Here is a 57,532-nt window from a genome sequence, read left to right as displayed (position 1 = left end):
AGTACCGCGACGACCTGCTCGGCGTGTTCGGCGATCCGGCGACCACGGGCAAGCCCGCGGGCGACGACCTGCGGGAGGGGAAGCAGACGGTGCTCATCGCCCGCGCCGTCGAGCTGCTCGCCCCGGACGAGGCCGCCGCGCTCGACGCGGACCTCGGCGACCCGGACCTCGGCGCGGACCGGGTGGCCCACTGGCAGGCCGTCCTCGAGGCGTGCGGCGCACGCCGGGCCGTCGAAGAGCGGGTCGCGGCGCTCTCGCACGAGGCGGCCGGGGCCGTGGCGGGCCTGCTCGCGCACGGCGTCCCCGAGGACGTGAGCGCCGAGCTCACGCGGCTGATCGACGCCTACACGTCGCGCCGCCACTGAGCGGCACGGACCCCGCGGGCGGATGACCGCCCGCGGGGCCGGCTCACCAGGCCAGGGCCTGGGCGCGGCGCCGGATCTCGGTCTTCCGGCCGTCCCGGAGTGCGTCGATGGGCCGGCCGGGCAACGACTCGTCCTCGGTGAACAGCCAACGGAGGGCCTCCTCGTCGGAGAAGCCGGCGTCGGCCAGCAGCACGAGCGTGCCCTGCAGGGAGTCGAGCACGCCGGTCTCGGTGAGGAACAGGGCCGGCACGGACCGCACCGCGGGCTCGGGACGACGCACGGCCAGCAGGCGGCGATCATGCACGAGGTTGTGGACGCGGGTCACGCGCTGGTCGAGGTGTTCCGCCACGTCGGGCACGGAGAGCCACTCGCCCACGAGGGCGTCGAGCTCGGCGGGGATCGCGTCAGCGGGGACCGGGGTGTCGGAGGAAGTGGTGCTCACGGGCGCCAGCCTACGTGGCCGCCGACGGGCCCGGCCCACCGCGCCCCGGACGGCATGGATCTCGGTATGGTCACGAAGATCACATTCCGATAACATCGCCGAGGCTCCACGGCCGGGCGCCGACGTCGTCGGTCGACCGCGGGGGGCCACGGGTCCCGCCCGTCACTTCCCCGTCGTGTTCCATCCGTCCGATCCGATGCCGAGGTCTGCCGTGTCCCACACCCCGTCCGCTCCCGCCGCCTGCGCTCCGTCCTGACCGGCGGCGCGGTGCCCCTGCTGCTGCTCACCGGTCTGCCCGCCCAGGCCCACGCCCAGGAGGCTGCGGTGCACACCGTGCGCCCGGGCGACACCCTCACCCGGATCTCGGCCGCCCGCGGCGTCTCCGTCGCCGACCTGCTGCGGTTCAACGGCCTGGGCCTGGAGACCGTGCTCTACCCGGGTGACGAGCTCCGCCTGACCGGCGCGGCGGCCCCGGCCCCGGCCGTCGGGACCTACACGGTGCAGCCGAACGACGGGTGGTGGATCATCGCCCGCCGCACCGGCGTCTCCGCCGCGCAGCTGCAGCGGCTCAACGGCATGAGCGCGTCGAGCATGCTCCACCCGGGCATGGTCCTGACCACGCAGCGCACGGCCGCCGCACCGAAGACCCCCGCGTCGACCGCCCCCGCGCCGGCCTCGAAGGCCCCGGCGGCCGCCGGCGAGACGGTCCGGTACACCGTGGTCTCCGGCGACTCCCTCTGGGGGATCTCCCAGCGGTTCGAGGTCTCCATCCCCCGTCTGCGCGAGCTCAACGGCCTGACGCGGGCCTCGACGCTACACCCCGGCGACGTGCTCGTGATCTCCGACGGCACCCTCGAGGTGGAGCCGGTCTCCGCCGTCCAGGCGGTCGGCGACACCTTCCTCGGCCGCACCGACGCGCCGCACGTCACGGCCTCGGCGAACGAGAACCTGCGCCTGCTGCGCTCCGTCCCGCAGCCCACCCCCGAGCAGATGCAGCAGATCGTCCGCGAGACCGCCGAGCGGATGGGCGTGGACCCCCGCCTGGCCCTGGGCCACGCGTACACCGAGTCCCGCTTCCGCATGGCCTCGGTCTCCCCCGGCAACGCCGTGGGGGCGATGCAGGTCATCCCGATCACGGGCGAGTTCGCCTCGGAGCTGGTGGGCCGCGAGCTGAACCTGCTGGACCCCTACGACAACGCGGTGGCCGGCGTCGCGTTCATCAAGTACGTGCAGGACCGCACCCCCACACTCGATGAGGGCATCGGGGCCTACTACCAGGGCCTCGGCGGGGTGCTGGACAGCGGCCTGAACCCGGAGGCACGGGACTACGTGGCCAAGGTGCGCGCCGCCATGGCGATGTTCTGATCCGCCGGCGGCGGACCGCCCCGAGGGGGTCCGCCGCCTGTCCTACCCTGGGACGATGAGCAGCGCACGCCGGGACCCCCTCGTGGGGGACATCGTCGACGGCCGCTACCGAGTCGTCGAGCGGCTGGCCCGGGGCGGCATGTCCACCGTCTACCTGGCCGTGGACGAGCGTCTCGACCGCGAGGTGGCGCTCAAGGTCATGCACCCGCACCTGGCGGAGGACCCCGTCCTCGTCGGCCGGTTCGAGCAGGAGGCCAAGACGGCGGCGCGGCTGTCCCATCCGCACGTCGTCGCGGTCCTGGACCAGGGCCACACCGAGGCCGAGGACGGCGACGTGCTGGCCTACCTCGTGATGGAGCACGTGCCCGGCCGCACGCTGCGCACCGTCATCCGGGACCGTGCACCGCTCTCACCCCGGGAGGCGCTGCGGTTCCTGCGTCCGCTCGTCGACGGCCTGGCCGCCGCGCACCGCGCCGGGCTGGTGCACCGGGACGTGAAGCCCGAGAACGTGCTCGTCCGCGACGACGGGCGGGTGACGGTCGCGGACTTCGGCCTGTCCCGTGCCGCCACGGCCCACACCCTGGCCGGGCAGGCCGTCGTGGGCACGCCCGCCTACCTCGCCCCCGAGCACATCGCCGGGGCGCCCGCCGACGCCCGCTCCGACGTGTACGCCGTGGGCATCATCCTGTTCGAGCTGCTCACGGGCCGCCAGCCGTACACCGCGGCGACCGCGTTGCAGGTCGCCTACCGGCATGTCCACGAGCGGGTCCCCGTGCCGTCCACGCTGCACCCCGGGCTCCCCGAGGATCTCGACGACCTCGTGCTGTGGTGCACCGAGCCGGACCCGGCCGACCGGCCCGCCGGTGCCGGCGAGCTCCTGCACCGCATCGACGCCGTGGCGGCGGGCCTGGACCCCGACGAACCGGACCGCCACCCCGCCGAGGGCCCGGATGCGGAGCCGGCGGTGGGCGCCCCCGCCGCCGATGGCCCCGAGGACGCAGCCCCGGACGGGAACCTGGAGACCCGGGCCCTCGACGCCGGCGACCACCACGCGACGCGCCTGCTCCCCGCCCTGGCCGAGTCCGACCTCGACGCGGACATGACCGACGTCATCGACACCCGTGCGGCGACGCGCGGGGCCGACCGGCGGCCCGCCGCGCATCCGGCGGAGCCGATCGGCCCGCTCGGGCTCGACCCCGCTCCGGCGGACCGGCATCCGGGGCGCGAGTCCCCGCGGCGGCTGCGTCGGGCGGCCCGCCGCCCCGCCCTCGACCTCGGCCAGGGCACCGGCCGGACCGCCGCGATCGGCGCGGCCGTGACCCTGCTGCTCACCGGCGTCGCCCTGCTGCTGGGCTGGACGCTGGGCTCCGGCGGCCTCGGAGTCGGAGGTGTGGCGGTGGTCCCCGACCTCGACGGGCTGGCCCGGGAGGCGGCGGAGGAACGGCTGACCGCCGCGGGCTTCACCGCGGCGGTCACGGCCCGGCACGACGAACTCCGCACGGAGGGCACGGTCGTCGCCAGCTCGCCCGCGGCCGGGGAGCCGGCAGGGCGCGGCACCCCCGTCGAGCTCACCGTCTCCGCCGGCCCCGCGCCGGTGCCGGTGCCGGACCTGACCGGCGTCGTGATCCGGCGGGCCCACGGCGTGGCCCGGGACGCCCGATTCACCGTGGAGGTCGCGGAGCGCCGCACCGATCCCGCAGTGCCGGCCGGGGCCGTGATCGAGCAGCACCCGGCCCCCGGCGAGCAGGCGACGCCGGGCACCGCGGTCCGCGTGGTGCTCTCCGAAGGCCGCGCCGTGCGCCCGGTGCCGGACGTGACCGGGCAGGATCCGGAGATGGCGGGCACGACGCTGGCGGACGACGGCTGGGACGCCCGCGTGCATCGCCTGCCGCTGCCGCTCTCCGGCCGGGGCGAGTCCCGGGTCCTGCACCAGTCCCCCGCCGCCGGGACCGCCCTGCCCGAGGGCACCGCGGTCCACGTCTGGGTCGGCTGAGCCGGGGCGTGCCCGGCCGCGCGGTCAGGCCCGCGGCGCGCGGCGCTCGGGGTGGGAGAGGGCCTCGGTGACCTTGAACGCCATCTCCAGGGACTGCTGGTGGTTCAGCCGCGGGTCGCACAGCGTCTCGTAGCGGGCGTCGAAGTCGGCCTCGTTGATCGGGTCGGAGCCGCCCAGGCACTCGGCGACGTCGTCGCCGGTCAGCTCGACGTGCATGCCGCCCGGGTGCGTGCCGAGCTCGCGGTGCACCTCGAAGAAGCCGCTGACCTCGTCCATCACGTCCTCGAACCGGCGGGTCTTGTAGCCGTTGGCCGCGGTCACGGTGTTGCCGTGCATGGGGTCGGTGACCCACACCGGCTCCAGCCCCGCGTCCCGGACGCCCTCGACGATGCCGGGGAGCACGTCCCGGATCCGCTCCGCGCCCATGCGGGTGATGAAGGTCAGGCGGCCCGGCTCGCGCTCCGGGTCCAGCCGCTCGGCGAGCTCGAGCGCGTCCGCGACCGTGGTGGTCGGGCCGAGCTTCACGCCGATCGGGTTGCGGACCCGGGAGAGGAAGTCGACGTGGGCGCCGTCCACCTGGCGGGTGCGCTCGCCGATCCACAGGAAGTGGGCGCTCGTGGCGTAGGGGTCGCCGCTGCGCGAGTCCACGCGGGTCAGGGCGCGTTCGTAGTCGAGCAGGAGCGCCTCGTGGGCCGAGTAGAACTCGGTGCGGCGCATGGCCTCGAAGTCCACGCCCGCGGCGTTCATGAAGCGGACCGCGCGGTCGATCTCGGCGGCCATCTCCTCGTACTGGGCGTAGGCCGGGTTGGCCATGAAGCCCTGGTTCCACTGGTGCACGCTGCGCAGATCGGCGAAGCCGCCCTGGGTGAAGGCGCGGACCAGGTTCAGGGTGGAGGCGGAGGTGTGGTAGGCCTGCACCATCCGTCGGGCGTCGTGCCGGCGGGCCTGCTCGGTGAACTCGTAGCCGTTCACGATCTCGCCGCGGAAGCTGGGCAGCGTGACGCCGTCGCGGGTCTCCGTGTCCGAGGACCGCGGCTTCGCGAACTGGCCGGCGATCCGGCCCATCTTCACGACCGGCATGGAGGCGCCGTAGGTCAGCACCGCGGCCATCTGCAGGATGGTCTTCACCCGGGCGCTGATCCGGTTGGCGGTGGACCCGGCGAACGTCTCGGCGCAGTCGCCGCCCTGCAGGAGGAACGCGCGGCCCTGGGCGACGTCGGCCAGACGGGCGCGCAGCAGGTCGACCTCGCCCGCGAAGACGAGCGGGGGCAGGGCGCTCAGCTCGGCGACGGCGGCGCGGTGATCGGCCTCGTCCGCCCAGGACGGCGCCTGCGCGATCGGCAGCGAGCGCCAGTGGTCCAGGCCGGGGATGTCGGCGGCGCCCTCCGAGATGGCGGTGCCGAAGGCCAGGATCTTCTCGCGGGGGTCTTCAGTCATGTGCACCAGGCTAGGGGCCGCGTGCCGCGCCCCGGTCTGAGCGTCCCCGGATGACGACGCGCGGGCCCCGCTCAGTCGCGGGCGCGTGGCGGAGCGGCCGTACGGCCCGCCTTCACGTCCGCCGCGTAGGTGTCCACGTACTCCTGGCCCGACAGGCGCCGGATGGCCTCCATGATCTCGTCCGTCACTTCCCGCAGCGCCCGGGGGTCGCCGGCGGCCTCGGCACGGTCGGAGAAGTCCAGCGGCTCACCGAAGATCATGCCCAGGCGCCGGATCCGCGGCAGCACGTGGCCGATCGGCTGGACCCGGTCCGTGCCGATCATCGCGATGGGCACCACGGGCGCGCCCGAGGCCAGCGCGAGCTTGGCCACGCCGATCTTGCCGCGGTGCAGCCGCCCGTCCGGGCTGCGGGTGCCCTCCGGGTAGATCCCGAGCAGCCGGCCCTCCCGCAGCGCCTCGAGGCCCGCGTCCAGCGAGCGCAGGGACGCCTCTCCGCCGGAGCGGTCCATGGGCAGCTGGTTCGCCGCCTCGAAGAACCGGCGGGTGACCCACCCCTTCACGCCCGGGCCGGTGAAGTACTCGTGCTTGGCCAGGAAGTGCACCTGGCGGTCGAGCATGGCCGGCATGAACACCGAGTCCGAGACGGACAGGTGGTTGCTGGCCAGGATCGCCGGGCCCTCGGCCGGCACGTTCCCGAGGCCCTTCACCCAGGGGCGGAACAGCAGACGGGTGGCCGGAGCCACGGCGAACGTCTTGGCGGACCAGTAGAACGTGGACACGAGGGCCTTCCGGTCGGGGCGGTCGGGTGCCTGCCCATCGTACGGTCCGCCTGCCTTACCCTGGCACCATGCCCCGCCCCGTCGCCGTCGCCCCCGAAGACCTGCCCCTGCGCCTCATGCCCGCCGCTCCCGCCCGGCGCGACCACTGCGTCGTGCTCCTGCACGGGTTCACCTCGACTCCGGCCTCCGTCCGCGCCTGGGCCGAGGGGCTCGCGGCAGGCGGCTCCCCCGTGAGCGTGCCCCTGCTGCCGGGGCACGGCACCCGGTGGGAGGACCTCGCCGCCACCGGTGCGGACGAGATCCGCGCCGCCGTCCGGGCCGTCGTGGACCTCGAGCTCGCCCGACACGGCCGCGTGGTCATGGCGGGCATCTCGATGGGCGGCGCCCTCGCGCTCGACGCCGCGGCCCACCGACCCGTGGCCGGCGTCGCCGCCGTCGGCCGCATCCAGCGGGCCGCCCGCCGCGCCCTGCCGCGGATCACCGCTCCCGTGACGGTCTACCGGTCCGCCCGCGACGCCGTCGTGCCCGCCTCGAGCCACCGGACCCTGGTGCGGGGCCTGCGCCAGGCCCCCGTGGAGGTGGTGGGACTGCCCCGCAGCCGCCACGTCGCCACGCTCGACCACGACCTGCCGCTGCTGATCGACCACGGCCGGAGCGCGGTCGCCGCCATGACGACGCACTGAGTCGCGCCCGGACCCCACCGCTGCCGGTTGTAGAGTGTGCGTGACACGACTCACACATACTTCCGTTCCGCCGACCACCGGTCGGCGGGACCGACCCAACGCCCGAGGAGTCCCATGCACGAGATCAGCGAGCCGTACCACCCCCGCCTGTCCCCGGAGGCGAACATCACGGACTTCCTGGAACGCCAGGCCACGGAGCGTCCCGACCACGGCCTCTTCGCGGTGCCCGACGCGCAGGACCAGTGGACGGACGTCTCCGCCCGGGACGCCCGCGAGCGCGTGCGGGCCCTGGCCAAGGGGCTGATCGCCGCCGGGATCCAGCCCGGGGAGACGGTCGGGCTCCTGGCCTCCACCCGCCTGGAGTGGACACTGGTCGACTTCGCCATCTGGTATGCCGGCGCGGTCACCGTGCCCGTGTACGAGACCTCCTCCGTCAGCCAGGTGTCCTGGATCATCGAGGACTCGCACGTGCGCGCCGTCGTGACCGGGAACGAGAACCTCGCCAAGACGGTGCGGGACGCGGTGCAGCGCGAGGGCCTGCCGGAGCTGATCGGCCTGTGGACGATGGACCCGGCCGACGGCGCCCCCGGCTCCGGTCTCGAGGCGCTCGTCGCCCTGGGCACGGACGTCACCGATGAGGAGCTCGAGACGCGCCGGTCCTCCGCCGGCCTGGCCGACCTGGCGACCATCATCTACACCTCCGGCACCACGGGCCGGCCCAAGGGCTGCGAGCTCACGCACGAGAACTTCGCGGAGCTCGTCAACCAGACCCTGTCCTCCTCGCTCGGCGACGTCGTCCGCCAGGACACCTCCACCGTGCTGTTCATCCCCCTGGCGCACGTGTTCGCGCGCTTCGTATCGGTGCTCACCGTCGCCGCGGGCGCACGCTGCGGGCACGTCTCGGACATCAAGCGGCTCTCGGTCTCGCTGCAGACCTTCCAGCCGAGCTTCGTGCTGGCCGTGCCGCGCGTGTTCGAGAAGATCTACAACGCGGCGCTGCTCAACGCGCAGAGCGGCGGCAAGGAGAAGATCTTCCGCCGTGGCGCGGACGTGGCGATCCGCTGGTCCCGGGCGCTGGACTCGGGCCAGATGACGGCGCCCCTGCGGCTGCAGCGCGCGTTCTACTCCGCGCTGATCTACCGCCGCATCCGGACGGCCATGGGCGGCCGGCTCGCGTACGCGGTCTCCGGCGGCGGCCCCCTCTCCACCGACCTGGCGCACTTCTTCCGCGGCGTGGGCGTGACCATCCTCGAGGGCTACGGCCTCACCGAGACGACGGCCCCCATCACCGTGGGCCGGCCGGACCGGCTGAAGATCGGCACGGTCGGACACCCCCTCGGCGGCAACCAGGTGCGGATCGCCGAGGACGGCGAGATCCTCACGCGCGGCACCTCGCTGATGCGCGGCTACCACAACCGGCCGGAGGCGAACGAGGAGGCCTTCGAGGACGGCTGGTTCCGCACCGGCGACCTCGGGGCCCTGGACGACGACGGCTTCCTCACGATCACCGGCCGCAAGAAGGAGCTGCTGGTGACGGCCGGCGGCAAGAACGTGGCACCGGCGATGCTCGAGGACGCGATCCGCAGCGACGCGCTCGTCTCCCAGGTGATGGTGGTCGGCGACGGCAAGCCCTTCATCGCGGCGATCGTCACCCTCGACACCGACACCCTGCCCGCGTGGCTCGCCGCGAACGGGCTGCCGAAGGACCTCGACGTCGCTGCGGCCGCACGCGAGGACGCGGTGCGCCGCCACATCCAGGAGGCCGTGGACAAGGCCAACAGCCTGGTCTCGCGCGCCGAGGGGATCCGGGAGTTCCGCATCCTCGACCGCGACTTCTCCCTGGAGGAGGGCCATGTGACCCCGTCCCTGAAGATGCGCCGGTCGGCGATCATGAAGGACTTCGCCGCGCAGATCGCGGACATCTACGGGGAGCCCGCCCCGCACAACTGAACGCCCCCTCGACGACGGCGCCCGGCCCCGCGGCCGGGCGTCGTCGTCCCCGCGGTTCCGGTCAGAGCAGACCGGAGTCCGGCACGTCCAGGCCCAGCAGCGCGTTCTCGACGACCTCGGTGAGGGCCGGGTGGGGCCAGTACTGGCCCCGCGCGAGCCGGTGGGCGTCGATGCCGAACGCCATGCCGGTCACGAGCGGCTGGATGAGGTTCGCGGCCTCGTGCCCCAGGATGTGCCCGCCCAGGATCCGTCCCGTGGCCTTCTCCGCGACGACGGTGCACACGCCCTCGGTGTCCTCCATGGCCCAGCCGTAGGCGACGTCCCCGAAGGACTGGGTCTTCACCGTGATCGCGTCCGCGCCGTAGTCGGCGAGCGCCTGCTCCACCGTGAGACCGACGGAGGCCACCTGCGGATGGGTGAACACGGCCGCCGGCACGGGGCCGAGCGTGTTGGCGCGGAGATCGTCCGGATGCTCCAGGTTGTGCGCGACGACGCGGGCCTCGTGATTGGCTACGTGCTTGAGCTGCCACGTGTTGGCGACGTCCCCGAGCACGTAGACCCCCTCCACCGGAGCACCGTCGGAGAGTGCGCGCTGATGCTCGTCGCTGGCCAGGACGCCGTCGTCGGTGACGTCCAGTCCCGCGGCGGCGGGGTCGAGGCGGTCCGTGTTCGGCGTCCGGCCGACCGCGATCAGCACCGTGTCCGCCTCGATGGCCTCCTCCACGATGCCGGTCTGCTCCTGGCCCTCCGCGCGATCCAGGCGCACCCGGACCCAGCCGTCCGCGGCCCGCTCGGCGTCCTCGACCGGTTCGATCCCGGCCGGGGTCCACCCCGTGCGCAGGTCCCACCGTCGGGCAGCGATCTTCGTGAACGTCGTGGACACGGACATGTCGTGCTGCTTGAGCAGCCGGTGGCCGCGGTTGACCTGGACGACCTCGGTCCCCAGCCCGGCGAAGACGGAGGCGAACTCGCAGGCGATGAACCCGCCGCCCACCACGAGCAGCCGCCGCGGCAGCCGATCCAGTCGCATCACGGTGTCCGAGGTGTGCACCGACGGCAGGTCCAGGCCCGGGATCTCCGGGAGGGTGGGCCGCGACCCCGCGGCGACCACCACCTGGTCCGCCGTGATCTCCCGGCCCGAGGCGGTGCGCACGCGGCGGGGACCGACGAAGCGCACCTCCTCCTGGATCACGCTCGTGTAGTCCAGATCGTCCCGGCGGTAGCGCAGCCCGTCCCGGCTGATGCCGTCGATGCGCGTGAAGATGCGGTCCCGGATGGCCGGGAAGTCGGCGCCCGTGAACTCCAGCCCCACCCCGAGGCTCCGGGCCTCGGGGGGCAGCGCGGCCAGGCCGGCCGGGTAGGCGTACATCTTGGTGGGGATGCAGCCGACGTTCAGGCAGGTGCCGCCGAACGTGCCGGAGTCGGCGATCACGACGCTCCGGCCCTTCCAGTGTTCGCTGATCAGGGAGTTCCCCGATCCGGAGCCGATGATGAGCAGGTCGTGGTGTTCCGCAGAGGTGGCCATGCCTCCCAGGATAGGCACGGGCCCGGACGCGGTGGCGTCCGGGCCCGTGGGGCGGCCCGCCGGCGGCGGGCTCACGCGGGGCTCACTCGATCACGAGCAGCAGGTCTCCGCCGTTGACGGGCGTGACGCCCTCCGTGACCACGCGGCGCACGGTGCCCGCGGCCTGGGCCGTGATCGCGGCCTCCATCTTCATCGCCTCGATCGTGGCCACCGCCTGGCCGACCTCGACGGCGTCGCCCTCGGCCACCTGGACGGTGACCGAGCCCGCGAACGGGGCGGCGACGTGGCCGGGGGTGCCGGGGTCCGCCTTCTCCGCGGTCCGCACGGTGGACTCGATCGAGCGGTCCCGGACGGTCATCTGGCGCAGCTGGCCGTTCAGGGTGACCATCACCGTGCGCATGCCCTTCTCGTCCGGCTCGGAGACGGACATGAGGGTGGCGAGCAGCCGGACACCGCGTCCGAGCGAGATGACGTGCTCACGCCCGGGGACGAGGCCGTAGAGGAAGTCGCGGGTGTGCAGGGTGACGGTGTCCCCGAACTCCTCGCGGTGCGCCTCGAACTCCTTCGTGGGGCCGGGGAAGAGCAGGCGGTTCAGCACCGCGCGGCGGGTCTGTCCGGCCTCGGCGAGGGCGGTCGAGTCCTCCGCGGAGATCTCCACCATGCCCGCGCCCTCGCGGCGACCCTGGAGGGCCTTGGTCCGGAAGGGCTCCGGCCAGCCGCCGGGCGGGTCGCCGAGCTCGCCGCGCAGGAAGCCGATCACGGAGTCCGGGATGTCGAACTCCTGCGGACGCTCCGCGAACTCCTTCGGGTCCACGCCGGAACCGACCAGCTGGAGCGCCAGGTCGCCCACCACCTTGGAGGACGGGGTGACCTTGACGAGGTGGCCGAGCAGGTCGTCGGCCGCGGCGTACATCGACTCGATGGCCTCGAACCGCTCCCCCAGGCCGAGCGCGATCGCCTGCGTGCGCAGGTTGGACAGCTGGCCCCCCGGGATCTCGTGGTGGTACACGCGGCCGGTCGGGGCGGGCAGCCCCGCCTCGAAGGGCGCGTACGCCGAGCGGACGGACTCCCAGTAGGGCTCCATCGCGGTGGCGGCCTCGAGGCCGAGACCGGTGTCCCGCTCGGTGTGCTCGAGCGCCGCGACCAGGGCGGACAGCGGCACCTGGCTCGTGGTGCCCGCCATGGACGCGGTGGCCGCGTCGACGGCGTCCACGCCGGCCTCCGCCGCCGCGAGCAGGGTGGCCAGCTGGCCGCCGGCGGTGTCGTGCGTGTGCAGGTGCACGGGCAGGTCGAACTCGGCGCGCAGGGCGGTGACGAGCTCGCGCGCGGCGGCGGGCCGCAGCAGGCCCGCCATGTCCTTGATCGCCAGGACGTGGGCGCCGGCGTCGACCATCCGGCGGGCGAGGCCCAGGTAGTAGTCGAGCGTGTAGAGCGTCTCCTTCGGGTCCGTCATGTTGCCCGTGTAGCACAGGGCCGCCTCGGCCACGGCGGTGCCCGTGGCACGCACCGCCTCGATGGCCGGGGTGATCTGCTCGACGTCGTTGAGGGCGTCGAAGATGCGGAACACGTCGACGCCGGACGCCGCGGCCTCGGCCACGAACGCGTCCGTCACCTCGGTGGGGTACGGCGTGTAGCCCACCGTGTTGCGGCCGCGCAGCAGCATCTGGATCGGGATGTTCGGCAGCTCCGCGCGCAGCAGCTCGAGGCGCTGCCACGGGTCCTCGTGGAGGAAGCGCAGCGCGACGTCGTACGTCGCCCCGCCCCAGGCCTCCACGGAGAGCAGCCCCGGCAGGGTGTGCGCGACGGCGGGCGCGGCGGCCAGCAGGTCGCGCGTGCGGACGCGGGTGGCCAGCAGGGACTGGTGGGCGTCGCGGAACGTGGTGTCCGTGACGGCCAGCGCGGTCTGTTCGCGCAGGGTGCGGGCGAAGCCCTCGGGGCCCTGCTCCAGCAGCACCTGACGCCAGCCGTGCGGGGGCGCCGCGTCCTCGTTCCGGCTCGGGCCGTCGAAGGGCGAGCGGTCCGGCTCCTGGTGCTTGTCGCCCGGGTGCTCCGGGAGGCGGTCGCGGGGGTCGATGCCCTCGATGCGCGGGCCGTGCGGCTGGTTGACCGTGACGTCCACGAGGTACTGCAGGGCCTTGGAGCCGCGGTCCTGGGAGCGGTTCACCGTGGCCAGCTCGGGGTGCTTGTCGATGAAGTCCGTGGCGACGTCGCCGCTGACGAACTGCGGGTCGTCCATCACGTTCATCAGGAACGGGATGTTGGTGGCCACGCCGCGCACGCGGAACTCGGCCAGGGCGCGGCGCACGCGGCGCACGGCCGTGGCGTAGTCGCGTCCGCGGCAGGTGAGCTTGACCAGCATGGAGTCGAAGTGGGGGCTGATCTCCGCACCGGCGTAGATGGTGCCGCCGTCGAGGCGCACACCGGAGCCGCCGGCCGAGCGGTAGGCGGTGATGGTGCCGGTGTCCGGGCGGAAGCCGTTGGCCGGGTCCTCGGTGGTGATGCGGCACTGGATGGCGAAGCCGCGGACCTGGAGGGCGTCCTGGGTGATGCCCAGCTCGGGCAGGGTGGCGCCGGCGGCGATGCGCAGCTGCGCGCCCACCAGGTCCACGTCCGTGACCTCCTCGGTCACGGTGTGCTCCACCTGGATGCGGGGGTTCATCTCGATGAACACGTGCTGGCCCGCACGCTCGCCCGCCGTGTCCACGAGGAACTCGACGGTGCCCGCGTTGACGTACCCCATCTCCTTGGCGAAGGCGACGGCGTCCCGGTGCAGGGCCTGCCGGATCTCCTCGTCCAGGTTCGGGGCCGGGGCCATCTCGATGACCTTCTGGTGGCGGCGCTGGAGCGAGCAGTCCCGCTCGAAGAGGTGCACGACGTTGCCCTCGCCGTCGGCGAGGATCTGCACCTCGATGTGCCGCGGCCGCAGGACGGCCTGCTCGAGGAACACGGTGGGGTCGCCGAAGGCGGTGTCCGCCTCGCGCATCGCGGCCTCGAGGGAGCCGCGCAGGTCCTCGCGGCGCTCGACGCGGCGCATGCCGCGGCCGCCGCCGCCGGCGACGGCCTTGACGAAGATGGGGAAGCCGATCTCCTCGGCCTGCTCCAGGAGCCACTCGACGTCGGCGCTCGGGTCCGAGGAGGCCAGGGTGGGGATGCCCGCACGCTTGGCCGCGCGCAGGGCCTCGACCTTGTTGCCGGTCAGCTCGAGGACGTCGGCGGGCGGGCCGACGAAGGTGATCCCGTTCTCAGCCGCGGCACGGGCCAGGCCGGCGTTCTCCGACAGGAAGCCGTAGCCCGGGTAGATCGCGTCGGCCCCGGCGTCCTTCGCCACGCGGATGATCTCGTCCACGTCGAGGTAGGCGCGCACGGGGTGGCCCTCCTCGCCGATGCGGTAGGCCTCGTCCGCCTTCTGGCGGTGGATCGAATTGCGGTCCTCGTAGGGGAAGACGGCGACGGTGCGGGCGCCCAGCTCGTAGCAGGCGCGGAAGGCGCGGACGGCGATCTCGCCGCGGTTGGCCACCAAGACCTTGGAGAAGACGGCGCCGGCTCCGGTCGACCCGGCCGCGTCCTCTGGAGGGGTGAAGTTCTCGACAGGTGCGGTCATGGTTGGGAGTGTGTCACACCGCGCCGGAGTTCCGCCTCATGTCGCGCACAGTCACCGCTGCGAGACGAAAGATGACTGACTCGGCCCTCCGGGGCGCCCCGGGGTGGAGGATCAGGCGGAGCGGCGGGCCCGACGCCGCCCGGCCAGCTCGTCCCCCGGCTCGGGGGCGCCGACCACGCTCTCGCGGGGCAGCTCGGCGAGGCTGCCCTCGACCTCGCGCCACACGCGGCCGACGGCGATCCCGAAGACGCCCTGGCCGCCCTGGACGAGGTCCACGACCTCGTCCGCCGAGGTGCACTCGTACACCGAGGCGCCGTCGCTCATCAGGGTGATCTGCGCCAGGTCCTCGACACCCCGCTCGCGCAGGTGGCCCACGGCGGTGCGGATCTGCTGGAGCGAGACGCCGGTGTCCAGGAGGCGCTTGACGACCTTGAGGACGAGGATGTCGCGGAACGAGTAGAGCCGCTGGGAGCCGGAGCCGGAGGCGCTGCGGACCGTGGGGACCACGAGGTCCGTGCGGGCCCAGTAGTCGAGCTGGCGATAGGTGATGCCGGCGGCCTTGCACGCGGTGGGACCGCGGAAGCCGACGTCGTCGCCCCGGGTCGCGCCCTCGTCGAAGAGCGTGCCCTGGGTGCCGAGCGCGGGGGGCCGGCCAGGACCTGCAGTGGGTGTCACGGGGAACCTCCTGGTGCGGGGCCCCCGGTGCGGGGAGGGGGACGCGACCGTCGTGTGCCGCCGGTGACCGTGGCGGCGCTCCCCGGTGACCGTGGGGAGGGCGACGGAGGCGCCCCGGGTGGCGGGGCCCTCTTCCCCTCGAAGGTACGCGCGGGTCCGGGGGCGGTCAACGAAGCCGGCGGCGAGGCCGCGCCGTGTCGCGCCGGCTCCGCTCAGGCGAAGTCCTCGGGGCGCACGGTGTCCAGGAAGTCGCGGAAGTCCTCGACGGCGCGCTCCTGGCCGGCGTCCTCCTCCCCCGTCCGCGCCGGCATGCCGGCGTCCGCGAGCACGGCGGGGCTGCCCAGCACGGGGGCGTCGGCGCGCAGGGCGACCACGACGGCGTCCGACGCGCGGGCGTCGACCCGGGCGCCCGTGGAGAGCACGAGCTCGGCGTGCACGACCTCGTCCCGGACCTCGGTGAGGCGCACCCGCACGACCTCGGCGCCCAGGGCGTCGACGGCGGCCAGGAGCAGCTCATGGGTGAGGGGCCGGGGCGCGCGGACGCCCTCGAGCGCGAGCGCGGCGGCGGCGGCCTCGGGCGCGCCCACCCACAGCGGGACCATCGTGCGGCCGGGCGGATCCACCAGCAGGATCACGTGGTGCTGTTCGGGCAGCTCGACACGCACGCCGAGCACGGAGAGCGGCACGTCGCCGGCGTCGTCGGCGGGCACGGGGCGCGGCTCAGTCATCCCACTGCTCCAGTCCCACGGCCACGAGGGCCGCATGCAGCCGCAGGCTGGCCTGCGCGATCTCGCGTGCCGAGCGGGCCACGCGGGGGCGGGTGCCGGCGTCGCGGCGGGCCTGCAGCGGGGCGACGGCGCGCTCCACCAGGCCCAGTTCGCGGTCGGCCGCGGCCCGCAGCGGGCGGAGGTGCCGGGGCTCCAGGCCGTGGCCCGCGAGCACGACGGCGGCCCGGGCCACGTCCATCGCGTGGCTCGGGTAGCCGCCGTCGGGATCGACGGGCAGGAGCGAGTACTGATCCAGCTCGGCCAGCAGCTCCTCGCCCGCACCGGATTCGGCGGCGAGCTCGGCGCGGGTCCACGACCGGCGACCCCCGGCGACCTCGCGGCCGAGCCGCTCCGCGTCCGAGGACGCCGGGACCGCCGCGGTTCCGGGCAGGCCGGTGGGGCGTTCGCCGCGGTCCAGCGCGGCCAGGTGGTCGGCGATGACCTTGAGCGGCAGGAAGTGGTCGCGCTGCAGGGCGAGGACGAACCGGAGCCGGTCCACGTCCCCGGGCCGGAAGCGCCGGTAGCCGGCGGGAGTCCGCTCGGGCAGGACGAGGCCGCGGTCCTCCAGGAAGCGCACCTTGGACGCGGTGACGCCGGGGAATTCGGCTTCGAGGGCGGCCACGACCTCGCCGATGCCCAGCCGGCCCGCAGGGCGGGCGGCGGGGACGGCGTCGGGTCGCGGGCGCGGATCGGTCACGGGGATGACGGCTCAGCCCCGCGCCGGTGCGGCGTAGTACGTGAGCCGGTATTTGCCGATCTGCACGTGCATCCCGGAGCGCAGCAGGATCTCGTCCACGCGGTCGTGGTTCACGAAGGTGCCGTTGAGGGAGTTCAGGTCCACGAGCCGATGGCCGCCGTCCTCGGCCCGGAACTCCGCGTGACGACGGGAGACCGTGACGTCGTCGAGGAAGATGTCCGCGTCCGGGTGGCGCCCCACGGAGACCACGTCCTCGTCCAGCAGGAAGCGGGCGGACTGGTCCGGGCCCTCGTGGGCGAGCAGCAGCGCGGAACCGGCCGGGAGGGCGCGGATCGCGTCCGACTCCTCGCGGGTGAGGTCCGCCGAGACCAGCGGCGCCAGCTCGGTGAGGTTGATGGCGGAGGTGGACAGGTCCGGTTCACGTCCGGGCTGGTTCATGGGGTGCTCCTGTGCGGGGGCCGGCGCCGCGGCGCCGGATGGAGAGACGAAGGGGACGCCGTCGCCCCGCCGGCCAGCGACGGGGCGACGGCGGACGGGGCTCAGCTGGTGTGCGAGGCGTAGCCCTCGGCGTCCATGAGGCCCTCGAGCTGGGCCTCGTCCGCGAGGGTGATCTCGAACAGCCAGCCGCCCTCGTAGGGGGCAGAGTTGACCAGGCCGGGCTCGCCGTCGAGCTCGTCGTTGACGGCGGCCACGGTGCCGGAGACCGGGGCGTAGATGTCCGAGACGGACTTCGTGGACTCGACCTCGCCCACCGCGGTGCCCGCGGTGACCTCGGTGCCGACCTCCGGCAGGTCCACGTAGACGACGTCACCCAGCGCATCCTGGGCGAAGTCGGTGATGCCCACGCGGACCGTGCCGGCGGCACCGGCCTCGGCGATCCACTCGTGCTCGGCGGAGTACTTCAGGCCTTCGGGGATGGAGCTCATGGAGTGCGCGTCCTTTGTGTGGTCGGGAGTGATGACGTCGTCTCGCAGACTACCGAGCGGCGCGTGATTCGCGCCACTGGCGCGCTCAGAGCACGCCGCGCATGCCGCGACGCACCGGCTTGGCGATGGCCAGCACGAGCAGGCCCACGCCCAGGGTGACCGCACCGATCATGCCGAAGTAGCCCACCTCGTTCTGCTCCGAGTAGGAGCCGGCCAGGGAGCCTGCCAGGGCCGTGCCCAGGGCGACGGACAGGTTGTACAGCGACACCATCATCACCGGGTAGCTGCGCGGGGCGACCTTGGTGGCCAGGGAGAGGCCCACCGGGGAGACGAGCAGCTCGCCCATGGTGCAGACGAAGAGGATCAGCGTCAGCCACAGCAGCGGCACGGCGACGACGTCGGCCACCGGGATGAACAGCAGGAAGGCGATGCCGATCAGGACGATGCCGATGCCGAACTTCACCGGGGTGGCGGGCTGGCGGGCGCCCAGCTTGGTCCACAGCGCGGCGAACACCGGGGCGAACACGATGATGAAGATCGGGTTGATGGAGTTGACCCACTCCATGGGCATGAGCCAGCCGAACAGGTTCCGGTCGAGGCGGTGCTCGGAGTACAGCGCGATCACGGTGAACTGCTGCTGGAAGAGGGCGAAGAACACGGACGTGCCGATGAACAGCGGGATGAACGCCTTCACGCGCGAGCGCTCCTCCTCCGTGACCTTCGTGGAGGTCAGCAGGACGGCGAAGATCGCGATGGCCGCGACGGCGGCGAGCACGACGACGGCGTCGGAGAGGTTGCCCAGGGTGACGACGCCCGTGAGGAACAGGACCACGACGACGGCGACCATCCCCAGGCCGATCAGGCCCCAGCGGCCGTACTGCGACCGCGGCAGCGGATCCGGGACCCGGTGCACGTCCGTGGGCAGGTTCTTGCGGGTCAGGGCGTACTGCGCCAGGCCGATGGCCATGCCGGCGGCGGCGAGGCCGAAGCCGACGTGGAAGCCCAGCGTGTCCCGCGCCAGGCCGGTCAGCAGCGGGCCGAAGAGGGCGCCGATGTTCACGCCCATGTAGAAGATGGAGAAGCCGGCGTCGCGCTTGGGGTCCTCGCGGGAGTACAGGGAGCCGACGAGGTTCGTGGCGTTGGCCTTGAGGCCGCCCGAGCCGACGGCGACGAGCACGAGGCCGAGGGCCAGGCCCGGGACACCCGGGACGAGGGCCAGCGCGATGTGGCCGAACATGATCCCGACGGCGCTGATGAACATGGTGCGCTCGGAGCCGAGCAGGCGGTCGGCGACCCAGCCGCCGAGGATGCAGAACACGTACACCATGCCGCCGTAGGCGCCGACGATGCCCGTGGCCACGGCCGGGTCGATCCCGAGGCCGCCCTCCGCGGCGGTCCAGGACATGTAGTACACGAGCATGGCCTGCATGCCGTAGAAGGAGAAGCGCTCCCACAGCTCCACGGAGAACAGGTTCGCCAGCGGGCCGGGCTGGCCGAGGAACGGGCGGCCGCGCCAGTCGGGGGTGGCGTCGTCGGGACGGGTGGCCGTCGACGCCGCCACGCGGGCGGGCGGCTCGACGTCGGGCACGCGGCCCGCGAGAGGATTCTGGGGATTTTCCACCGATCCACTGTCCTCCTCCGAGGGAGTCAGGGCAAACTCCCTGCCCGGTGACGCCGATCACATCCGCTGCCCGCGCGGCGTCCGTCCTAGAGTGGAGGCCGTGTCCGTCACCTCCGAGATCGCCCGTGCCCGCTCCCTCATCCGCGTGGTCCCCGACCATCCCAGCCCGGGCGTGGCCTTCCAGGACATCACGCCCCTGCTCGCGGACGCCCGCGCCCTGAGGGCGTGCGTCGAAGCCCTGGTGGCGCCGTTCGAGGGGCGGTTCGACCTCGTGGCCGGCCTCGAGGCCCGCGGGTTCCTGCTCGCCGGGGCGGCCGCCGTCCTGACCGGCACCGGCCTCGTGCCGCTGCGCAAGGCCGGGCGCCTCCCGGCTCCCGCGGCCCGTGCGGACTACACGCTGGAGTACGGGAACGCGAGCATCGAGGTGTCGGAAGACCTGCGGGCCGGGTCACGGGTGCTCCTGCTCGACGACGTCCTCGCCACGGGCGGCACCCTCGCCGCCGGCCGACGGCTCATCGAGGCGCGGGGCGCGGAGGTGGTGGGCGCGGCCTGCCTGCTGGAGCTCACGGCCCTTGGCGGCCGGGCCGTCGTGCCGGACACGCACGTGCTGTTCGCGTCCTGAACCGCCCCGCCCGACCGACGGAGAGTGGCGGACCAGGCTGCTCCGCGCCGGGTACGACGAAGCCGGAGCCCCGAACTGCTGAACTCCGGCTTCGTCGACGTGGTCGGGCTAGCGGGATTTGAACCCACGACCTCTTGACCCCCAGGCGTCCAGACCGTTCATACTTCTCCGAAAATGCGACGTGACGGCGTAGCCGAGCTCCAGATGCTCGGCCGCGTAGTCGGCCGGGATCACGACGGAGCCACCTCGCTTCCGGCCAGCACGGCGGAGGGCGAGGGAGTCGTCGTCGCGGACGTCGGTGACCGTCCACCTGTTGCTGTTGCTGACCCAGCCACGCCCGGAGCGCAGGCGCCGGTCGTTGTGTCGGGTGATGACGGTGTCCCCGGCGGCGGCGCGGGTGCCGTCGTGCAGTTCGACTTCGCGGAGGGCGTTCACGATGCCGTCAAGGATCAGCTCGGCGCGGGCTCGCCGGTTGAGGGCGAGCACGGCTTCGTTGGAGTCGGCCACGAGCACCGCCGCCCGCCCGGCCAGCGTGTCGGCGCGCCACGCCCGGTAGGCGACTTCGACCATCGCCTCGCTGTCGCCTTCGGCGATGCGGCCGTGGTCCGCGTAGGCGTTGATGACGCTGGTGTCGCCGTGGCGCAGGCCGAGGGAGGCAGTCTTCTCCCAGGCGTGGGCGAGGCGGTGCACGGCGGTGAGCTCGGGGGCGTCATCCCGGTCGTGGACGAGCATCGCGTAGGCGCCGGCCGCGGTCGGCAACTGGAGCTGAGCGTAGTCCCCGACGACCAACGTCTTCGCCCCGGCCGCGGTGGCGAGGGCGGTGATGCGGTCGAGGGCGAGGGTGCCGGCCATCGACGCCTCATCGACGATGACGAGCTGCCCCCGGCGGAACGTGGCCCCGGTGCGGTCGTGGGTGTCCAGCCACTTCGCCGTGTTCTCGGCGGCAATCCCGAGGTCGTCGGCGAGGACGTGCGCCGCGACCGCGGACGGAGCGAGGCCGACGACAGAGCCTCGGCCGTGCTCGTGCTCCCACGCTCGGCGCAGCGCGTTCATCGCCGTCGTCTTCCCAGCCCCGGCCGGCCCTACGAGCACGTCGATCATCCGGCCTGACAGCGCGATCCTCGCCAACGCGTCCGCCTGGTCCGGGCCGAGGGTGCGGCCCTCCCGGTCGGGCCGGGCCGTGATCCGCTCTACCGTCGCCAACGGCACGGTCGGGCCGGTAGTGGTGCGGGCGCGCTCGAGGAGGCGGTCTTCGGCCGCCAGCAGAACCTCGGAGGAGAACACGGCCGAGTGCTTCGGCCGGAACACTGATGTGCCATCCGGGCGGCGGAACGCCGCGGGGCTCGAAGCGAGCTCGGGCGGGGTCAGCCGCAGCGACACGGACTCGGCGGCGTCGACCACGAGGCCGACGATCGCTTCCCGGTCTTCGGTGGAGGCGAACCTGTAGCCGGTGGTCTGCCGGGCGGCCTCGGCCATCAGGTTCTGAGCCGCCCCCTTCATTCGGTCCGGACGTTCTGTGAGTCGCCGGTTTCCATTTGATGGGTGCACTGCCGAGCGTACTCGGCTGGGGTTAGGTAGCCGAGCGAGGAGTGCCGGCGGTGGTGGTTGTACTCGTCCTTCCAGTCGCCGATGATGACCTGTGCGTGCAGCAGCGAGTAGAAGCTGTTGATGTTGAGGCACTCGTCGCGGATCCGGCTGTTGAACGACTCGACGTACCCGTTGCGCCACGGCGAGCCCGGAGGGATGTAGGACAGGCCGGTGCGGGTGCCGGCCCAGTCGGCCATCGCCTCGCTGATGAACTCCGGCCCGTTGTCCGACCTGAGCACCGCCGGGGCGCCCCGGGCGGCGACGAGGTCCTCGAGGTGGGCGGTGAGTCGGTCGGCGGTAATCGAGCGCTCCACGAGCCCGCCGCGGACGACCTGCTCGGGGGTGTGACGCTTCCTGCTGTTCGTCATGATCTGACCAGTCTCCCTGCCCGCGACCGCGGGCAACAGGACGACTCTCATAACGACTGGACCTACGAAACGGGGTCAGCCCAGGGGAGACCTTTGCGTGGTGCGCCATCTCGCTGCCCTGGTCCCTTACCAGCGAGGTCTGCATCATCCGGGGCAGCTCGGTGAAGTACTCGATCACCGCGTCCGCGGGGGCCCTCGGCGTGTTTCGAGGGCAGGGCGAGCGGGCCGGTGAACCCGCTCATCCGCTCCACCAGCGTCGCCGCGCACGAGGACCCGTTCTTCCCGATGATCAGGTCGCCCTCCCAGTGCCCGGGTACCCGCCGCTTCGCCGCGTCCTCGCCACGCTCCGCGATCGGGACCATCCCCACGATCGGCCCGCCTCGGGAGCGGCCGTGCGTGCGGGGCCGGCGCTTGGTCCGTTTGGACTGCAAGAAGATCCCACGCTTGGCGAGTTCTCCGCGGGGGATCGCGTAGATGTACTGGTAGATCGCTTCTCCGCTGACGGTGCGGCCCTGAGCGTCGGGAGAGTTCGCCATGCGTTCAACGGTCGGGTCTGCGGCCTCCAGACGCAAGCGACCCGCGATCTCGTTCGGCATCCATGACGCTGCGAGGTCGGCGTTGACGCGGGCCTCGAGTACCGGGTCCTTTGCCACTTTCCGGACCTGTGGGCGAGAGCGCTGGCGTTGCGCTTTCACGTCCGCGGTCACGGCTTGATAGCCGCGCGTCTTCGTCGAGTTCGGTCGAAGCTCTCTGGAGACCACCGAAGGGCATCTACCCAGGTGAGACGCGATCTTCCGGACTCCCCACCCGGCCTTCGATCCCGTCGAGATCTCCATCCGCTCCGTGAACGTGAGTCGCCGCCGCACCATCCCAGGCCTCCTCGCCTCGAGCCCCCACCGACCGGGAGTGTTGCTACGACGCTATGACACCACCAACCGACAGTCATCTCTTGCCGATTTACATCCAGCCGACGACCTGAATGAAGCCAGCAGCCGAATGCACTCGACGGTCTACGTCGAAGTCGTGGTCTGGTCCAGGTCTCGGCGTCCCTTGCGGAGCCCGATTTCGTAGGCTGTAAAGGAAATGAGCGTCAGTGCGATTAACGGCAGCACGAACCACGCCATGGCTACGGTGAATCCCTCCAGTGCATCGTGCGCTGTGGCAGCCAGCACAAGGTATCCGGTGTAGGCGGCGTACAAAACCACGAACAAGCCGCCCTCCCAACGCGCCACCGCGAAGCCCGTGAACGCGATCGGCAGTAGTGCCACTGCGGCCGCCAGCATTACTGGGATATCGAAGGCCACTGCGGCGCCGGATACGGGAATGCCCTCAAGAGAGATGAGCGCGGTTAGTCCTAGCACTACCCCTATGTTGAAGATATTGCTGCCGACCACGTTGCCCACCGCTAGGTCGCGTTCACCGCGACGCACGGCAATGATGGACGTCGCCAGCTCGGGCAGCGATGTCCCGACAGCCACAACGGTCAGTCCGACCACGAGGCTGCTTACGCCCAACGTGGTGGCTATGTTCACTGCTCCTTCCACGAGCAGCGTGGCACCGGCGACCAGCAACGCGACCCCCAGCAGCACAAAGAAGAGCGACCTGCTGACCGAGGCGCCTAGCGCAGCCCCTTCCTCGTCGGCTGGATCGACGGTTGCCGAATCTCCTGTCCCTTCCCGGGCATTCACCGCGGTCTTGGCGTCCCGCCGACTAATCACCACGGACATTATGGTGTGGACCACCACACCGAAAAATAGTATCAGCCCGTCCACCGCACTGATCCTCCCATCCAGGGACACAAGGAGCAGTAGAACTGACAAGACGACCATCAGGGGCAGGTCAAAGCGGATCAGCCTCCGCTTTACAGCGAGGGGAACGACCAGCGCGGACAGTCCCAGGATGAGCAGGACATTAATGATGTTGCTGCCAACCGCATTGCCCACGGCAAGCCCCGGTTCATCACGCAGTACAGCACCGACGCTCACTGCGAACTCGGGTGCCGACGTCGCCGCTGACACTACGGTGAGACCGATCACCAATGACGAAATCCCGAAACGTCCGGCCAGTGCTGACGCCCCACGCACCAGAAATTCCCCACCCAAGACCAGCAGCACCAGTCCGGCCACGATCCGTCCAATATCAAGCGCATCCATGAGTAGGAGTGTACGGACCACAGTTCAGGCCCTGCCACGAGCACCCGCTGACCTCGAGATTTCACTGGGGTGTGGTCTCGACGGGTGGGCGTCATAGAGAAAGGTGCTCCTGGCCTGGGATGATACGGGGTGTCGAGTCTCGTAATCCCTGGCCGGAAGGAGCACCTTTCAGGTGTCCCACCCTACCGTGTTCTTCTACCCCCGCCCGCGTGTGGACGTCGCTGAGGTCCCGGCGGCCTCGCATGCGGGCGCGGTGCTGCTGACCGACACGATCCACGCCACCGGCCTCGCCTCTTCGCTGCGTGAAGCGTTGGGTTCATGGACGAAACCGCTGGCCGAGCATCACGCCTCCAAGGTCCTGCTGGACCTCGCGATGACTCTCGCGGTGGGCGGGGAGGTCGCCCGTGACACCGACCTGCTGCGGTGCGAGCCGGGCCTGTTCGGTGACGTCGCCTCGGCCCCAACGATCTCCCGCACGCTCACCACCCTCGCTGAGGACGCGCCCGCCGTGATGACCGCGATCGCCAGGGCTCGCAGGACCGCGCGCGAGCAGGCCTGGGCCCTGGCCGGCGAGCATTCCCCGGCCGAGGGGACGAGCGCGAAGACCCCGCTGGTCATCGACCTCGACGCCACCCTGATCAACGTCCACAGTGAGAAGGAGCAAGCCGCCCCGACGTTCAAACGCGGCTTCGGCTACCACCCTCTGTACGCGTTCCTGGACCACGGCAGCGAAGGAACCGGGGAACCGCTCGCGATCCACCTTCGCCCCGGCAACGCGGGCTCGAACACCGCCAGCGATCACATCGCCGTCACCCGTCTGGCCCTTGCGCAGCTCCCACCGGCCCTGCTGGGCCGGGGCGGGCGGGGATCGAAAAAGGTCCTGATTCGCACCGACGGGGCCGGCGGCCCCAAGGACTTCGCGGGCTGGCTGGAGCGGCAGCGTCTGGCCTACTCAGTCGGGTTCACCCTCCCCGCGAACACTCCTGACCTGTTGGAACGTATTGATGAGGCGAAGGCGTGGACTCCTGCCTACGACACCGACACCGAAGGGATCCGCGATGGGGCATGGGTCGCGGAACTGACCGGACTACTGGACCTGCCCGGGTGGCCCCCGGAATGCGGGTAACCGTAAGGAAGGAACGCCCCCACCCCGGAGTGCAGCTACGGATCACCGATCACAAAGGGATGCGGATCACTGCGTTCGCGACCAACGCCCCACGCGGCCAGCTTCCAGTGCTGGAGCTGCGTCACCGCCGCCGCGCGCGCTGCGAGGACCGGATCCGCAACGCCAAGGACATGGGCCTGATGAAGTTCCCGCTGCAGGGATTCGCGCAGAACCAGGTCTGGTGCCAGATCGTCCAGCTCGCCGGCGTCATCGTCGCCTGGATGCAGGCCATCGCGCTGGCCGGCCATGATGCACGTCGCTGGGAGCCCAAACGGTTTCGCGCACGGTTGTTCGAGATCCCCGCGACCATCGTGCGCCGCTGTCGGCACAAGATCCTGCATTCGAGGCTCATCGCATTTGAGGGTGTAGCAAGGGTCTGAAGCCGCCTGATTCGAGGAGGCTGCGGGCGATGTAGTTGGTGAGGTTGCGGAAGCCGAGGGCGGAGCCGCGCAGGTGTTCGAGCCGGCCGTTGATCGCCTCCGTCGGACCGTTGCTGGTGCCCAGTCGCTCGAAGAACGCCAGCACGTCGGCGGCGCGTTTGGTCAGTGTCCGGCCGAGCTTGCCCAGTTCCTCGAGGGTGTCGGGGACCTTCTTGCTCAGCGCCGCGATCACCTTCTCCATCTTGGCCTTAGCCTTTGCGCGGTCGAATTCTCGATACGCGGCGACCATGGCCTGGTAGATCTCCCAGGCCGCTTCGACCGCGGCGTGCTTCTCGTGGGCGAAGAGGACGCTGAGGTGTTCTTTTTGGCGGTCGGTCAGCAGGCTCATCCCGGTGTGGAGGGTGCGGCGCAGTTCGGCGCAGTTGCGTCCGGCAGAGTGGTGTACGAATCCCGCAGCACGTTGACTCCGGTTGGCGTGTCGACCGCGAAGTAGAAGCGGTCACCGCGGGAGGCTTTCGAGGAAACTCTCACATCCCACTCGAAAGGGACACCCGCGATGACCGCTCCCCACGATATCGACCCCCAGGCGTTTCTGTCCGATCTGCTCACCCAGGCCTCGCCGGACTTGATGCGTCAGATGCTCACCACCTTCATCAATGCCCTGCTGTCGGCCGAGGCTGACAGCGTGTGCGGCGCCGCCTACGGCGCCCGCTCGGATGAGCGCACCAACCGGCGTAACGGCTACCGGCACCGGGACCTGGACACCCGCGCCGGCACCATCGACGTCGCGATCCCGAAACTGCGCGAAGGCACCTACTTTCCCGACTGGCTCCTGGAGCGGCGCCGCCGCGCCGAGGCAGCGCTGACCACGGTGGTCGCCACCTGCTACCTGCTCGGCGTCTCCACCCGCCGGATGGACAAACTGGTGCAGACTCGGCATCACGGGCCTGTCGAAATCGCAGGTCTCAGAGATGAGTAAAGACCTGGATGCGCAGGTCGAAGCGTTCCGCACCCGGCCGCTCGATGCTGGGCCGTATCGGTTTGTCGCCGCCGACGCGCTCGTGCTCAAAGTGCGTGAACACGGCCGGGTCGTCAAGGTCGCCGCCATGGTCGCCACCGGCATCAACAACGACGGCTACCGCGAGATCCTCGGCCTGCAACTGGGCACCGCGGAGACCAGGGAGGGGTGGCTCGGGTTCTTCCGTGATCTGGCTGCCCGCGGCCTGTCGGGGGTGGAGCTGATCACCTCCGATGCCCATGCCGGGCTGGTCGAAGCGGCCGGGGCGGTGTTCGGGACGGCGCAGTGGCAGCGCTGCCGCACCCACTACGCGGCCAACCTGATGGCGGTGTGCCCGAAGTCGCAGTGGCCCGCGGTGAAAGCGCTGCTGCACAGCGTCTACACCCAGCCCGACGTCGAGGCGGTGATCGCCCAGTACGAGCACATGATCGACAGCCTGGCCACCCATCTGCCGGCCGCTGCCGAGCACCTCGAGGGCGCCCGCGATGAGGTGCTCACGTTCACGAAGTTCCCGAAGGAGGTGTGGAAGAAGATCTGGTCGAACAACCCGAACGAACGGCTCAACAAGGAGATCCGGAGACGCACCGACGTCGTCGGCATCTTCCCCAGCCGAGTCGCGGTGATTAGACTCCTCGGCGCGGTGCTGGCCGAGCAGCACGACGAATGGACCGAATCACGGCGCTACATGAGCCTGGAATTGCTGACCGCGACCGACACGATGCTCGCCGAAGCAGCCGCGAAAGCCGCGGCTGAACAAGCCGCCCTACAGGTCAGCGACACCATGACCGACGACCCCGGCCACGCGGCACTCGCCGCCTGACAACCCACCCGACCACGAGGAACCCGACAAAGCCTCGATACACCACTCAAAAGGACTTGACCATGGCTATGCCCGAGACCGACCTGCTGCGCATCGGCCGCTGGTGCCGTGAACGCGTGCCCGAGCACCTGTGGGATCAGGTGAGAGTAGAAGCCGAGATCGCCGACCGGCACGTCACGATCATCGAGACGCGGCCGCCGTGGGACGGGCAGGGCGACTGGACGCGGTTCCCGGTCGCGCGCCTGCGATACACCGTCAAGACCGGCCAGTGGAGCATCTACTGGCGTGACCGGCACATGAAGTTCCACGAGTACACGAAGAGGCGCCCGACGAAGAACGTCCAGAGTCTGCTCGACTACATCGGCAGCCACCAGGATCCGATCTTCTGGGGCTGAGAGCTCCCACGGCCGTGTCGGTACTCACCGCTACGGTCGGGAGTATGAGCGAAGAGCAATGGGATGAAGCGGCCTTCCGCGCATCGATCCCGGCCGCGCGCGAGAAGGTTGAGTTTGCCGCAAGGTTCTGCGAGATCGGCCCCTCACAGCCCCGCTGGGATAGTCACCGTCCCGTCGTCGAGTTGATCTTCTACCTCTGCAAGCTCGACTACGACATCAAGGTGCTCCTGCTGCCTTCCTGACCGATTGAAGCGCCCTGGGTTTGTTGGAGACTCCTGACCTTGGAAACGAGGATGGAGTTATGCCGAAAGAGCAGACAGCGGGGAAGCCGACGACGCGTCGGTATTCGCCGGAGGAGAAGGCCGCGGCGGTCCGGATGGTGAGGACGCTGCGTGCCGAGCTGGGGACCGAGCATGGGACCGTCAATCGGGTCGCGACGCAGCTCGGGTACGGGGTCGAGTCCGTGCGGATGTGGGTCAAGCAAGCCGACATCGACGACGGCGTCACCTCTGGCGTGAGCAGCGCTGAGGCGCGGCGGGTGCGTGAACTGGAGCAGGAAGTCCGGGAGTTGCGGCGGGCCAACGAGGTCCTCAAGCGTGCTGCGTCTTTCTTCGGGGCGGAGCTCGACCGCCACTACCGGAAGTAGTCGCGTTCATCGACGCGAACAAGGATGACCTGGTCGACGCTCGCCGGCTCGGAGTCGAGCTCATCTGCAGGCTGCTGCAGGTGGCTCCGAGCAGCTACTACGCCGCCAAGACCCGCGCCCCCTCGGCTCGCGCGGTGCGGGACGAGGAGCTGATCCCGCAGCTGGTCGAGCTCTAGGAGACGAACTACCGCGTCTATGGAATCCGCAAGCTCTGGAAAGCCGCCGGCCGGGCGGGGATCATGATCGGCCGAGATCAGACGGGCCGGCTCATGCGCGCCGCAGGGATTAAGGGCGCGACCAGGTCGAAGCGGGTGAAGACGACCCGGCCAGATCCGACCGCGGCGCGGCACCCGGACCTCGTGAAGCGGGAGTTCACCGCGCCTGCCCCGAACCGGCTCTGGGTCACCGACCTGACGTTCGTGCCGACGTGGGCCGGCGTCGCGTACGTCTGCTTCATCGTCGACGCGTTCTCCCGGATGATCGTCGGGTGGCGGTGCGCGTCACACATGCGCACCGAGATGGTCCTCGACGCGATCGAGATGGCCCGCTGGTCCCGCGGCGCTCGCCACGAGGACCTGCGCTGCCACAGCGACGCGGGGTCTCAATTCACCTCCATTCGCTACGGCGAACGCCTCGCCGAGATCGGAGCGACACCGTCGATCGGGACCGTCGGGGACAGCTATGACTGTCAGTCTCTGAGGGCCGGATTCCGCGAGGATGAGGAAGTCCTGGCCGTGGTGCTCTGACCCATCTCTACGATTGACCCACATGGTGTCTTGGCGTTGATCTGTCGGGCCCGCGGCCGGGCACGTACGACCACTGCCGCCGGTCCGGGCGTGACCTGATAGGAGCCTGGAGCATTTTCGTGACCGTGTCCCCGTGACAGTCCTGTCCGCCCACCGGCGTCGGTGCCGCCCCCGCACCCGTAGCCGAAGGACAGCCTCGTATATGAGCCAGATCGCCCCCACCCGTTCCGGTCACGTCGTGATCGGCGTGGACACCCACAAGCACATCCACGTGGCCGCCGTCATGGACTCGATCGGTGGGATTCTCGCGACCGGCACGATCGCCACCGACCGTGCCGGTTACCAGCAGCTACTGGACTGGGCCGCGGACTACGGCACCATCATCGCGTTCGGCATCGAGGGCACAGGCTCCTACGGGGCTGGTCTGGCCTCGTACATCCGTCGCCAGGGGCACAAGGTCGTGGAAGTCTCGCGCCCAGACCGACGCCTGCGTCGGTTGAACGGGAAGTCCGACACCTTGGACGCTGAGAACGCGGCCCGCGCAGTCCTCGCGGGTTTCGCCACCGCCACGCCCAAGAGCGCCGATGGGAGCGTGGAAATGATCCGTCAGCTCAAAGTCGCTCACGACACTGCGGTCAAAGACCGCTCTGCAGCGATGATCACGTTGAAGGCGATGCTCGTGCACGCCGAAGAGAATCTACGCAAGGTACTGCAGGGGAAGACGCAGAAGATGATCGCCCGCCACTGCGCTTCCCTGCGCCCCCGCGCGCTGAGCACGCCGGAGGAGGCCAATCGTCATGTGCTCCGGTCGCTGGCCAGGCGGTGGCTGTCGTTAAACGAGGAGATCCTCGAGCTCGAGGCCATGATCAAGGGGCTCGTGATCGCGCGTGCGCCGCACCTGCTCGACCAGTTCGGGATCGGCGTGGACACGGCAGCGGAGATCCTAATCGTGGCCGGGGACAATCCCGAACGGATCAAGAGCGAGGCAGCATTCGCCAAGCTCGCCGGCATCAGCCCCGTGCCTACAGGCTCAGGGATGAGCAGCGGAAAACATCGGATCAATCATGGCGGTCACCGTCAGCTGAACGCAGCCATCTACAGGACAGTCATCGTGCGGATGCGCTTCCATGAGCCCACGATCGCCTACGTGGCACGACGCACCGCGGAGGGCAAGTCCAAGCGAGACATCATTCGCTGCCTCAAGAGGTACGTGATCCGCGAGGTCTACCACCTCGTGAAGACCAACCCTCGCACCGGTCAGATCGCGAGTTGACAACTATAGGAGCATCAACGCCCTGGCCGAGACCGTGAACGGCTATTACAAGGCCGAGCACGTCCGCGGACCCGCACGGCCAGGTCCCTGGCGGACGGTCGAGGACCTCGAGCTCGCGACCCTCGGGTGGGTGTCCTGGCACAACACGCAACGCCTCCACGGCTACCTCGGCGACGTCCCACCCGCCGAGTTCGAGGACACGTTCTATGCTGTCGAAGCCGGCCGCGAACAGCTGGTCGGAATCAAATAGCGCGAGTCTCCATCAGACCCAGGGGGCTTCAGGGCCAACGCTCTGGTCACCGACGAGATCGATTTTGGATCGAGCCGCTCGGCCACTGAGGAAGTTCTGAATTCCCGGGGATATAAGTCGAGCCGAACGCCGAACCGTAGGGTCTGTCTCGATCAGTTTGTGCTAAGGAATATGTCAGGCACGGAAAGAGGCCCAGGCGCTCCCCTCGAGGGAGTACCTGGGCCTCATTCCATTTTCCCTCGTCAGATGCGGACTCTGACCCGTGGGAACGTGGTCGGGCTAGCGGGATTTGAACCCACGACCTCTTGACCCCCAGTCAAGCGCGCTACCAAGCTGCGCCATAGCCCGTGGCGAATCGCGGTCATCCGCGCTTCGGCACCCGATGAGCATACCCCACCGGCACCGCCGGGCGCGAATCGGAAGCGGGCCTGCCAGGTCGTCGTTGTCAGGGGCAAACCGCGCGACACCCCCGAAACGTGAACAAGGGGCCCACGTCCTCTTCACAGACGTGAACCCCTCATCCCTTGACCGAGGGCCACCCGACCGAGAGTCCCCCAGCGACCGCGGCCCCGGCGTACCGGTGGGCCTGGCGGTCTGCACGAACCCTCTCATGACTGAGGGTGCAGTCGTGCACGGGTGAAGCGTAACACGTCGAGCCGCTCCGATCCGCCGTTCCGGGCGGGTCGAAGAGGCGTGTCGGGGGGCTCACGGATCCCCGTCGCAGGATCAGTACGTGAAGGTCCGGTCCCCCACGCGGAATTCGACATCCTTCAGGTCCGGGATGGCGTTGCGCGCCCGCTCCGCCGCCTCCCGCATCGTGTCCTCGAGGACCTGGGGATCGGCATCGAGCAAAGACTGGCCGTACTCGATGACCACCTTTCCGTCCTCCCGGAGCGCCTCGACGTCGACGATGTCCGAACCGGAGGGCAGGGATCGCGTCAGGTCCTCGACGACCTCGGCGGCGCGCTGGTCCGCCTCTGCGAGGGCGCCCTCGGCCTCCTGGCGCAGCTGCCCCAGGTCCACGCGGTCCGAGGCGTCCGCCTCCAGCTCGCTGATCCGGTCCTCGGCCTGGGCGAGCCGGTCCTCCGCGCTCTGCAGCGCGGCCCGGGTCTCGCCGTCGTCGACCGCGCAGCCGGATGCGGCCAGCGCGAGCGCGGCCAGGGTGGCCAGGGACAGGGCGGCGGGGCGACGTCGGATGAGGCTCATGCCCTCAGGCTACGAGGCGAAGGTGGACGAACGGTGGGAGCTTGCCGGGACGACGACGTCCCCCGGCACGGCAGGCCGAGGGACGTCGTCGGGGCAGAGCCGGATCAGCGGCGGCGACCGCGCTTCTCGCGCACGCGCATCCCGATCTCGAGGGGCGTGCCCTCGAACCCGAACGTCTCGCGCAGGCGGCGCACGATGAACCGGCGGTAGCCGGGGTCCAGGAACCCGGTGGTGAACAGCACGAACTTGGGCGGCCGGCTCGAGACCTGGGTCGCGAACAGGATGCGGGGCTGCTTGCCGCCGCGCAGCGGGTGCGGGTGGGCCGCCACGAGCTCGCCGAGGAACGCGTTGAGCTTGCCCGTGGGGATGCGGGTGTCCCACGAGTCCAGGGCGAGGTCCAGCGCGGGGACGAGACGGTCCTTGTGCCAGCCGGTCTTCGCGGAGATGTTCACGCGCGGCGCCCAGGCGACGTGCGCCAGGTCCCGGTCGATCTCCTTGGCCAGCTGGTGCCGGCGGTCCTCATCCACCTGGTCCCACTTGTTGAACGCGATCACGAGGGCACGCCCGGAGTCCAGCACCATCTGGAGGATGCGCACATCCTGCTCCGAGATCACGTGCGGCGCCTCGAGCAGCACCACGGCCACCTCGGCGCGGTCCAGGGCGGAGGCCGTGCGCAGCGACGCGTAGTAGTCGGCGCCGTGGGCCATGTGCTGCCGTCGACGGATGCCGGCGGTGTCCACGAAGCGCCACAGGCGTCCGCCGAGCTCCACGAGCTCGTCCACGGGGTCGCGCGTGGTGCCGGCCAGGTCGTCCACCACCACGCGGTCCGAGCCGGCCAGCTTGTTCAGCAGCGAGGACTTGCCCACGTTCGGCCGGCCCACGAGGGCGATCCGGCGCGGGCCGCCGCGCGGCACGAGACCTCCGTGGGCGGACTCCTCCGGCAGCGCCTCGAGCGCGGCGTCCAACAGGTCCGCGACGCCGCGGCCGTGCACCGCGGACACCGGGTACGGGTAGCCGAAGCCGAGCGACCACAGGGTGGCGGCGTCGGCCTCCTGGACCATGTCGTCCACCTTGTTGGCGGCCACGATCACGGGGCGGTCCTTGCGGCGCAGCATCGAGACCACGGCCTCGTCCGTGGCCGTCATGCCGACGGTGGCGTCCACCACGAACACGACGGCGTCCGCCACGTCCACGGCCAGCTCGGCCTGCTCGGCCACGCGACGGTGGATGCCCTTGGCGTCGTGCTCCCAGCCGCCGGTGTCCACCACGGTGAACTCGCGGCCGTTCCACTCGGCGTCGTAGGAGACGCGGTCGCGCGTCACGCCGGGCACGTCCTCCACGACGGCCTCACGACGGCCGATGATGCGGTTGACGAGCGTGGACTTGCCGACGTTCGGCCGGCCCACGACGGCCAGCACGGGCGGCACGGGCGCGTCGACGTCCTCGTCCGGCCCGAGCTGCCACGCGTCGAGGAGGGCGGCGTCGTCCTCCTCGAGCTCATAGTCGGCCAGGCCGGCGCGCAACGACGCGGCACGCGCCTCGGCCTCCTCCTCGGTCATGGCGGCGAGCCGCTCGGCCACCTGATCGTCGCCGGCGGGGACGAACTCGTCCTCACCGGAGCGGTGCTGGGGGTTCTCGGTCATCGTCGGCCTCCCTTCACGGCCGGGATGCCGGCCTGGTCCTCGACGGCGGCCAGGACGGCCGCCACGGTCTGCTCGAAGTCGAGCTCGGTGGAGTCCACGAGCGCCACCCCGTCGGCGGGGCGGTCGAACGTGGACACGGTGGCGTCGCGGGCGTCGCGCCCGGCCACCTGACGGTGCAGCGTGCCGGCGTCGACGCCGGTCTCCCCCGCCGCGGCCAGCTGGCCCGAGCGGCGGGCGGTGCGCACGGCCTCGGACGCCGTGAGCAGCACGCGCGCGTGGGCGTCCGGGGCCACCACCGTGGTGATGTCGCGGCCCTCGGCGACCATCCGGCCCGCGGCGGCGATCGCCGCCCGCTGGCGACGGTGCAGCTCCTCGCGCACCGGGATCACCACGGCGACGGTGGAGACCGTGTCCGTGACCTCGGGGCCGCGGATCGCCTCGGTGACGTCCGTGCCGCCGACCCGCACGGCCTCGACGTCCGGGTCGGTGGACTGGTCCAGGTCCATGGCGACGGCGGCCGCCGCCACGGCCTCCGCATCGGCCAGGTCGACGCCCTCGTTCAGGCAGTGCCACGCCACGGCGCGGTACATGGCGCCGGTGTCCAGGTACGCGGCGCCGAGACGCCGGGCCACGGCCTTGGACACGGACGACTTGCCCGAGCCCGAGGGGCCGTCCACCGCCACCACGAGCGGCGCGGGTGCGACGTCGTCGCGGGTGTGCTCGGTCATCTCAGACCACCTTCCATCCGGCGGCGGTCAGCGCCGCCACGAGTTCGTCCCTGCGGCCGGGCAGCACGGAGATCTCCACCATGCCGACCCGGTGGCCCGAGGCGTGCTCGAGCCGCAGGTCCTCCACGTTCACGTCCGTGCGGCCGACCTCGTCGAGGAGGGCCGCGATCTGCCCGGGGGCGTCGTCCACGATCACCGTGACCACCGCGAACGCCTGCGGCGGCGCCCCGTGCTTGCCGGGCACCCGTGCCCGACCGGCGTTGCCCTCGGCGATCAGCTGCGCCATGTCCAGCCGCGCCCCGGGGGCGGAGGGGTCCTCCAGGGTGCGGATCAGCCGGTCCAGGTCCGCCCGCAGCCCGTGCAGCGCCGGCACGATCCGCCCGGCGTTGCCGGAGAGGATCTGCACCCACAGCTGCGGGTCCGACGCTGCGATCCGGGTGGTGTCCCGCAGCCCGTTGCCGGCCAGGGCGAGCGCCTGGTCCGGGGTGTCCTGCAGGCGGGAGGCCACGAGCGAGGCGGCGATCTGCGGCAGGTGCGAGATCAGCGCGACCGATTCGTCGTGGGCGCGGGCCGCCATCCGGTACGGGGTGGCCTGCAGCGTCAGCGCGAGCGCCCGACCGGCCGCGAGGGCGCCCGGGTGCGTCGTGTCCGTCGGGCACAGCACCCACGGCGCCTGCGTGAACAGGGTGCCGCGGGCCGCCACGGGACCGGACCGCTCGGAGCCGGCCATCGGGTGCGTCCCGAGGTACCGGTCGGCGTCCTGCGGGGCCAGGCGGCCGTCGTCGACGGCAGCGCGCACGCCCGCGGCGACCGCCTCCTTCACCGAGGCGATGTCCACCACCACGGCCGCGGGCCAGCGGCGCAGCGAGTCGACCACGACGTCGGCGGTCACGTCCGGCGGCGCGGCCACGACGACGAGTCCCGGGGCGACGTCGAGGTCGTCGCCCTCGGCGTCCAGGCGGGCGGGGCGTCCGGCGCGGATGTCCGCGGCCACGGCCAGGGCGGCGGGCGAGGGGTCGTGCAGGCGCACGTCCACACCGGCCGCGCTCAGCCCGATGCCGATCGAGGCGCCCAGCAGACCGGTCCCCCGGACGAGCACGGGCTGCGGGATCCCGGCCGGGCCGTCACCGAGCTTGGCGGCGGACTCGGCGGGCGCGCTCACAGGCCGACCAGGGCCTTGAGGTGGCCCAGCTCCTGCGCGTTGAGCGCGCGGACGGTGCCCTGCTTCTGGTCGCCCAGCAGGATGGGGCCCACCTTGACGCGGACGAGCCGCTCGACCGGGTGGCCGATCTCCTGGAACATGCGACGCACGATGCGGTTCTTGCCCGAGTGCAGCACGACCTCGACGAGCACGTGGCCCGGCGTCGAGTCGACGAGCTTGAACGAGTCGACCTGCGCCACGCCGTCCTCCAGTTCCACGCCCTCGCGCAGCCGGTTGGAGACGCCCTTGGCCAGCGGGCCGCGGGTCTGCACGACGTAGGTCTTGGGGACCTCGTAGCTGGGGTGGGTGAGGCGGTTGGCCAGCTCACCGTCGTTGGTGAGGATGAGCAGGCCCTCGGTCTCGTTGTCCAGACGGCCCACGTGGAACAGGTGCTCCTGCCCGGGCTTGAGGTAGGTGGCGATCGAGGGCCGGCCCTCCGGGTCCACCATCGTGGAGATCACGCCGCGGGGCTTGTTGAAGACGAAGTACTGCTTGGTCACGTCCGTCTGCACGGAGATGCCGTCCACCCGGATCACGGCCCGGGCCGGGTCCACGCGCACGCCGGGCTCGGTGACGACGACGCCGTCCACCTCCACACGGCCCTCCGCGATGAGGTCCTCGCTCACGCGCCGGGACGCCACACCCGCCGCGGCCAGCACCTTCTGCAGGCGCTCGCCCGACTCGTCGTGGATGCGGTCGAGGTGGGCGGCCTTGGCCCGGGCGGCGCCGGCGCCGCGGCCGCGGCGGCCGCGGGTGCGCGGCACGGCGTCCTCGTCGAAGGGGGCCTCCTCACGGGGGGCGGCGGCGCCGCGGCGGGCACCGATCTGTCGCTGGAAATCGCGCTCCTGGAACGGGCCGCCCCGTCGACCGACGGCGGGGGTGCGTCCGGAGCCTCGCGGCTTGCGGGAGTTCATGGGGAGGGCGTCCTTTCGGGTGCGCGTCAACGGCGCCGGTCGGGCCGGCGGCGGACGGGTCAGGGGGTGAGGGACGGCCCGGAGACGGACACGCCCGGCTCCATTCTCGCAGATCGACGGCGTCGCGTCTCCCGGCCACCGCTCCCCCGGCCGCGAGCGCGCAGAGAACCGGCCCGGTCCCGCGACGGGACCGGGCCGGCGTCGTCGGCGCTCAGCGGACGGTCACGGCGCGCCGCCGCGGCAGATCAGCTCGCGGGCGAGCTGCCGGTAGGCCTTGGCGCCGTCGTGGTTCTCGGCGAACAGGGTGATGGGCGTGGCCGCCACCGTGGCGTCGGCGAACTTGATGGACCGCTTGATGACGGTCTCGAACACGCGGTCCCCGAAGCCGGCCACCAGCGAGCCCACGACCTCCTTGGAGTGCAGGGTTCGCTGGTCGAACATCGTGGCCAGCACGCCGTCGATCTCCAGGTCCGGGTTGAGCCGGTCCTGCACCTTCTCGATCGTCTCGACGAGCAGGGCGACCGCGCGCAGCGCGAAGAACTCGGCGGTCAGCGGGATGATCACGCCGTGCGAGGCGGTCAGCGCGTTGACGGTCAGCAGGCCCAGCGAGGGCTGGCAGTCGATGAGGACCACGTCGTAGTCGTCGCGGACCTGGCGCAGCGCGCGCTCGAGGACCTGCTCGCGGGCCACCTCGTTGACGAGCTGCACCTCGGCCGCGGACAGGTCGATGTTGGCCGGCAGCAGGTCCATGTTCTCGAAGTCCGTGGACAGGATCGCGTCCTTCGCGGTCACGGACCGTTCCATGAGCACGTTGTACACCGTGGTGTCGAGCTCGTGCGGGTTCGCGCCCAGGCCGGCCGAGAGGGCGCCCTGCGGGTCGAAGTCCACCATGAGCACCCTGCGGCCGTAGCCCGCGAGCGCGGCGCCCAGGTTGATGGTGGAGGTCGTCTTCCCGACGCCGCCCTTCTGGTTCACCATCGAGATGATCCGCGCCGGGCCGTGCGAGGTCAGGGGTGCGGGCTCGGGGAAGTCGTGCTTGGGCCGGCCGGTGGGCCCGAGCACGGGCTCGCCGTGGATGGTCATCACGGGGATCGGTTCTCTCGAGGTCACGGCGGCGCCGGCTCCTTCCACGGTGGTCTGCACGCCCGGCCGCGGGCCGCGGCGCGCCGCGGCCGCCGTCGTCGGCGTGTCCGGATCTTCCCCCACCCTAGTGCCTGGCGTTCCCGGGACGACGGCGGCGCCGGGGACGGGCCGGTGTCCAGGCTCGTCCCCGGCGTCGCCGGTGGTCGACGGTGCGGCGTGCCGCGCGGGCCCGCCGCCTCCGTCAGCGGGCGGGGTTCCGGTCGCCGTCGGCGGCCATGGCGAAGTTCAGGCTGGAGTCGGGGTGACCCTCGTAGGCCTGCTCGGCGATCGTCGGGGACTGCTGCGGGTCGTGCGCGGCGCCGTCGTGGCCGGCCACGGTCGCCTCGTCGAACTGCAGCTCGCCGCTGAGGACGCGCCGGGCACGCTCGCCGTCGAGCTCGCCCACCCAGCGGCCGACGAGGAGCGTGGCCACGGCGTTGCCGGTGAAGTTGGTCAGGGCGCGGGCCTCGGACATGAACTTGTCGATGCCCACGATCACGCCCATGCCGCCGAGCAGCTCGGGTCGGTGCGCCTGCAGGCCGGCGGCGAGCGTGGCCATGCCCGCGCCGGTGACGCCGGCCGCGCCCTTCGAGGCGATGATCATGAAGACCAGCAGGCCGATCTGCTCGCCGAGGTTCATCTCCGCGCCCATCGCGTTGGAGACGAAGAGCGCGGCCATGGTCAGGTAGATGGCGGTGCCGTCCAGGTTGAAGGAGTAGCCGGTGGGCACGGTCACGCCCACGACGGACTTGTCCACGCCGGCGTGCTCCATCTTGGCGATCAGGCGGGGCAGGGCGGTCTCGGAGGAGCTGGTGGCGAAGATGAGCAGGTACTCCCGGCCCAGGTACTTCATGAGGGCCAGGATGCTCAGGCCGGTCACGACCTTCAGGACGGTGCCGAGCACCACCACGATGAAGGCGATGCAGGTCAGGTAGAAGGCGCCCATGAGCAGTGCCATGGCGCCGATCGGGGCGACCCACATCACCATCATGAGGATGCGGAACACGACGCCCTGGATCAGGGTGAGACCGCGCAGCAGCGGGGCGCCGGCCGGGCCCATCTGCTGCAGGGCGAAGCCCACGAGCAGGGCGATGAACAGGGTGGGCAGCACCGGCAGGGAGCCGGGGATGATGTCCAGCAGGAACTGGACGGTGCCGTCCGCCGCGGCCTGGGGCTTGTTCGGGTCGTAGGGCGTCAGCTTGAGGCCCTCGCCGGGGTGGATGAGGTTGCCGACGACGAGGCCGATGGCCAGCGCGAACGTGGACATCGCCATGAAGTAGACCAGGGCGATGCCGCCCACGCGGCCGACGGTCGCGGCCTTGGCGATCGAGCCGACGCCGAGGACGATCGTGCAGAAGATGACCGGGCCGATCATCATCTTGATGAGGGAGACGAAGCCGTCGCCCAGCGGCTTGAGGGACTTGCCGAACTCGGGGAAGAACAGGCCGACGGCGGCGCCCAGCACCACCGAGGCGATCACGGCGATGTACAGCCAGTGGGTGCGGTCCTTCTTCGTCGCCGGGGCCGGCGGGGCCGAGGTCTCGGCCGGTGGGGTGTGCGCCATCGGGCGTTCCGTTCTGTGCGGTGGTGGGGCGCCGCCGAGCGGTCCGCAACGGCGCGGGAGGGATGTGACCACTCTCGCGGCCCCGGGTGGTGTCGGTCACGATTGCGGTCATAGTGGTCACGGCGGCCGACGGACTGCAGGATCGTGGGGGTGGACCGGCGCGTCGCCGGCCCGAGGGAGGAGAGGCATGCGCCACCCGTGGTCGATCGCCCGGCGGATCGCCGTGGTCCACGTGGCGCTCGTGGCGGCCATCGCCCTGTTCAGCGTGTGGAGCGCCTACCTCCAGGCCCGCGAGGTGGCCCAGCGCGTCGAGGAGCGCCACGTCCAGGGCGTCACCACCCTCGTGGCGCGCGACCCCGCGCTCGTCTCGGCCCTGCGGGCCGGCGACGCCCCCGCCTTGCAGGCCGGGATCGACGGCTGGATCGCCGAGGCACAGGTCTCGTGGCTGACCGTGATGGACCCGGACGGGATGCGGTTGGCGAGCTGGCGCCCCGAGCAGGTCGGTGTCCGCTACCCGAAGCCGGTGGACGCCGTCGTCGCCGGGGACACCGTCGTGGAGCTCTCGAGCACCGGTGCGGCGGGCCGTTCGGTGCGCGCGCTCGCACCGGTCGTGGACCCGGAGGACGGCACCGTCCTGGGCGTGGTCACGACGGGCGTGCAGATCTCCGATGTCGCCATCATGGCCCAGGCCCAGATCCCCGGCATCCTGCTCGGCTCGGCCGCCGTGGCCGCCGTCGGCCTGCTCGTCGCCTGGCTCGTGGGCCGGTATCTGAACCGGGTGACGCTCGGACGCGGCCCCGAGCAGATCGCCGAGCAGTTCCTGCTGGCGGAGACGGCCATGGACTCGCTCGAGGCCGGCGTCGTGGTCCTCGCCCCGGACGGGCGGGCCCGCCTGCACAACGACGCCGCCGCGCGCCTGCTCGGCTGGGAGGGCGCGGGCGAGCCTCGACTGCCCACCGAGCTCTCCGCGGCCCTGCCGGGCGCGGTCAGCGGCGAGGCGAGCCTCGCCGCCGGCGGGCGGGTCCTCGTGGTGCAGCAGCGTGTCGTGCGGTCGCCCGGCCGTTCCGACCCCGGCGGGTCGGTCCCGCCGACGGCCCTCGCCGCGGCCGCCCGCGAGGGCGTGACCACCGCCCCGGCGGGATCGCGCGTGCTCGTCCTGCACGACCGCACCGACCTGCAGCGGCTCGGCGACGAGCTCACCGTGGCCCACACCCTGACCACGGCGCTGCGCGCGCAGACGCATGAGCACGCCAACCAGCTGCACACCGCCCTCGCCCTCGTCGAGTCGGGCCGGCTGGAGGCCGCCCGGGCCGTGCTGTCCCGCCGCGCCCCGGACGAGGAGGCCTCCGACGACGTCCTCGCCGCCCTGCTCGACGCGAAGGCCGCCCAGGCGCGTGAGCGGGGCGTGGCGCTGACCTGGTCCGCCGAGCTGACCGCGCCCGCCCCGCTGCGCCCGCTCGACCTGCTGACCGTGCTGGGCAACCTCGTGGACAACGCCCTCGACGCGGCCGCCGCACCCGACCTGTCCGCGGCAGACCGGTGGGTCGACGTCGAGGTGGTCTCGGACGCCGCGGGCCTGCTCGTGCAAGCTGGCCGACGGCGGCCCCGGACCCTCCGACGCGGACCGCGGCCGACTCTTCGACCGGGGCTGGTCGACGAAGCCCGTCGGCGCCGCCGGACGCGGCATGGGGCTGTGGCTGACGCGGCGGATCGCGGAGGAGGCCGGCGGGGTCGCGGACGTCGCGACCGACTCGGGCACCGTGTTCACCGTCGAGGTGCCCCGCGACCCCCGACCCCAGGAGGAGATATGACCGCCCGCCCGTACCGGGTGCTCGTCGTCGAGGACGAGCAGCTGACGGCCGAGACCTACGTGGCGCACCTGGACCGGCTGCCGGGCTTCGAGGTGGCCGCGGTGGCCGGCTCCCTGTTGGCCGCGCGGCAGGTCGCCGCGGCGGGCCTGCACGCGGACGGGCGCTTCCCGTTCGACGTCGTGCTGCTGGACATGAACCTGCCGGACGGGCACGGCCTGGACTTCCTGCACCAACTGCGCGCGGCCGGCTTCCACGGCGGGGTGCTGGCGCTCACCGCGGCCACCGACCTGCCGGTGGTGCGCCGCGCCGTCGCGTACGGCGTGACGCAGTACCTCGTGAAGCCGTTCGGGTTCGACGAGTTCGCGGATCGGCTGGGCGGGTTCCGCGCCGCCTCGGCGATGCTGGCCGGCGACGGCGCCCTCGACGGCCAGGAGCAGGTGGACGCCGTCTTCCGCGTCTCCCGCGAGCGGCGCGCCGAGGCCCTGCCCAAGGGGCTGACCGAGAGCACCCTGCGCGAGGTGGTGGAGCTGCTGGGGGCGGACCCGGAGACCGCCCTGAGCGCGGCCGAGGTGGGCGAGCGCCTGGGCATCTCCCGCGTGACGGCCCGGCGCTACCTCGAGCACCTCGAGCGGATCCGCCGGGTGCGGCGCTCGGCCCGGCACGGCGGCCGTGGCCGGCCCGAGCAGGAGTACCGCTGGGCCGGCCGCACGTGAGGGGGCTCAGCGGGCCGGGCGCAGCACCCCGGCCAGGGCCTCGAGCACGGCGGGGTCCTCAATGGTCGAGGGCACCGCGTACTCCTCGCCGTCGGCCATCTGCCGCATGGTCTTGCGCAGGATCTTGCCCGAGCGGGTCTTGGGCAGCGCGTCCACCACGACGACGTCGCGGAAGTCCGCCACCGGGCCCACCTCGCGGCGCACCGCCTGACGCAGCTCGTCCAGGAGCGCGGCCTCGGCCTCGGAGCCGGCCTCGGGCGTCTCGACGCCGGACTTGAGGACCACGTAGCCCGAGGGCCGCTGGCCCTTGAGCGGGTCCGCGATGCCGATCACGGCACATTCGGCCACCGCCGGGTGGGCGGCCAGGGCGGCCTCGAGGACGCCCGTGGACAGCCGGTGCCCGGAGACGTTGATGACGTCGTCGGTGCGGCCGAGCACGAACACGTAGCCGTCCTCGTCCACGACGCCGGAGTCACCGGTCGCGTAATGGCCGGGGAACGCGCTGAGGTAGGAGTCGATGTAGCGCTGGTCGTCGCCCCACAGGGTGGGCAGGGTGCCCGGGGGCAGCGGCAGCCGCAGGGCGATGTTGCCCTCGGTCCCGGCGGGCACGGGCTCGCCCAGGCCGTCCAGGACCACGAGATCGACGCCCGGCGAGGGCACCGAGGACGAGCCGATCTTCACCGGCAGCTGCTCCAGGCCCACCGGGTTCGCCGCGATGGCCCACCCGGTCTCGGTCTGCCACCAGTGGTCGATCACCGGCATGCCCAGCAGGCCCTCGATCCACCGCTGCGTCTCCGGGTCCAGGCGCTCGCCCGCGGCGAAGAAGTGCCGCAGGGAGGACAGGTCGTGGTCCTTGAGCAGCTCGCCCTCGGGGTCGGCGCGGCGGATCGCGCGCAGCGCCGTGGGGGCCGTGAAGAAGGAGCGCACGCCGTGGTCCTCGATCAGCCGCCAGAACGCGCCGGCGTCGGGCGTGCCCACGGGCTTGCCCTCGTACATGACCGTGGTGGCCCCGGCCAGCAGCGGGCCGTAGACGATGTAGGAGTGCCCCACGACCCAGCCCACGTCCGAGGCCGTGCACATCGCCTGCCCCGGACCGACGTCGTAGATGTGCTCCATGGTCCAGCGCAGGGCGACGGCGTGGCCCCCGTTGTCCCGGACGACGCCCTTCGGCTTGCCCGTGGTGCCCGAGGTGTAGAGCACGTACAGCGGGTCGGTGGCCTGCACCGGGACGCAGTCGGCCGGCTCGGCGGCCGCGACGGCCTCGCCCCAGTCCTCCCAGCTCGCGCCCCCGCGCCCGTCGGCGTCCGCGAGCGCGGTCTCGAAGCCCTCGCGGTGGTGGACCAGCACCGTGCGCACGGGGTGCGCGGCGGTCTCGAGCGCCTCGGCCACGGCGGGCAGGTATTCGACCCGGCGCTTGGGCTCGATGCCGCCGGAGCAGGTGAGCACGACGTCGGGGGCGGCGTCGTCGATGCGGGAGGCGAGCTCGCGCGGGGCGAAGCCGCCGAAGACCACGGAGTGCACCGCGCCGAGCCGCGCGCACGCCAGCATCGCGATGTGGGCCTGCGGGATCATCGGCAGGTACACGAGGACGCGGTCGCCCTTGCCGACGCCGCGCGCGGCCAGGGCGCCGGCCAGGCGGGCCACCGCGTCCGTGAGCTCGGCGTACGTGTAGCGGGTGACCTCACCGGTCATCGCGGAGTCGTGGATCAGCGCGACGGCGTCCCCGCGGCCCGCCTCGACGTGCCGGTCCAGGCAGTTGAAGGCGGTGTTCAGCTCGCCGTCCGGGAACCAGCGGTACAGAGGCGCGGCGGAGTCGTCGAGGGCGCGCGTGGGCGCGACGGTCCAGTCGATGGCGCGCGCCGCGTCGAGCCAGAACCCCTCGGGGTCGCGGAGGGAGCGGGCGTGGGCGTCGGCGTACGCGCCGGAGGGGCGGTCTTCGGCGGGGGCATCGTGGGTCGCCATGCGCCCAGGGTAGTGCCGTGGATCACAGGGGGCAAGGGATCTGTATACATTTCGTGCCCCGTCAGTGAGGCGTGGCGGCACGCGCGAGACCCGCGCCGGGGACGCACCACCCAGCCCCCGCACGCCGGACGACGCTCCCCGTGGACGGCGTCGCCCGGCACGCGCATCGGACACACCCCCTGCCCTCGGCGGGACTGTTGTGTATACACTGGCGGCATGCGAGCGAGTGAGCGGGCGTACCAGGCCCTGAGGGCGGAGATCCTCGACTGGTCCCTCCCTCCGGGCGCGGGCCTGGGCGAGGTGGAGCAGGCCGAGCGCCTGGGCATCTCGCGCACCCCTCTGCGCGAGGCGCTCTCCCGCCTGGTGGCCGACGGCCTGGCCGAGCAGGCCCCGGGCCGGGGCATCGTCGTCGCCGACCTGTCCCTCGAACAGGCGGACCAGCTGTTCGACCTGCGCATCGCCCTCGAGTCCCTCCTGGCGCGCCGGGCCGCGCAGCGGGCCACCCCGGAGGCGGCCGAGCGGTTCACGGTCCTCGCGGGCCGTTTCCAGGAGGCCGAGGCGGCCCTGCGCGGCGGGACCGACCCGGCGGACTACTACGCGATGACGGCCGAGCTGGACAGCCGGCTGGACGAGGCCGCCGCGAACCCCTACCTCGTCTCCACCCTGCGCACCCTGCGCCTGCACCTGGCGCGCCTGCGCCGACTGGCCGCGGACGACCCGGCCCGCCTCGCGGCCTCCGCCGCGGAGCACGCGGACATCGCCGACGCCGTCGGCTCGGGCGCCGCAGACCTCGCGGAGGCGACCACGCGGGTCCACCTGCACCACGCCTTCCACCATCTGACCCGGCGCGGCCGCGCCGAGGAGACCCCGACCCTGCTGACCCCCACCGAAGGAGACCGACCATGAAGAACCATCACGTGCGCGTGCACCGCTCCGAGGAGAACCTCGAGCGCAAGGACCAGCTGGCCTGGAAGCTGGCCGAGGTGGCCGTCGACGACGTCGAGGTGCTGCCCGAGGTCGAGGAGATGATCATCAACCGGATCATCGACAACGCCTCCGTCGCGGTCGCCTCGCTGAAGCGCGGCCCGATCGTCGCCGCCCGCGCCCAGGCCCTGTCCCACCCGGTCTCCACCGGCGGTGCGGGCGCCTCCGTGTTCGGTGTGGAGCAGAAGGTCTCCCCCGAGTGGGCCGCATGGGCCAACGGCGTGGCCGTCCGCGAGCTGGACTACCACGACACGTTCCTGGCCGCCGAGTACTCCCACCCGGGCGACAACATCCCGCCGATCCTCGCCGTCGCCCAGCACACCGGCCGCTCCGGCAAGGACCTGATCCGCGGCATCGCCACCGGCTACGAGATCCAGGTGGACCTCGTGAAGTCCATCAACCTGTACGGCCACAAGATCGACCACGTGGCCCACATCGGCCCCTCCGCCTCCGCCGGCATCGGCACCCTGCTCGGCCTGGACACCGAGACCATCTTCCAGGCCATCGGCCAGGGCTTGCACACCACCACCGCCACCCGCCAGTCCCGCAAGGGCGAGATCTCCACGTGGAAGGCCCACGCCCCGGCGTTCGCCGGCAAGATGGCCGTCGAGGCCGTGGACCGCGCCATGCGCGGCCAGACCTCCCCCGTCCCGATCTACGAGGGCGAGGACGGCGTGATCGCCTGGCTGCTGGACGGCCCGGACGCCTCCTACGAGGTGCCGCTGCCCGAGCAGGGCGAGCCCAAGCGCGGCATCCTGGACACCTACACCAAGGAGCACTCGGCCGAGTACCAGGCCCAGGCCTGGATCGACCTGGCCCGCAAGCTCCACAGGGAGCACCCGGAGGCCACCGACCCGGCGAACGTCGAGTCGGTGCTGATCAAGACCTCGCACCACACCCACTACGTGATCGGCTCGGGCGCCAACGACCCGCAGAAGTACGATCCGACGGCCTCGCGCGAGACCCTCGACCACTCGATCCCCTACATCTTCACCGTGGCCCTGCAGGACGGCTCCTGGCACCACGTGGACTCCTACGCCCCCGAGCGCGCCCAGCGCGAGGACACCGTGGCCCTGTGGCACCGGGTGACCACCGTGGAGGACCCGGAGTGGACCCGCCGCTACCACTCGCTGGACCTCGCGGAGAAGGCGTTCGGCGGAGCGGTGGAGATCACCCTCAAGGACGGCACCGTCATCACCGACGAGATCGCCGTGGCCGACGCCCACCCGCTCGGCGCCCGGCCGTTCGCCCGCGAGCAGTACATCCAGAAGTTCCGCACCCTGGCCGAGGGCATCGTCTCGAAGGAGGAGCAGGACCGCTTCCTGGCCGCCGCCGAGCGCGTGGCCGAGCTGCAGCCCGGCGAGCTGGACCAGCTGAACATCCTGGCGGACCCGGCGTTCCTGTCCGAGGCCGACCTCGCCGCCGCCCCGAAGGGCCTGTTCTGATGCTGTACTCGACGAAGACGGCCGAACAGAAGCGGATCGACCTGCGGCAGACCCTGAAGCAGGGCGGCGCCCAGCAGTTCCCGGGCGCGTTCACCCCGCTGACCGCCAAGCTGATCCAGGAGAAGGGCTTCCCCGGGGTGTACATCTCCGGCGGCGTGCTCGCGAACGAGCTGGGCCTGCCCGACGTCGGGCTGACCACGCTCACCGAGGTGGCCGTGCGCGGCGGGCAGATCGCCCGCCTCACGGACCTGCCGTGCCTCATCGACGCGGACACGGGCTTCGGCGAGCCGATGAACGTGGCCCGCACGGTGCAGGAGTTCGAGAACGCCGGCCTGGCCGGCTGCCACATCGAGGACCAGTTCAACCCCAAGCGGTGCGGCCACCTCGACGGCAAGAACATGGTGGAGCTCGACACCGCGGTCAAGCGCATCGCCGCCGCCGTCCACGCCCGCCGGGACCCGAACTTCCTCATCATGGCGCGCACCGACCTGCGTGCCGTGGAGGGCCTGGACGCCGCGATCGCCCGCATGAAGGCGCTCGTGGAGGCCGGTGCGGACGCGATCTTCCCGGAGGCCCTGAAGGACATCGGCGAGTTCGAGACCGTGTGTCGCGAGCTGGAGCCCCTCGGGGTCCCGGTCCTGGCGAACATGACCGAGTTCGGCAAGTCCGAGCTGTTCACCCGCCGGCAGCTGGCCGACGCCGGCGTCGCGATGGTGATCTACCCGGTCACCCTGCTGCGCTCCGCGATGGGCGCCGCCGAGCGCGTGCTCCACGCCATCAAGGAGGAGGGCACCCAGCAGTCGCAGGTGGAGCAGATGCTCACCCGCGCCCGCCTGTACGAGCTGGTGGACTACGAGGGCTACAACGCCTTCGACACGGGCATCTTCAACTTCGACGTGCCCACGCTCGACATCGGCGCCAACCACGCCGACCTCTGACCCGTCACCGGGCCCGCCCGTGCGCGGGCGGGCCCCACTCCCCGAGGAGGGACACCATGACCGAGACCGAGATCAAGAAGGGCCTGGCCGGCGTCGTCGTGGACACCACGGCGATCTCCAAGGTCAACCCGGAGACGAACTCCCTGCTGTATCGCGGCTATCCCGTGCAGGACCTGGCCGCGCAGCTTTCGTTCGAGGCCGTCGCGCTGCTGCTCTGGACGGGTGAGCTGCCCACGGACGAGGAGCTGACCGCGTTCGAGCGCTTCGAGCGCACCCACCGTGCCCTCGACCCGAAGGTGAAGCAGGCCATCGACCTGCTGCCCACCGACTGCCACCCCATGGACGTCGGCCGCACCGCCGTGTCCGTGCTCGGCGCGAACCACCCGAAGGCGGAGGACTCCTCCCCCGAGGCCGAGCTGGAGAAGGCCCAGGCGCTGTTCGCGGCGTTCCCGGCCGTCGTCGCCTACGACCAGCGCCGTCGCCGCGGCCAGGAGGTGGTGGAGCCGCGTGAGGACCTGGACTACTCGCAGAACTTCCTGTGGATGACGTTCGGCGAGGAGGCCGCCCCGGAGGTCGTGGACGCGTTCCGCGTCTCGATGGTGCTGTACGCCGAGCACTCGTTCAACGCCTCGACCTTCACCGCGCGCGTGATCACCTCGACGCTCTCCGACCTGCACTCGGCCGTGACCGGTGCGATCGGCGCGCTCAAGGGCCCGCTGCACGGCGGCGCCAACGAGGCCGTGATGCACACCTTCGACGAGATCGGCATCCGGAAGGAGGAGTCCCGTGAGGACGCCGCCGCCCGAGCGAAGGCATGGATGGAGGACGCCCTGGCCCAGAAGAAGAAGGTCATGGGCTTCGGCCACCGCGTCTACAAGAACGGCGACTCCCGCGTGCCCACCATGAAGGCCGCACTGGACCGGATGATCGAGCACTACGGCCGCGAGGAGATGCTCGGCCTGTACGACGGTCTGGAGCAGGCCATGGACGAGGCCAAGCAGATCAAGCCGAACCTCGACTACCCCGCCGGCCCGACGTATCACCTCATGGGCTTCGACACCGAGCTGTTCACGCCGATCTTCATCGCCTCACGCATCACCGGCTGGACCGCCCACATCATGGAGCAGCGCGCCGCGAACGCGCTGATCCGCCCGCTCTCGGCCTACGACGGCCCCGAGCAGCGGGAGCTGCCGGCGGGCTGAGCCTCGTGAGGGGCGGTCGGGGCGACTTGTCGGAGGTGTAGACGCAGATCACCTCCGACACGTCGCCCCATTCGCTCGCGGCGCGGTGCCGCGTGCACGACGACGGCGGGTCGCCCCGGGTGGGGCGGCCCGCCGTCGTCGTGTCGTCATCGGTGCGACGCCCTCGCAGAGTGGTCACGACACGCCGCGTGCCGGGCGCGGCGACGGCGTGTCGTGACCACTGTGTCGGGCCGGTCGTCGGCCCCTCAGCGCCGGGCCGCCGCGTCGGCGCGGCGGGCCAGGCCGGCGGCGACGAGGCCGGCGAACAGCGGGTGCGGGCGGGTCGGCCGGGAGGAGAACTCCGGGTGGGCCTGCGTGGACACGTAGTACGGGTGCACGTCCCGGGGCAGCTCCACGAACTCCACGAGGGCGCCGTCCGGGGAGGTGCCGCAGATCGCGAGACCGGCCTCCTCGAGGCGGTCGCGGTAGGCGTTGTTCACCTCGTAGCGGTGGCGGTGGCGCTCGGTCACCTCGGTGGTGCCGTAGGCCTCGGCCACCACGGAGCCCGGGCGCAGGGTCGCGGGGAAGGCGCCCAGGCGCATGGTGCCGCCGAGGTCCCCCTCGCCGGCCACGATCTGCTCCTGCTCGGCCATGGTGGCGATCACGGGCGAGGCGGTCTCCGGGTCGAACTCGGTGGAGTCCGCGTCCTCCAGGCCGAGGACGTTGCGGGCGTACTCGATGACCATGGACTGCAGGCCCAGGCACAGACCCAGCGTCGGGATCCGCTGCTCGCGGGCGTGCCGCAGCGCGCCGAGCTTGCCCTCGAGCCCGCGCACGCCGAAGCCGCCGGGCACACACACGGCGTCGACGTCCGCGAGCGCCACCGCCGCGCCCTCGGGGGTGGCGCACTCGTCCGCGGCCACCCAGCGGATGCCCACCTTGGCCCGGTGGGCGAAGCCACCGGCGCGCAGCGCCTCGGTGACGGACAGGTAGGCGTCCGGCAGGTCCACGTACTTGCCCACGAGCGCCACCGTGAGCTCGTGCTCCGGGTGGTGCACGGCGTCCATGAGGGCATCCCACGCGGTCCAGTCCACGTCCTTGAACTTCAGGTCCAGGGACTGCACCACGTGGGCGTCGAGGCCCTGGTCGTGGATGACGCGGGGGATGTCGTAGATGGAGGGGGCGTCGGCGCAGTTGACGACGGCGTCCTGCGGGACGTCGCACATGCGGGCGATCTTGCCGCGGACATCGTCGGGGACGGCCCGGTCCGAGCGCAGCACGATCGCGTCCGGCTGGATGCCGATCGAGCGCAGGGCGGCCACGGAGTGCTGGGTGGGCTTGGTCTTGAGCTCCTGCGAGGGGCCGATGTACGGCACGAGGGAGACGTGCAGGAAGAAGACGTCGTCGCGGCCGACGTCCTGGCGGACCTGGCGGGCGGCCTCGAGGAAGGGCTGCGACTCGATGTCGCCGACGGTGCCGCCGATCTCCGTGATGATCACGTCCGGGGCGGGGCGGTCGCCGCGGGGCTCCGCGGGCAGGCGCATCCGGCGGCAGATCTCGTCGGTGATGTGCGGGATGACCTGGACGGTGTCCCCGAGGTACTCGCCGCGGCGCTCGCGGGCGATCACGGTGGAGTACACCTGGCCGGTGGTCACGTTGTCCAGGCCGTCGAGGTCCTCGTCGAGGAAGCGCTCGTAGTGGCCGATGTCCAGGTCCGTCTCGGCGCCGTCCTCGGTGACGAACACCTCGCCGTGCTGGAACGGGTTCATGGTGCCCGGGTCCACGTTGAGGTAGGGGTCGAGCTTCTGCATCACCACCCTGAGCCCGCGCGCCTTGAGCAGGTGGCCGAGCGAGGAGGCCGTGAGCCCCTTGCCGAGGGAGGAGGCGACACCGCCGGTCACGAACACGTGACGGGTGACGCGCGTGGACGTCTGAGTACGAGAAGTTCGTTTCACCACGGATTTTGAGCGTATCAGGTGCGGGGCTCAGCGCGCGCGCGGATGCGCGGCGGAGTAGACCTCGCGCAGGGAGTCCACGGTGACGAGGGTGTACACCTGCGTGGTGGTCACGGACGCGTGCCCGAGCAGCTCCTGGACCACGCGGACGTCCGCGCCGCCGGCCAGCAGGTGCGTGGCGAAGCAGTGGCGCAGGGTGTGGGGCGAGACGTCCGCCTCGAGGCCGGCGCGCTCGGCCGCCCGCTTCAGCACGGCCCACGCGGACTGCCGGGAGAGCCGGCCCCCGCGGGCGTTGACGAACAGGGCGGGCGTGGAGCGTGTGACTCCCGTCATGATCGTGGGCCGTCCCCGCACCAGCCATGCGTCGAGCGCGGCGGCCGCGTAGGAGCCGATCGGCACCACGCGCTCCTTGGACCCCTTGCCGAACAGGCGGACCACGGGCTGGCCGCCGTCGTCCCCGGTCTGCGCGAGCCCCACCACGTCGTCGACGTCGAGGCCGACCACCTCGGAGATGCGGGCGCCGGTGCCGTAGAGGAACTCGAGCAGCGCGCGGTCCCGCAGTCCGGCGGGGGTGTCGACGGGCACGGCCTCCAGCAGCGCCGTCACCTGCTCCACGGGGAGCGCCTTCGGCAGGCGGTCGCCCGGCTTCGGCGGGTGGACGTCGCGGGCGGGGTCGGCGGGCGTGAGTCCCTCGAGGGCCCAGAACCGGTGCAGGCCGCGCACGGCCGCGAGCACGCGGGCCGCCGAGCGGACCGCGAGGGGCCGCCCGCCGTCCTCGCCGGTGCCCAGCGCCCGCAGGAAGCCGGAGACGTGGCCGGGGTCGACGTCGGCGGGGGCGCGCACCCCGTGGGCTTCGAGCCAGCGGCGGTAGCGCTCGAGGTCGCGGCGGTAGGCGGCCAGCGTGTTCGCGGCGAGGCCCCGCTCGACGGCCAGGTGCTCCAGGTGGCGGCGGAACGGGGCCGCGAGCGCGGACTCCGCGCCCCGGCCCCCACGGCTCCCACGGGCCTCGGCCTCGCCGCTCCCCCGGGCGGCCGGGTCGGTGCTCACGCGGGCCAGTCCGCCCCGGGGCCGTGGCGGTCCGGGACGAAGGGGGCGTCCACGGGGCGCAGGCGCCGCCACCCCTGGGCGCGGTGGGCGCACAGGGCGAGGATCGCCACGACCGTGGAGGGGTTGTGCACGCGCCCATCCAGGACGGCGTCGGTCACCTCGTCGACGCCGACCCACACGAGCGGCATGGCGGCCTCCTCGTCCTGCCGGGTGTGCCGCTCGCCGTCGGGGATCTCTTCGATCTGACGGGCCAGGAACACGCGGATCGCCTCGCTGGAGCCGCCCGGGGTCGTGTAGTAGTCGACGAGGGTGTGCCACTCGCGGGCGCGCAGGTCGGCCTCCTCGGCCAGCTCACGGACGGCGACCTGGTGGAGGTCCTCCCCGTCCACGTCCCGCAGGCCCGCCGGGATCTCCCACAGCTCCATGCCCACGGGGTGGCGGTACTGGCGGACGAGGGCCACCTGCTCGCGGGGGCCGGTGGTGGTGAGCTTGGTGCGGACCGCGAGGATCGCCACGGCGCCCGGGTGCACCATCAGCTCCCGGGTCAGGGGATCCTGGGACTTGTCCGCCGGGTCCAGGCGGAACGACTCCCGGGCGATGTCCCACACTCGGCCTTCGTAGACGGTCTTCGACTTCTTCACCGGGCGGGGGACGTGCAGGTCGCGCAGGGGCGAGCGTCCCGCGGACGCGGGGATCTCAGGCATGGGGCGATCCTTTCATGTCGGGGCGGCGTCCGCGGACCGGGTCAGCCGCGTTCGCGGGCGGAGGACTCGAGCAGCTCCCGGGCGTGCTCGCGGGCCGCCGCGGAGTCCCCGTGCCCGGCGAGCATGCGGGCGAGCTCCTCGACCCGTTCGTCGGCCGTCAGCGTCACGACGTCGGAGGTGGTCACACCCGCGGCCGGGTCCGAGTTCTTCTCCACCCGCACGTGCCGGTCCGCGTAGGCGGCGACCTGGGGCAGGTGCGTCACGGCGATGACCTGCACGTGGCGGGCGAGCCGGGCCAGGCGGGCCCCGATCCGCACGGCGGCCTCACCGCCCACGCCGGCGTCGACCTCGTCGAACACGAAGGTGGGCACCGGGTCCGTGGCGGCCAGGACCACCTCGAGGGCGAGCATCACGCGGGAGAGCTCGCCGCCGGAGGCGCCGCGGCCCAGGGGCCGGGGCTCGACACCCGCGTGGGGGCGCAGGGCGAGCGTGACGTCCTCAGCGCCGTACGGGCCGAGACCGTCCCCGGCGACCGGCGTCAGTCCCACGTGGAACGAGGCGTCCGGCATGAACAGGGCGTGCAGCTCCTCGGTCACCGCGGTCTCGAGCCGCTCGGCGGCCGCGGTGCGCAGGGCGGTGAGGGTCGCGGCCCGTTCGCGCAGCGCGGCGTCGAGCCGGTCGACCTCCGCCTCGAGCTCCTCGAGGCGGCCGGAGTCGCCCTGCAGCTCGTCCAGGCGCGGACGCTGGGTCCGGGCCCAGTCGATCACGTCGGCGAGCTCCGGCCCGTAGAGCCGCTGCAGTCGTGTGAGCTCGGCCAGCCGCGACTGGGCCGCGTCGAGGTCGGAGGCCGCGTCGGCGTCCAGGTCAGCGGTGTAGCGGGCCAGGTCGCCGGCGATGTCCGTGAGCACGACGGCGGCCTCGGCCAGGCGCGCGGCCGCGGCGGCGAGCTCGGGGTCGTCGCCGGGGGCGGCGAGCACGGCCTGCTGCGCCGCCTCCACGAGGCTGACGGCGCCGGGGGTCTCGTCCATCGTGTCCACGTCGGGGCCGGCCAGTCGGGCGTGTGCCTCCCCGGAGGCGGCGCGCAGCTCCTCGACGTCCTCGAGCCGGCGGATGAGAGCCCGCAGCTCCTCGTCCTCGCCCTCCTGCGGCTCGGCGAGGTCGATCTCCTCGAGCGAGCGCTGGAGCGCCTCGGCTTCGCGGGCCCGCTCTTGGCGGTGGGCGGTGAGCTCCTCGCGCTCCCGACGCGCGGCGGTCCAGGCGGCGTGGTCCGCGCGGTAGGCGCGCAGGGCCGCGGCGAGCTCGGCGCCGCCGAACGCATCGAGGGCGTGCCGCTGGGCGTCGGCGCCCTGGAGGCGGACCTGGTCGTTCTGGCCGTGCACGGCCACGAGGGTCGCCCCGATCTCGGCGAGCAGGCCGACGGGCACGGTCCGCCCGCCGGCGGCGGCGCGCGAGCGGGTCCCCTCCCCGGACGCCGTGACGCTGCGGCTCAGGACGAGCTCCCGGACGCCCTCGTCGGCCTCGTCCAGCACGGCCCCGGCGTCCTCGGCGAGGGCGAGCGCGGCGTGCGCCTCGGGCAGGCGGACGCCGGCGTCCACGACGGCACGGGACGAGCCCCGGCGGACCGCGCCCGCGTCGGCGCGAGCGCCGAGCAGCAGGCCCAGGGCGGTGACCACCATGGTCTTGCCGGCGCCGGTCTCGCCGGTGACGACGGTGAAGCCGGGGTCCAGGTCCACGGTGGCCTCGCCGATCACGCCGAGCCCCGAGATCCTCAGATGGTCGATCATGCGTCCTCCCCGGGGTGACGCGCCCCGCGGTCGCGGTGGCGCTGGATGTCCGCGGGCGAGAGCACCGACAGCGGCATGGTGGCCGGTTCGACGACGTCGGGACGCGGCCCCGCGTGCCGCGGCTCGACGGTCTCCACCGCGTGGAGCACGCCCGCCCGCTCCTGGGCGGTGACGGGGCCGCGCCAGCCGTCCGTGGGCAGCCGGAACTTGCGCACGAGCCGTTCCGCGAAGGGCGTCGGGTTGAGACGGGCCAGGCGCACCGGCTCCGCCGACCGGGACACCTCGATCCGGGCCTGCGGCGGCAGTTCGACGGTGCGCCGGCCGTCACACCACAGCACACCGGTCTCGCGGGTGCGGGTGAGCACGTCCACGCCGATCGTGGAGCGCGGACCCACCACGAGGGGGCGGGTGAACAGGGCGTGGGCGCTGATGGGCACGCACAGCAGGGCCTCCACGGAGGGCCACACGACGGGGCCCCCGCCGGAGAAGGCGTAGGCGGTGGAGCCGGTGGGGGTGGCCAGGACGACGCCGTCGCAGCCGAAGGCCGTCAGCGGCGAGTTGTCCACGGAGACGACCACCTCGAGCATCCGCTCCCGGTGGGACTTCTCCACGGAGGCCTCGTTGAGGGCCCACGTGCGGGCCACCTCGCGGCCCTCCACGAGCACGACGACGTCCAGGGCCATGCGCTCGATCACCACGTAGGACTCCGAGGCGATCGCCTGGACGGTGCGGTGCAGGTCGGTGCGCTCGGACTCGGCGAGGAAGCCGACGTGGCCCAGGTTCACCGCCAGCAGTGGCACGTTGTGGCCGCGGACGAAGTCGGCCGCCCGCAGCACCGAGCCGTCGCCGCCGAGGACGAGGCCGAGGGTGATGTCCTCGAGCTCGCAGTCGACCCCGAGGGCCTCCGGCGCGAACTCCGGGGGGTCCCCCGCGGCCGCGCGGATGGCGGCCACGTCCTGTTCGAGCATGACGCTGACCAGGCCCTCCTCCGCGAACATGCGGGTGGCCTGCAGCGCCGCGCTGATGGCGTCCTCGCGGCCCGTGTGGGTCAGGACGAGGACACGACGTCCGGGGGTGTAGGGCATGGTTCCTTCCGCGAGCCGGGGTGCCGGGCACTGCGCTCCAGGATAGCCACGAGATCGGACACGCGAACCGGTGGCCCCGCGCCCGTGGACGGGCGGCGCCCCCCCGGACGCGGGTCAGGACCAGTCGATGTGGGCGCCCCGGACCCACCCGGCGGCGCGCTCGTCGGCGGGCGTGGCCGGGCTCGTCCTGCCGGCCGGGTCGTCGGCCGCGGTGGCGTCGGGGCGGTGGAGCCGCAGGAAGAACTCGGCGTTCCCGTCCTGGCCGGCCAGGTCGGATCGGGTGAGGCCGCGGGGGGCGAGGCCGGCGCCCAGCGCGGCCGCGGCCACCCCGGCGACGGCGTCGCGGCGGGCGTCCGGATCGGTGACGACGCCGGAGCGCGGCAGGGCGCGCCGCCCGACCTCGAACTGGGGCTTGACCATGAGCAGCAGCTCCGCGCCGGGTCGGCACACGCCCGCGAGCGGGGCGAGGACGAGGCGCAGCGAGATGAAGGACAGGTCGGAGACCACCAGGTCCACCGGACCGTCGATGTCCTCGGCCCTGAGGTCGCGGACGTTGAGCCCCTCGCGCACGAGGACGCGGGGGTCGGCCCGGACGGGCGGGGCCAGCTGGTCGTGGCCCACGTCGACGGCGGCCACCCGTTCGGCGCCCCGCTCGAGGAGGACCTGGGTGAATCCGCCGGTGGAGGCCCCGGCGTCGAGCGCCCGGCGGCCGGCCACGGCGACGTCCGGGAATGCCTCGAGCGCGCTGACGAGCTTGTGGGCCGCACGGGAGACGTACCGCGGGCCCGGGTCGCGCAGGCGCAGCGTGGCGTCGGCGGCCACGCGGTCGGAGGGCCGGCGCACCGGGCGGCCGTCGAGGAGGACCTGCCCCGCGCGGATGAGCGCCGCGCCCTCCGTGCGGGAGCGGGCCAGGCCCCGGGCGGCCAGGGCGACGTCGGCGCGTGCGGTCTCAGCCACGCCGTGGGTCCGCGAAGGCCTCGGCCCCGCCGGCGAGCAGAGCGGGCAGGTGCGCACGGACCCACGTGGGCCGGTCCGGCCCGGGGGCGGCGGCCGCGGTCTCGCGCGTGTCGATGCCGGTCAGGACGAGCACCGTGTCGAACCCCGCCGCGTTGCCGCCGCGGATGTCCGTGTCCAGGCGGTCGCCGACCACGAGGGGACGGGCCAGGCCGAGGGCCTCGGCCGCCGTCCGGAACAGTCGTGGCTCGGGCTTGCCCGCCGCGACGGGCGCGGTGCCGGTGGCCCGGCCCACCGCCTCGACGAGGGCCCCGTTGCCGGGGGCGATCCCCTCCGCGCGCGGGATCGAGGTGTCCAGGTTGGTGGCGACCCAGGTGGCCCCGGCGCGCACGGCGTACGCCGCCTCCGCCAGATCGGCCCAGCCGAGACCGGGGTCGAAGCCCTGGATCACCGCGTCGGGACGCTGCGCCGCGGACGCGACCACCTCGTAGCCCCGCTCCTCGACCACGGCGCGCAGGTACGCCGAGCCGACCACGAGCACCCGGCCGGTGCGGCGGCCGAGCGTCTCCTCGAGCAGGTCGACGCCCGCCGGTGCGGAGCCGAAGACCTGCCCCGCCTGCGCGGGCACCCCGAGCGTGCGGAGATGCTCGGCCACAGACTCCGGCGCGCGGGAGGCGTTGTTCGTCACGAACCCGACCGGCACGCCCCGTTCCTGCAGCGTCGACAGCGTCTCGACCGCCCCGGCGATCGCGCCGCCTCCGGCGTAGACGACGCCGTCCAGGTCGCACAGCAGCCCGTCGTGACCGGCGAAGAACGTGGCGCTCACCGCTCGTCCGCCTCCGGGGCCTCGAGGGCGTCGAACAGCGACAGCTGGTTCGGGTCGACCTCGTCCGGCGCGTCGACGGCGGCCGGCGGCTCTGCGGCGGCCTCCGGCCGGGGCGCCTCGGTCGGCTCCGTGGCGGCCTCCGGCTCCTCGGCCGGGGATCCGTCCGCCGTCGGCTCCGCACCGGCCTCGGCCGCATACCGCTCGTGGCGCCGTTCGCGGGGGGACGGGCGGCGGTCCCGGGGGTCCTCGACCGGCTCGGTGTCCACGTCGATGATCTCCGGGTCCGCGAACCCGCCCACGCCGAGGGCCTTCTCCGCGACGCGCACGGCACGCGCCCAGAGCCGAGCCTCGTCGCGGCGCCCCAGGGCGAGCAGCACGTCGGCCTGACGCTGGAACAGCCGGGGAGAGAAGGGGTAGCCGCGCCGCCGGTCCAGTTCCGGGATCTGCAGGGCCTCATGGGCGCCCTGGAGGTCGCCGGCGTCCTCGCGGATGCCGGAGACGACCATGGCCAGCTCGGCCCGCGCCGCCCGGTCCAGACGCGAGGCATCCACCTCGGCGGCCAGCTGCAGGGCCTTCTCCGTGCGGCCGAGGGCACGCTCGCTATCCACCTGCGCGGCGATGTGGGTGTCATCGCCCGTCATACGCCGGTAGGTGCGGAACTCGCGCAGCGCGTCGGCGTACTCCCCCGCCGCGTAGGCGGTGAGCGCGACTGCCTCGCGCACGCGTGAGAGGCGGCCGCCCTTGCGGGACGCGGCGAGGGCGTGCTGGAACGCCAGCGCCGGGTCGACGTCCAGGTAGCGGCCGGCCATCACGAGATGCTTGGCGACCCAGCTGGCAGGACGCTCGTCAAGGCCGTTGATCTCCTTGAGCGTGCCGCGGTCGAGCTCCTGGCCCGTCACGTCCGGGTCGATGTCCGGAGAGCGCTCCTGGTCCGCACGATTCGCCGCTCGGAGGTCACCGGGATTGTGCGCGGGTCGTTCGGCGCGGTCCTCGCGACGAGGGCCCGTCGGCGCACCGCGGCGCTCGGGGCGTCCGCCCCCCTGGCCCGGGCCGCGCCGCCGGTCCTCGTGAGGCCCGCCGGAGCGGCGCCGGTCACCGGCACCGCTGCGAGGACGTCCGTCGCGGTCACCGCCACGACGCCGGCCATCACCGCCACCACGGGGCCCGCGGCCCTCGGATCCGCGGTCCTCGCGGCGCTCTCGGGGGGTGTCCTCAGCCATGGTGTCCTTCCTGGGCGTCACGCCGCGACGGTCCGCGGGAACGCGGTCTCTGTTCCTCATGTGCCGGCCTCGCGGCCGGGTCCTCAGGGGACCAGGCTAGTGCCCGGAGCCTGTGGCAGACCGTCCTTGCGGGGAAAACAGTCCAGAAATGCGGGAAGGGCCTCGCACACAACGGTGCGAGGCCCTCCCTCAAAGAATGTCCGGCGGCGACCTACTCTCCCACAACCTCCCGGCTGCAGTACCATCGGCGCTGTGGGCCTTAGCTTCCGGGTTCGGAATGGAACCGGGCGTTTCCC

At 72.4% G+C, this 57,532-nt stretch carries 44 protein-coding genes, 1 tRNA gene, 1 rRNA gene, 8 pseudogenes and 1 other annotated feature (1 of these 55 cut by a window edge); of the genes and pseudogenes, 20 read left to right on the top strand and 34 right to left on the bottom strand.

Going from position 1 to position 57,532, the window contains the following annotated elements; all coding sequences use genetic code 11:
* Nucleotides 1-365: the 3' portion of a polyprenyl synthetase family protein gene (locus J1M38_RS07005; protein WP_036384567.1), read on the top strand. Its footprint begins 751 nt before the window's first position; only the last 365 of its 1,116 coding nucleotides appear in the window; its start codon lies off the left edge, out of view; the stop codon is at nt 363-365.
* 43 nt (nt 366-408) lie between these two features.
* Here J1M38_RS07005 and J1M38_RS07000 read toward each other — a convergent pair whose 3' ends face one another.
* On the bottom strand, nt 409-807 hold the full coding sequence (locus tag J1M38_RS07000; RefSeq protein ID WP_044659490.1) for an Rv2175c family DNA-binding protein: 399 nt from the start codon (nt 805-807) through the stop codon (nt 409-411).
* Nucleotides 808-1,074: 267 nt separating this feature from the next.
* On the opposite strand from J1M38_RS07000, the gene J1M38_RS06995 reads away from it, so the two are divergent.
* Together J1M38_RS06995 and pknB are read left to right on the top strand one after the other, a co-directional pair.
* Complete coding sequence (locus J1M38_RS06995) at nt 1,075-2,172, top strand: LysM peptidoglycan-binding domain-containing protein (protein ID WP_230297513.1); 1,098 nt, start codon at nt 1,075-1,077, stop codon at nt 2,170-2,172.
* A 55-nt stretch (nt 2,173-2,227) separates the two neighbouring features.
* Nucleotides 2,228-4,165, top strand: a complete 1,938-nt coding sequence (gene pknB, locus J1M38_RS06990) for a Stk1 family PASTA domain-containing Ser/Thr kinase (protein WP_237069081.1) — start codon at nt 2,228-2,230, stop codon at nt 4,163-4,165.
* Between the two features lie 24 nt (nt 4,166-4,189).
* Here pknB and J1M38_RS06985 read toward each other — a convergent pair whose 3' ends face one another.
* Nucleotides 4,190-5,602, bottom strand: a complete 1,413-nt coding sequence (locus J1M38_RS06985) for a class II 3-deoxy-7-phosphoheptulonate synthase (RefSeq protein ID WP_036316682.1) — start codon at nt 5,600-5,602, stop codon at nt 4,190-4,192.
* A 71-nt stretch (nt 5,603-5,673) separates the two neighbouring features.
* Nucleotides 5,674-6,381: a lysophospholipid acyltransferase family protein gene (locus J1M38_RS06980; RefSeq protein ID WP_206481848.1), complete on the bottom strand. Its 708-nt coding sequence runs from the start codon at nt 6,379-6,381 to the stop codon at nt 5,674-5,676.
* A gap of 68 nt (nt 6,382-6,449) precedes the next feature.
* Between J1M38_RS06980 and J1M38_RS06975 the strand changes: the two genes are divergently transcribed.
* Together J1M38_RS06975 and J1M38_RS06970 are read left to right on the top strand one after the other, a co-directional pair.
* Nucleotides 6,450-7,064 carry a carboxylesterase gene (locus J1M38_RS06975; protein WP_206501210.1) on the top strand — a complete coding sequence of 205 codons (615 nt, stop codon included), beginning with the start codon at nt 6,450-6,452 and terminating at the stop codon, nt 7,062-7,064.
* Between the two features lie 114 nt (nt 7,065-7,178).
* Complete coding sequence (locus J1M38_RS06970) at nt 7,179-9,014, top strand: long-chain fatty acid--CoA ligase (protein WP_049146976.1); 1,836 nt, start codon at nt 7,179-7,181, stop codon at nt 9,012-9,014.
* 61 nt (nt 9,015-9,075) lie between these two features.
* Here the strand turns inward: J1M38_RS06970 and J1M38_RS06965 are convergent, their stop codons facing one another.
* The 8 genes from J1M38_RS06965 to J1M38_RS06930 form a co-directional block, all read right to left on the bottom strand.
* The gene (locus J1M38_RS06965; RefSeq protein WP_049146974.1) at nt 9,076-10,539 is read right to left on the bottom strand and encodes a mycothione reductase; all 1,464 of its coding nucleotides are present in this window, start codon (nt 10,537-10,539) and stop codon (nt 9,076-9,078) included.
* A gap of 82 nt (nt 10,540-10,621) precedes the next feature.
* Entirely contained in the window at nt 10,622-14,140 is a 3,519-nt protein-coding gene (locus J1M38_RS06960) for a pyruvate carboxylase (protein ID WP_134377089.1), read from the bottom strand.
* Nucleotides 14,141-14,251: 111 nt separating this feature from the next.
* Complete coding sequence (locus J1M38_RS06955) at nt 14,252-14,815, bottom strand: MerR family transcriptional regulator (protein ID WP_036384587.1); 564 nt, start codon at nt 14,813-14,815, stop codon at nt 14,252-14,254.
* Between the two features lie 212 nt (nt 14,816-15,027).
* A complete protein-coding gene (locus J1M38_RS06950; RefSeq protein WP_073116584.1) occupies nt 15,028-15,543 on the bottom strand; it encodes a bifunctional nuclease family protein in 516 nt (171 codons plus the stop codon).
* Entirely contained in the window at nt 15,536-16,279 is a 744-nt protein-coding gene (locus J1M38_RS06945) for a MerR family transcriptional regulator (protein WP_060974307.1), read from the bottom strand. The genes J1M38_RS06950 and J1M38_RS06945 overlap by 8 nt, the downstream gene beginning before the upstream one ends.
* A 12-nt stretch (nt 16,280-16,291) precedes the next feature.
* The gene (locus tag J1M38_RS06940; RefSeq protein ID WP_049146965.1) at nt 16,292-16,717 is read right to left on the bottom strand and encodes an FHA domain-containing protein; all 426 of its coding nucleotides are present in this window, start codon (nt 16,715-16,717) and stop codon (nt 16,292-16,294) included.
* A 101-nt stretch (nt 16,718-16,818) separates the two neighbouring features.
* Entirely contained in the window at nt 16,819-17,205 is a 387-nt protein-coding gene (gene gcvH, locus J1M38_RS06935) for a glycine cleavage system protein GcvH (protein ID WP_002854607.1), read from the bottom strand.
* An 85-nt stretch (nt 17,206-17,290) separates the two neighbouring features.
* Nucleotides 17,291-18,826, bottom strand: a complete 1,536-nt coding sequence (locus J1M38_RS06930) for a peptide MFS transporter (RefSeq protein WP_134377088.1) — start codon at nt 18,824-18,826, stop codon at nt 17,291-17,293.
* Between the two features lie 100 nt (nt 18,827-18,926).
* On the opposite strand from J1M38_RS06930, the gene J1M38_RS06925 reads away from it, so the two are divergent.
* Nucleotides 18,927-19,448: an adenine phosphoribosyltransferase gene (locus J1M38_RS06925; protein ID WP_036316668.1), complete on the top strand. Its 522-nt coding sequence runs from the start codon at nt 18,927-18,929 to the stop codon at nt 19,446-19,448.
* Between the two features lie 174 nt (nt 19,449-19,622).
* Here J1M38_RS06925 and J1M38_RS06920 read toward each other — a convergent pair.
* The 4 genes and pseudogenes from J1M38_RS06920 to J1M38_RS06905 all read right to left on the bottom strand — a co-directional run.
* Nucleotides 19,623-20,930 (bottom strand): annotated as a pseudogene (locus J1M38_RS06920) (AAA family ATPase); the annotation flags it as partial.
* Between the two features lie 14 nt (nt 20,931-20,944).
* Nucleotides 20,945-21,382 (bottom strand): annotated as a pseudogene (locus J1M38_RS06915) (integrase core domain-containing protein); the annotation flags it as partial.
* Nucleotides 21,383-21,465: 83 nt separating this feature from the next.
* The gene (locus J1M38_RS06910; protein WP_230278250.1) at nt 21,466-22,239 is read right to left on the bottom strand and encodes an IS30 family transposase; all 774 of its coding nucleotides are present in this window, start codon (nt 22,237-22,239) and stop codon (nt 21,466-21,468) included.
* A 174-nt stretch (nt 22,240-22,413) separates the two neighbouring features.
* Nucleotides 22,414-23,556, bottom strand: a complete 1,143-nt coding sequence (locus J1M38_RS06905; protein WP_043282823.1) for a calcium/sodium antiporter — start codon at nt 23,554-23,556, stop codon at nt 22,414-22,416.
* A 187-nt stretch (nt 23,557-23,743) separates the two neighbouring features.
* Between J1M38_RS06905 and J1M38_RS06900 the strand changes: the two are divergent.
* A pseudogene (locus J1M38_RS06900) lies at nt 23,744-25,014 on the top strand (IS1380 family transposase); the annotation flags it as partial.
* A gap of 55 nt (nt 25,015-25,069) precedes the next feature.
* Here the strand turns inward: J1M38_RS06900 and J1M38_RS06895 are convergent.
* A pseudogene (locus tag J1M38_RS06895) lies at nt 25,070-25,531 on the bottom strand (transposase); the annotation flags it as partial.
* Between the two features lie 126 nt (nt 25,532-25,657).
* On the opposite strand from J1M38_RS06895, the pseudogene J1M38_RS06890 reads away from it, so the two are divergent.
* From J1M38_RS06890 to J1M38_RS06865, 6 genes and pseudogenes are all read left to right on the top strand, one after another.
* Nucleotides 25,658-26,939: pseudogene (locus J1M38_RS06890) on the top strand (IS256 family transposase).
* Between the two features lie 62 nt (nt 26,940-27,001).
* The gene (locus tag J1M38_RS06885) at nt 27,002-27,334 is read left to right on the top strand and encodes a DUF3024 domain-containing protein (RefSeq protein ID WP_036315702.1); all 333 of its coding nucleotides are present in this window, start codon (nt 27,002-27,004) and stop codon (nt 27,332-27,334) included.
* A gap of 44 nt (nt 27,335-27,378) precedes the next feature.
* Complete coding sequence (locus tag J1M38_RS06880; protein WP_010078466.1) at nt 27,379-27,576, top strand: hypothetical protein; 198 nt, start codon at nt 27,379-27,381, stop codon at nt 27,574-27,576.
* A gap of 59 nt (nt 27,577-27,635) precedes the next feature.
* Nucleotides 27,636-28,666: pseudogene (locus tag J1M38_RS06875) on the top strand (IS3 family transposase); the annotation flags it as partial.
* Nucleotides 27,935-28,069: a sequence feature (AL1L pseudoknot), on the top strand. (Overlaps the previous pseudogene by 135 nt.)
* A 262-nt stretch (nt 28,667-28,928) precedes the next feature.
* Nucleotides 28,929-29,999 (top strand): IS110 family transposase, encoded by a 1,071-nt coding sequence (locus J1M38_RS06870; RefSeq protein WP_134377477.1) that lies wholly within the window; start codon nt 28,929-28,931, stop codon nt 29,997-29,999.
* Nucleotides 30,000-30,015: 16 nt separating this feature from the next.
* A pseudogene (locus J1M38_RS06865) lies at nt 30,016-30,249 on the top strand (integrase core domain-containing protein); the annotation flags it as partial.
* Nucleotides 30,250-30,520: 271 nt separating this feature from the next.
* On the opposite strand, the gene J1M38_RS06860 reads toward J1M38_RS06865, so the two are convergent.
* The 8 genes from J1M38_RS06860 to J1M38_RS06825 form a co-directional block, all read right to left on the bottom strand.
* A tRNA-Pro gene (locus tag J1M38_RS06860) sits at nt 30,521-30,597 on the bottom strand.
* A gap of 378 nt (nt 30,598-30,975) precedes the next feature.
* Entirely contained in the window at nt 30,976-31,455 is a 480-nt protein-coding gene (locus J1M38_RS06855; protein WP_044659889.1) for a hypothetical protein, read from the bottom strand.
* Between the two features lie 104 nt (nt 31,456-31,559).
* Nucleotides 31,560-33,098, bottom strand: coding sequence for a ribosome biogenesis GTPase Der (gene der / locus J1M38_RS06850; protein ID WP_049147779.1), 1,539 nt, complete (start codon nt 33,096-33,098; stop codon nt 31,560-31,562).
* A complete protein-coding gene (cmk, locus tag J1M38_RS06845; RefSeq protein ID WP_041102682.1) occupies nt 33,095-33,826 on the bottom strand; it encodes a (d)CMP kinase in 732 nt (243 codons plus the stop codon). The genes der and cmk overlap by 4 nt, the downstream gene beginning before the upstream one ends.
* A gap of 1 nt (nt 33,827) precedes the next feature.
* A complete protein-coding gene (locus tag J1M38_RS06840; protein ID WP_063189213.1) occupies nt 33,828-34,988 on the bottom strand; it encodes a prephenate dehydrogenase in 1,161 nt (386 codons plus the stop codon).
* Nucleotides 34,985-35,941: a pseudouridine synthase gene (locus tag J1M38_RS06835; RefSeq protein ID WP_041102683.1), complete on the bottom strand. Its 957-nt coding sequence runs from the start codon at nt 35,939-35,941 to the stop codon at nt 34,985-34,987. The genes J1M38_RS06840 and J1M38_RS06835 overlap by 4 nt, the downstream gene beginning before the upstream one ends.
* A gap of 222 nt (nt 35,942-36,163) precedes the next feature.
* Nucleotides 36,164-37,024, bottom strand: a complete 861-nt coding sequence (locus J1M38_RS06830; RefSeq protein ID WP_036315755.1) for a ParA family protein — start codon at nt 37,022-37,024, stop codon at nt 36,164-36,166.
* A 241-nt stretch (nt 37,025-37,265) separates the two neighbouring features.
* The gene (locus tag J1M38_RS06825) at nt 37,266-38,627 is read right to left on the bottom strand and encodes a cation:dicarboxylate symporter family transporter (protein WP_044659886.1); all 1,362 of its coding nucleotides are present in this window, start codon (nt 38,625-38,627) and stop codon (nt 37,266-37,268) included.
* Here J1M38_RS06825 and J1M38_RS12255 point away from each other — a divergent pair.
* The 3 genes and pseudogenes from J1M38_RS12255 to J1M38_RS12245 all read left to right on the top strand — a co-directional run.
* Nucleotides 38,548-39,261: pseudogene (locus J1M38_RS12255) on the top strand (hypothetical protein); the annotation flags it as partial. The gene J1M38_RS06825 and the pseudogene J1M38_RS12255 sit on opposite strands and share 80 nt — an antisense overlap.
* A gap of 955 nt (nt 39,262-40,216) precedes the next feature.
* Nucleotides 40,217-40,438: an ATP-binding protein gene (locus J1M38_RS12250; protein ID WP_342356216.1), complete on the top strand. Its 222-nt coding sequence runs from the start codon at nt 40,217-40,219 to the stop codon at nt 40,436-40,438.
* The gene (locus J1M38_RS12245) at nt 40,435-41,151 is read left to right on the top strand and encodes a response regulator (RefSeq protein WP_036338133.1); all 717 of its coding nucleotides are present in this window, start codon (nt 40,435-40,437) and stop codon (nt 41,149-41,151) included. The genes J1M38_RS12250 and J1M38_RS12245 overlap by 4 nt, the downstream gene beginning before the upstream one ends.
* A 6-nt stretch (nt 41,152-41,157) precedes the next feature.
* On the opposite strand, the gene J1M38_RS06810 is transcribed toward J1M38_RS12245, so the two are convergent.
* Complete coding sequence (locus tag J1M38_RS06810; protein WP_036315720.1) at nt 41,158-43,113, bottom strand: AMP-binding protein; 1,956 nt, start codon at nt 43,111-43,113, stop codon at nt 41,158-41,160.
* 216 nt (nt 43,114-43,329) lie between these two features.
* Between J1M38_RS06810 and J1M38_RS06805 the strand changes: the two genes are divergently transcribed.
* Genes J1M38_RS06805 through J1M38_RS06790 form a run of 4 tightly spaced genes read left to right on the top strand, consistent with a single transcriptional unit; the run spans nt 43,330 to nt 47,682 of the window.
* Nucleotides 43,330-44,019 carry a GntR family transcriptional regulator gene (locus J1M38_RS06805; protein ID WP_020628108.1) on the top strand — a complete coding sequence of 230 codons (690 nt, stop codon included), beginning with the start codon at nt 43,330-43,332 and terminating at the stop codon, nt 44,017-44,019.
* Nucleotides 44,016-45,542: an MmgE/PrpD family protein gene (locus tag J1M38_RS06800; RefSeq protein WP_036315722.1), complete on the top strand. Its 1,527-nt coding sequence runs from the start codon at nt 44,016-44,018 to the stop codon at nt 45,540-45,542. The genes J1M38_RS06805 and J1M38_RS06800 overlap by 4 nt, the downstream gene beginning before the upstream one ends.
* On the top strand, nt 45,542-46,480 hold the full coding sequence (gene prpB / locus J1M38_RS06795) for a methylisocitrate lyase (protein WP_036315724.1): 939 nt from the start codon (nt 45,542-45,544) through the stop codon (nt 46,478-46,480). Before J1M38_RS06800 ends, prpB begins: the two co-directional genes overlap by 1 nt.
* 56 nt (nt 46,481-46,536) lie before the next feature.
* Nucleotides 46,537-47,682 carry a bifunctional 2-methylcitrate synthase/citrate synthase gene (locus J1M38_RS06790; RefSeq protein ID WP_044659885.1) on the top strand — a complete coding sequence of 382 codons (1,146 nt, stop codon included), beginning with the start codon at nt 46,537-46,539 and terminating at the stop codon, nt 47,680-47,682.
* Between the two features lie 245 nt (nt 47,683-47,927).
* Here the strand turns inward: J1M38_RS06790 and J1M38_RS06785 are convergent, their stop codons facing one another.
* From J1M38_RS06785 to rrf, 9 genes are all read right to left on the bottom strand, one after another.
* Complete coding sequence (locus J1M38_RS06785; RefSeq protein ID WP_080695883.1) at nt 47,928-49,637, bottom strand: CTP synthase; 1,710 nt, start codon at nt 49,635-49,637, stop codon at nt 47,928-47,930.
* Nucleotides 49,638-49,646: 9 nt separating this feature from the next.
* Nucleotides 49,647-50,663 (bottom strand): site-specific tyrosine recombinase XerD, encoded by a 1,017-nt coding sequence (xerD, locus tag J1M38_RS06780; RefSeq protein WP_036315732.1) that lies wholly within the window; start codon nt 50,661-50,663, stop codon nt 49,647-49,649.
* Nucleotides 50,660-51,367, bottom strand: a complete 708-nt coding sequence (locus J1M38_RS06775; RefSeq protein ID WP_044659884.1) for an NUDIX hydrolase — start codon at nt 51,365-51,367, stop codon at nt 50,660-50,662. Before J1M38_RS06775 ends, xerD begins: the two co-directional genes overlap by 4 nt.
* A gap of 41 nt (nt 51,368-51,408) precedes the next feature.
* Nucleotides 51,409-53,151: a DNA repair protein RecN gene (gene recN, locus J1M38_RS06770; protein ID WP_036383274.1), complete on the bottom strand. Its 1,743-nt coding sequence runs from the start codon at nt 53,149-53,151 to the stop codon at nt 51,409-51,411.
* Nucleotides 53,148-54,236: an NAD kinase gene (locus tag J1M38_RS06765; protein WP_036383271.1), complete on the bottom strand. Its 1,089-nt coding sequence runs from the start codon at nt 54,234-54,236 to the stop codon at nt 53,148-53,150. Before J1M38_RS06765 ends, recN begins: the two co-directional genes overlap by 4 nt.
* A gap of 114 nt (nt 54,237-54,350) precedes the next feature.
* Complete coding sequence (locus J1M38_RS06760; protein ID WP_145015970.1) at nt 54,351-55,193, bottom strand: TlyA family RNA methyltransferase; 843 nt, start codon at nt 55,191-55,193, stop codon at nt 54,351-54,353.
* Complete coding sequence (locus J1M38_RS06755) at nt 55,186-56,016, bottom strand: HAD-IIA family hydrolase (protein WP_049147786.1); 831 nt, start codon at nt 56,014-56,016, stop codon at nt 55,186-55,188. Before J1M38_RS06755 ends, J1M38_RS06760 begins: the two co-directional genes overlap by 8 nt.
* Entirely contained in the window at nt 56,013-56,915 is a 903-nt protein-coding gene (locus tag J1M38_RS06750; protein ID WP_223247459.1) for a hypothetical protein, read from the bottom strand. The genes J1M38_RS06755 and J1M38_RS06750 overlap by 4 nt, the downstream gene beginning before the upstream one ends.
* A gap of 519 nt (nt 56,916-57,434) precedes the next feature.
* A 5S ribosomal RNA gene (gene rrf, locus J1M38_RS06745) occupies nt 57,435-57,532 on the bottom strand; the annotation flags it as partial.

This window comes from Micrococcus sp. KRD070 (genome assembly GCF_017168435.1).
Classification (GTDB): Bacteria; Actinomycetota; Actinomycetes; order Actinomycetales; family Micrococcaceae; genus Micrococcus; species Micrococcus luteus.
This window is presented reverse-complemented; position numbering and strand designations above follow the sequence as displayed.

Excerpts from the sequence above, each read along its gene's own strand:
- J1M38_RS06830 (WP_036315755.1), bottom strand. The coding sequence starts at position 37,024 with ATGACCATCCACGGCGAGCCCGTGCTCGGGCCCACCGGCCGGCCCAAG.
- J1M38_RS06940 (WP_049146965.1), bottom strand. The coding sequence starts at position 16,717 with ATGAACCAGCCCGGACGTGAACCGGACCTGTCCACCTCCGCCATCAAC.
- J1M38_RS06805 (WP_020628108.1), top strand. The coding sequence starts at position 43,330 with ATGCGAGCGAGTGAGCGGGCGTACCAGGCCCTGAGGGCGGAGATCCTC.
- J1M38_RS06885 (WP_036315702.1), top strand. The coding sequence starts at position 27,002 with ATGGCTATGCCCGAGACCGACCTGCTGCGCATCGGCCGCTGGTGCCGT.
- J1M38_RS06800 (WP_036315722.1), top strand. The coding sequence starts at position 44,016 with ATGAAGAACCATCACGTGCGCGTGCACCGCTCCGAGGAGAACCTCGAG.
- gcvH (WP_002854607.1), bottom strand. The coding sequence starts at position 17,205 with ATGAGCTCCATCCCCGAAGGCCTGAAGTACTCCGCCGAGCACGAGTGG.
- J1M38_RS06950 (WP_073116584.1), bottom strand. The coding sequence starts at position 15,543 with ATGACTGAGCCGCGCCCCGTGCCCGCCGACGACGCCGGCGACGTGCCG.
- J1M38_RS06825 (WP_044659886.1), bottom strand. The coding sequence starts at position 38,627 with ATGGCGCACACCCCACCGGCCGAGACCTCGGCCCCGCCGGCCCCGGCG.
- J1M38_RS06965 (WP_049146974.1), bottom strand. The coding sequence starts at position 10,539 with ATGGCCACCTCTGCGGAACACCACGACCTGCTCATCATCGGCTCCGGA.
- J1M38_RS06765 (WP_036383271.1), bottom strand. The coding sequence starts at position 54,236 with ATGCCCTACACCCCCGGACGTCGTGTCCTCGTCCTGACCCACACGGGC.
- J1M38_RS06810 (WP_036315720.1), bottom strand. The coding sequence starts at position 43,113 with ATGGCGACCCACGATGCCCCCGCCGAAGACCGCCCCTCCGGCGCGTAC.
- J1M38_RS06985 (WP_036316682.1), bottom strand. The coding sequence starts at position 5,602 with ATGACTGAAGACCCCCGCGAGAAGATCCTGGCCTTCGGCACCGCCATC.
- J1M38_RS06970 (WP_049146976.1), top strand. The coding sequence starts at position 7,179 with ATGCACGAGATCAGCGAGCCGTACCACCCCCGCCTGTCCCCGGAGGCG.
- J1M38_RS06835 (WP_041102683.1), bottom strand. The coding sequence starts at position 35,941 with ATGAACTCCCGCAAGCCGCGAGGCTCCGGACGCACCCCCGCCGTCGGT.
- J1M38_RS06975 (WP_206501210.1), top strand. The coding sequence starts at position 6,450 with ATGCCCCGCCCCGTCGCCGTCGCCCCCGAAGACCTGCCCCTGCGCCTC.
- J1M38_RS06960 (WP_134377089.1), bottom strand. The coding sequence starts at position 14,140 with ATGACCGCACCTGTCGAGAACTTCACCCCTCCAGAGGACGCGGCCGGG.
- J1M38_RS06790 (WP_044659885.1), top strand. The coding sequence starts at position 46,537 with ATGACCGAGACCGAGATCAAGAAGGGCCTGGCCGGCGTCGTCGTGGAC.
- recN (WP_036383274.1), bottom strand. The coding sequence starts at position 53,151 with ATGATCGACCATCTGAGGATCTCGGGGCTCGGCGTGATCGGCGAGGCC.
- pknB (WP_237069081.1), top strand. The coding sequence starts at position 2,228 with ATGAGCAGCGCACGCCGGGACCCCCTCGTGGGGGACATCGTCGACGGC.
- J1M38_RS06855 (WP_044659889.1), bottom strand. The coding sequence starts at position 31,455 with ATGAGCCTCATCCGACGTCGCCCCGCCGCCCTGTCCCTGGCCACCCTG.
- der (WP_049147779.1), bottom strand. The coding sequence starts at position 33,098 with ATGACCGAGAACCCCCAGCACCGCTCCGGTGAGGACGAGTTCGTCCCC.
- J1M38_RS12245 (WP_036338133.1), top strand. The coding sequence starts at position 40,435 with ATGACCGCCCGCCCGTACCGGGTGCTCGTCGTCGAGGACGAGCAGCTG.
- J1M38_RS06905 (WP_043282823.1), bottom strand. The coding sequence starts at position 23,556 with ATGGATGCGCTTGATATTGGACGGATCGTGGCCGGACTGGTGCTGCTG.
- J1M38_RS06910 (WP_230278250.1), bottom strand. The coding sequence starts at position 22,239 with ATGGAGATCTCGACGGGATCGAAGGCCGGGTGGGGAGTCCGGAAGATC.
- J1M38_RS06880 (WP_010078466.1), top strand. The coding sequence starts at position 27,379 with ATGAGCGAAGAGCAATGGGATGAAGCGGCCTTCCGCGCATCGATCCCG.
- prpB (WP_036315724.1), top strand. The coding sequence starts at position 45,542 with ATGCTGTACTCGACGAAGACGGCCGAACAGAAGCGGATCGACCTGCGG.
- cmk (WP_041102682.1), bottom strand. The coding sequence starts at position 33,826 with ATGACCGAGCACACCCGCGACGACGTCGCACCCGCGCCGCTCGTGGTG.
- J1M38_RS06870 (WP_134377477.1), top strand. The coding sequence starts at position 28,929 with ATGAGCCAGATCGCCCCCACCCGTTCCGGTCACGTCGTGATCGGCGTG.
- J1M38_RS06775 (WP_044659884.1), bottom strand. The coding sequence starts at position 51,367 with ATGCCTGAGATCCCCGCGTCCGCGGGACGCTCGCCCCTGCGCGACCTG.